Source organism: Nitrospira sp., from assembly GCA_016873435.1.
In the GTDB taxonomy this organism is placed as follows: Bacteria; Nitrospirota; Nitrospiria; order Nitrospirales; family Nitrospiraceae; genus VGXF01.
Genome location: VGXF01000002.1, coordinates 112,211 through 167,886 on the forward strand (window position 1 = coordinate 112,211; position 55,676 = coordinate 167,886).

General features: G+C 60.0%; 60 protein-coding genes and 2 tRNA genes (1 of these 62 cut by a window edge). 28 read left to right on the forward strand and 34 right to left on the reverse strand.

From position 1 onward, the window contains the following. The 3 genes from lysS to lnt form a co-directional block, all read right to left on the reverse strand. Positions 1 to 1,298, reverse strand: partial view of a lysine--tRNA ligase gene (gene lysS, locus FJ248_02220; protein MBM4119703.1) — the 5' portion only. It extends 187 nt beyond the left edge of the window; 1,298 of the gene's 1,485 nt are visible here — the first part of the coding sequence; its start codon is at positions 1,296 to 1,298; the stop codon falls past the left edge of the window. 10 nt (positions 1,299 to 1,308) lie between these two features. Next, a protein-coding gene (locus FJ248_02225; GenBank protein MBM4119704.1) for a peptide chain release factor 2 occupies positions 1,309 to 2,440 on the reverse strand; the annotation gives its coding sequence in 2 pieces (ribosomal slippage) (positions 1,309 to 2,382 and positions 2,384 to 2,440; 1,131 coding nt in all). Further along, positions 2,430 to 4,004, reverse strand: coding sequence for an apolipoprotein N-acyltransferase (gene lnt / locus FJ248_02230; GenBank protein MBM4119705.1), 1,575 nt, complete (start codon positions 4,002 to 4,004; stop codon positions 2,430 to 2,432). The genes FJ248_02225 and lnt overlap by 11 nt, the downstream gene beginning before the upstream one ends. Positions 4,005 to 4,066: 62 nt before the next feature. Here lnt and FJ248_02235 point away from each other — a divergent pair, with 62 nt between their 5' ends. Next, positions 4,067 to 4,480, forward strand: a complete 414-nt coding sequence (locus FJ248_02235) for an exosortase system-associated protein, TIGR04073 family (GenBank protein MBM4119706.1) — start codon at positions 4,067 to 4,069, stop codon at positions 4,478 to 4,480. Positions 4,481 to 4,546: 66 nt separating this feature from the next. Here the strand turns inward: FJ248_02235 and def are convergent, their stop codons facing one another. Beyond that, entirely contained in the window at positions 4,547 to 5,053 is a 507-nt protein-coding gene (gene def / locus FJ248_02240) for a peptide deformylase (protein MBM4119707.1), read from the reverse strand. Then, positions 5,053 to 5,769, reverse strand: coding sequence for an ACT domain-containing protein (locus tag FJ248_02245; GenBank protein ID MBM4119708.1), 717 nt, complete (start codon positions 5,767 to 5,769; stop codon positions 5,053 to 5,055). The genes def and FJ248_02245 overlap by 1 nt, the downstream gene beginning before the upstream one ends. Positions 5,770 to 5,968: 199 nt before the next feature. On the opposite strand from FJ248_02245, the gene FJ248_02250 reads away from it, so the two are divergent. The 5 genes from FJ248_02250 (at position 5,969) to FJ248_02270 (ending at position 13,996) form a co-directional block, all read left to right on the forward strand. After that, positions 5,969 to 6,238, forward strand: coding sequence for a thioredoxin family protein (locus FJ248_02250; protein MBM4119709.1), 270 nt, complete (start codon positions 5,969 to 5,971; stop codon positions 6,236 to 6,238). Between the two features lie 260 nt (positions 6,239 to 6,498). Beyond that, positions 6,499 to 9,705, forward strand: a complete 3,207-nt coding sequence (locus FJ248_02255) for a hypothetical protein (protein MBM4119710.1) — start codon at positions 6,499 to 6,501, stop codon at positions 9,703 to 9,705. Continuing rightward, positions 9,567 to 13,157 carry a hypothetical protein gene (locus FJ248_02260; protein ID MBM4119711.1) on the forward strand — a complete coding sequence of 1,197 codons (3,591 nt, stop codon included), beginning with the start codon at positions 9,567 to 9,569 and terminating at the stop codon, positions 13,155 to 13,157. The genes FJ248_02255 and FJ248_02260 overlap by 139 nt, the downstream gene beginning before the upstream one ends. 18 nt (positions 13,158 to 13,175) lie before the next feature. Then, positions 13,176 to 13,601: a tetratricopeptide repeat protein gene (locus FJ248_02265; GenBank protein ID MBM4119712.1), complete on the forward strand. Its 426-nt coding sequence runs from the start codon at positions 13,176 to 13,178 to the stop codon at positions 13,599 to 13,601. Between the two features lie 2 nt (positions 13,602 to 13,603). Further along, the gene (locus tag FJ248_02270) at positions 13,604 to 13,996 is read left to right on the forward strand and encodes a metallopeptidase family protein (protein MBM4119713.1); all 393 of its coding nucleotides are present in this window, start codon (positions 13,604 to 13,606) and stop codon (positions 13,994 to 13,996) included. Between the two features lie 79 nt (positions 13,997 to 14,075). Here the strand turns inward: FJ248_02270 and FJ248_02275 are convergent, their stop codons facing one another. Continuing rightward, on the reverse strand, positions 14,076 to 14,867 hold the full coding sequence (locus FJ248_02275; GenBank protein ID MBM4119714.1) for a prolipoprotein diacylglyceryl transferase: 792 nt from the start codon (positions 14,865 to 14,867) through the stop codon (positions 14,076 to 14,078). 670 nt (positions 14,868 to 15,537) lie between these two features. Here FJ248_02275 and FJ248_02280 point away from each other — a divergent pair. The 3 genes from FJ248_02280 (at position 15,538) to FJ248_02290 (ending at position 16,388) form a co-directional block, all read left to right on the forward strand. After that, positions 15,538 to 15,626, forward strand: a tRNA-Leu gene (locus tag FJ248_02280). Positions 15,627 to 15,780: 154 nt separating this feature from the next. Continuing rightward, positions 15,781 to 16,002, forward strand: a complete 222-nt coding sequence (locus tag FJ248_02285; GenBank protein MBM4119715.1) for a DUF2934 domain-containing protein — start codon at positions 15,781 to 15,783, stop codon at positions 16,000 to 16,002. A gap of 2 nt (positions 16,003 to 16,004) precedes the next feature. Further along, positions 16,005 to 16,388: a DUF423 domain-containing protein gene (locus tag FJ248_02290; GenBank protein MBM4119716.1), complete on the forward strand. Its 384-nt coding sequence runs from the start codon at positions 16,005 to 16,007 to the stop codon at positions 16,386 to 16,388. Positions 16,389 to 16,451: 63 nt separating this feature from the next. Here FJ248_02290 and FJ248_02295 read toward each other — a convergent pair whose 3' ends face one another. From FJ248_02295 to FJ248_02325, 7 genes are all read right to left on the reverse strand, one after another. Next, positions 16,452 to 16,847 (reverse strand): hypothetical protein, encoded by a 396-nt coding sequence (locus FJ248_02295; protein MBM4119717.1) that lies wholly within the window; start codon positions 16,845 to 16,847, stop codon positions 16,452 to 16,454. 32 nt (positions 16,848 to 16,879) lie between these two features. Beyond that, on the reverse strand, positions 16,880 to 17,695 hold the full coding sequence (locus FJ248_02300) for a dienelactone hydrolase family protein (protein ID MBM4119718.1): 816 nt from the start codon (positions 17,693 to 17,695) through the stop codon (positions 16,880 to 16,882). A gap of 220 nt (positions 17,696 to 17,915) precedes the next feature. Beyond that, positions 17,916 to 18,500 carry a hypothetical protein gene (locus FJ248_02305; GenBank protein ID MBM4119719.1) on the reverse strand — a complete coding sequence of 195 codons (585 nt, stop codon included), beginning with the start codon at positions 18,498 to 18,500 and terminating at the stop codon, positions 17,916 to 17,918. A 4-nt stretch (positions 18,501 to 18,504) separates the two neighbouring features. Next, entirely contained in the window at positions 18,505 to 19,293 is a 789-nt protein-coding gene (locus FJ248_02310) for a hypothetical protein (protein ID MBM4119720.1), read from the reverse strand. Next, positions 19,290 to 19,514: a hypothetical protein gene (locus tag FJ248_02315; GenBank protein MBM4119721.1), complete on the reverse strand. Its 225-nt coding sequence runs from the start codon at positions 19,512 to 19,514 to the stop codon at positions 19,290 to 19,292. Before FJ248_02315 ends, FJ248_02310 begins: the two co-directional genes overlap by 4 nt. Before the next feature lie 26 nt (positions 19,515 to 19,540). Beyond that, a complete protein-coding gene (ltaE, locus tag FJ248_02320; GenBank protein ID MBM4119722.1) occupies positions 19,541 to 20,569 on the reverse strand; it encodes a low-specificity L-threonine aldolase in 1,029 nt (342 codons plus the stop codon). A gap of 22 nt (positions 20,570 to 20,591) precedes the next feature. Continuing rightward, positions 20,592 to 21,830, reverse strand: a complete 1,239-nt coding sequence (locus FJ248_02325; protein MBM4119723.1) for a hypothetical protein — start codon at positions 21,828 to 21,830, stop codon at positions 20,592 to 20,594. 199 nt (positions 21,831 to 22,029) lie between these two features. Between FJ248_02325 and FJ248_02330 the strand changes: the two genes are divergently transcribed. The 4 genes from FJ248_02330 to FJ248_02345 all read left to right on the forward strand — a co-directional run bounded on the left by FJ248_02330 (position 22,030) and on the right by FJ248_02345 (position 28,814). Continuing rightward, positions 22,030 to 23,403, forward strand: a complete 1,374-nt coding sequence (locus tag FJ248_02330) for a glutamate-5-semialdehyde dehydrogenase (GenBank protein ID MBM4119724.1) — start codon at positions 22,030 to 22,032, stop codon at positions 23,401 to 23,403. A 107-nt stretch (positions 23,404 to 23,510) separates the two neighbouring features. After that, entirely contained in the window at positions 23,511 to 24,710 is a 1,200-nt protein-coding gene (locus tag FJ248_02335; GenBank protein MBM4119725.1) for a class I SAM-dependent methyltransferase, read from the forward strand. 250 nt (positions 24,711 to 24,960) lie between these two features. Beyond that, positions 24,961 to 26,859: a radical SAM protein gene (locus FJ248_02340; protein ID MBM4119726.1), complete on the forward strand. Its 1,899-nt coding sequence runs from the start codon at positions 24,961 to 24,963 to the stop codon at positions 26,857 to 26,859. A gap of 11 nt (positions 26,860 to 26,870) precedes the next feature. Continuing rightward, positions 26,871 to 28,814 carry a radical SAM protein gene (locus FJ248_02345; protein MBM4119727.1) on the forward strand — a complete coding sequence of 648 codons (1,944 nt, stop codon included), beginning with the start codon at positions 26,871 to 26,873 and terminating at the stop codon, positions 28,812 to 28,814. 77 nt (positions 28,815 to 28,891) lie between these two features. Here FJ248_02345 and FJ248_02350 read toward each other — a convergent pair whose 3' ends face one another. Continuing rightward, complete coding sequence (locus tag FJ248_02350) at positions 28,892 to 29,134, reverse strand: hypothetical protein (protein MBM4119728.1); 243 nt, start codon at positions 29,132 to 29,134, stop codon at positions 28,892 to 28,894. A 61-nt stretch (positions 29,135 to 29,195) separates the two neighbouring features. Here FJ248_02350 and FJ248_02355 point away from each other — a divergent pair, with 61 nt between their 5' ends. From FJ248_02355 to FJ248_02365, 3 genes are all read left to right on the forward strand, one after another. Beyond that, a complete protein-coding gene (locus FJ248_02355) occupies positions 29,196 to 30,434 on the forward strand; it encodes a hypothetical protein (GenBank protein ID MBM4119729.1) in 1,239 nt (412 codons plus the stop codon). 261 nt (positions 30,435 to 30,695) lie between these two features. Next, positions 30,696 to 31,628, forward strand: coding sequence for a PhzF family phenazine biosynthesis protein (locus tag FJ248_02360; protein MBM4119730.1), 933 nt, complete (start codon positions 30,696 to 30,698; stop codon positions 31,626 to 31,628). Between the two features lie 47 nt (positions 31,629 to 31,675). Then, entirely contained in the window at positions 31,676 to 32,707 is a 1,032-nt protein-coding gene (locus tag FJ248_02365) for a zinc-binding dehydrogenase (protein MBM4119731.1), read from the forward strand. 177 nt (positions 32,708 to 32,884) lie between these two features. On the opposite strand, the gene FJ248_02370 is transcribed toward FJ248_02365, so the two are convergent. The 4 genes from FJ248_02370 to FJ248_02385 all read right to left on the reverse strand — a co-directional run bounded on the left by FJ248_02370 (position 32,885) and on the right by FJ248_02385 (position 34,465). Continuing rightward, on the reverse strand, positions 32,885 to 33,070 hold the full coding sequence (locus FJ248_02370; GenBank protein MBM4119732.1) for a hypothetical protein: 186 nt from the start codon (positions 33,068 to 33,070) through the stop codon (positions 32,885 to 32,887). Positions 33,071 to 33,096: 26 nt separating this feature from the next. Further along, positions 33,097 to 33,636: a MogA/MoaB family molybdenum cofactor biosynthesis protein gene (locus tag FJ248_02375; protein MBM4119733.1), complete on the reverse strand. Its 540-nt coding sequence runs from the start codon at positions 33,634 to 33,636 to the stop codon at positions 33,097 to 33,099. Beyond that, complete coding sequence (locus FJ248_02380) at positions 33,617 to 33,946, reverse strand: (2Fe-2S) ferredoxin domain-containing protein (GenBank protein MBM4119734.1); 330 nt, start codon at positions 33,944 to 33,946, stop codon at positions 33,617 to 33,619. Before FJ248_02380 ends, FJ248_02375 begins: the two co-directional genes overlap by 20 nt. 75 nt (positions 33,947 to 34,021) lie before the next feature. Then, positions 34,022 to 34,465, reverse strand: coding sequence for a gamma-glutamylcyclotransferase (locus tag FJ248_02385; GenBank protein ID MBM4119735.1), 444 nt, complete (start codon positions 34,463 to 34,465; stop codon positions 34,022 to 34,024). A gap of 296 nt (positions 34,466 to 34,761) precedes the next feature. Here FJ248_02385 and FJ248_02390 point away from each other — a divergent pair, with 296 nt between their 5' ends. Then, entirely contained in the window at positions 34,762 to 35,160 is a 399-nt protein-coding gene (locus tag FJ248_02390; protein MBM4119736.1) for a hypothetical protein, read from the forward strand. A 60-nt stretch (positions 35,161 to 35,220) separates the two neighbouring features. On the opposite strand, the gene FJ248_02395 is transcribed toward FJ248_02390, so the two are convergent. Further along, positions 35,221 to 35,529, reverse strand: a complete 309-nt coding sequence (locus FJ248_02395; protein MBM4119737.1) for a Rieske 2Fe-2S domain-containing protein — start codon at positions 35,527 to 35,529, stop codon at positions 35,221 to 35,223. 265 nt (positions 35,530 to 35,794) lie between these two features. On the opposite strand from FJ248_02395, the gene FJ248_02400 reads away from it, so the two are divergent. Continuing rightward, a complete protein-coding gene (locus FJ248_02400; GenBank protein MBM4119738.1) occupies positions 35,795 to 36,349 on the forward strand; it encodes an HNH endonuclease in 555 nt (184 codons plus the stop codon). A 79-nt stretch (positions 36,350 to 36,428) separates the two neighbouring features. Here the strand turns inward: FJ248_02400 and FJ248_02405 are convergent, their stop codons facing one another. After that, entirely contained in the window at positions 36,429 to 36,881 is a 453-nt protein-coding gene (locus FJ248_02405; GenBank protein ID MBM4119739.1) for a hypothetical protein, read from the reverse strand. Between the two features lie 488 nt (positions 36,882 to 37,369). On the opposite strand from FJ248_02405, the gene FJ248_02410 reads away from it, so the two are divergent. Both FJ248_02410 and FJ248_02415 read left to right on the forward strand, forming a co-directional pair. Next, a complete protein-coding gene (locus tag FJ248_02410; protein ID MBM4119740.1) occupies positions 37,370 to 37,993 on the forward strand; it encodes a bifunctional precorrin-2 dehydrogenase/sirohydrochlorin ferrochelatase in 624 nt (207 codons plus the stop codon). 15 nt (positions 37,994 to 38,008) lie between these two features. Next, positions 38,009 to 38,317 carry an MTH1187 family thiamine-binding protein gene (locus FJ248_02415; protein ID MBM4119741.1) on the forward strand — a complete coding sequence of 103 codons (309 nt, stop codon included), beginning with the start codon at positions 38,009 to 38,011 and terminating at the stop codon, positions 38,315 to 38,317. Positions 38,318 to 38,326: 9 nt separating this feature from the next. Here the strand turns inward: FJ248_02415 and alr are convergent, their stop codons facing one another. From alr to FJ248_02480, 13 genes are all read right to left on the reverse strand, one after another. Continuing rightward, positions 38,327 to 39,457, reverse strand: coding sequence for an alanine racemase (gene alr, locus FJ248_02420; GenBank protein ID MBM4119742.1), 1,131 nt, complete (start codon positions 39,455 to 39,457; stop codon positions 38,327 to 38,329). Between the two features lie 4 nt (positions 39,458 to 39,461). Then, on the reverse strand, positions 39,462 to 40,007 hold the full coding sequence (locus tag FJ248_02425; protein ID MBM4119743.1) for a ribosome recycling factor: 546 nt from the start codon (positions 40,005 to 40,007) through the stop codon (positions 39,462 to 39,464). A gap of 18 nt (positions 40,008 to 40,025) precedes the next feature. After that, entirely contained in the window at positions 40,026 to 40,748 is a 723-nt protein-coding gene (locus FJ248_02430; protein ID MBM4119744.1) for a UMP kinase, read from the reverse strand. After that, positions 40,745 to 41,341 carry a translation elongation factor Ts gene (gene tsf, locus FJ248_02435; GenBank protein ID MBM4119745.1) on the reverse strand — a complete coding sequence of 199 codons (597 nt, stop codon included), beginning with the start codon at positions 41,339 to 41,341 and terminating at the stop codon, positions 40,745 to 40,747. The genes FJ248_02430 and tsf overlap by 4 nt, the downstream gene beginning before the upstream one ends. Before the next feature lie 76 nt (positions 41,342 to 41,417). Further along, on the reverse strand, positions 41,418 to 42,218 hold the full coding sequence (gene rpsB / locus FJ248_02440; protein ID MBM4119746.1) for a 30S ribosomal protein S2: 801 nt from the start codon (positions 42,216 to 42,218) through the stop codon (positions 41,418 to 41,420). Between the two features lie 235 nt (positions 42,219 to 42,453). After that, positions 42,454 to 43,674 carry a bifunctional glutamate N-acetyltransferase/amino-acid acetyltransferase ArgJ gene (gene argJ / locus FJ248_02445; protein ID MBM4119747.1) on the reverse strand — a complete coding sequence of 407 codons (1,221 nt, stop codon included), beginning with the start codon at positions 43,672 to 43,674 and terminating at the stop codon, positions 42,454 to 42,456. Positions 43,675 to 43,705: 31 nt separating this feature from the next. After that, positions 43,706 to 44,779, reverse strand: a complete 1,074-nt coding sequence (locus tag FJ248_02450) for an N-acetyl-gamma-glutamyl-phosphate reductase (GenBank protein ID MBM4119748.1) — start codon at positions 44,777 to 44,779, stop codon at positions 43,706 to 43,708. 98 nt (positions 44,780 to 44,877) lie between these two features. Beyond that, positions 44,878 to 45,270, reverse strand: a complete 393-nt coding sequence (gene rpsI / locus FJ248_02455; protein ID MBM4119749.1) for a 30S ribosomal protein S9 — start codon at positions 45,268 to 45,270, stop codon at positions 44,878 to 44,880. Between the two features lie 34 nt (positions 45,271 to 45,304). Then, positions 45,305 to 45,733 carry a 50S ribosomal protein L13 gene (gene rplM / locus FJ248_02460; GenBank protein ID MBM4119750.1) on the reverse strand — a complete coding sequence of 143 codons (429 nt, stop codon included), beginning with the start codon at positions 45,731 to 45,733 and terminating at the stop codon, positions 45,305 to 45,307. Between the two features lie 39 nt (positions 45,734 to 45,772). Next, positions 45,773 to 46,240, reverse strand: a complete 468-nt coding sequence (locus tag FJ248_02465) for a bifunctional nuclease family protein (GenBank protein MBM4119751.1) — start codon at positions 46,238 to 46,240, stop codon at positions 45,773 to 45,775. A gap of 116 nt (positions 46,241 to 46,356) precedes the next feature. Next, positions 46,357 to 46,812 carry a bifunctional nuclease family protein gene (locus FJ248_02470; protein ID MBM4119752.1) on the reverse strand — a complete coding sequence of 152 codons (456 nt, stop codon included), beginning with the start codon at positions 46,810 to 46,812 and terminating at the stop codon, positions 46,357 to 46,359. Between the two features lie 90 nt (positions 46,813 to 46,902). Further along, positions 46,903 to 47,685: an SDR family NAD(P)-dependent oxidoreductase gene (locus tag FJ248_02475; GenBank protein ID MBM4119753.1), complete on the reverse strand. Its 783-nt coding sequence runs from the start codon at positions 47,683 to 47,685 to the stop codon at positions 46,903 to 46,905. Position 47,686: 1 nt separating this feature from the next. Next, the gene (locus tag FJ248_02480) at positions 47,687 to 47,995 is read right to left on the reverse strand and encodes a Fe-S cluster protector protein (protein MBM4119754.1); all 309 of its coding nucleotides are present in this window, start codon (positions 47,993 to 47,995) and stop codon (positions 47,687 to 47,689) included. A gap of 89 nt (positions 47,996 to 48,084) precedes the next feature. Between FJ248_02480 and FJ248_02485 the strand changes: the two genes are divergently transcribed. The 3 genes from FJ248_02485 to FJ248_02495 all read left to right on the forward strand — a co-directional run bounded on the left by FJ248_02485 (position 48,085) and on the right by FJ248_02495 (position 49,547). Continuing rightward, a tRNA-Leu gene (locus tag FJ248_02485) sits at positions 48,085 to 48,171 on the forward strand. Between the two features lie 248 nt (positions 48,172 to 48,419). Beyond that, the gene (locus FJ248_02490; protein ID MBM4119755.1) at positions 48,420 to 49,163 is read left to right on the forward strand and encodes a hypothetical protein; all 744 of its coding nucleotides are present in this window, start codon (positions 48,420 to 48,422) and stop codon (positions 49,161 to 49,163) included. 132 nt (positions 49,164 to 49,295) lie between these two features. After that, positions 49,296 to 49,547: a sulfurtransferase TusA family protein gene (locus tag FJ248_02495; GenBank protein MBM4119756.1), complete on the forward strand. Its 252-nt coding sequence runs from the start codon at positions 49,296 to 49,298 to the stop codon at positions 49,545 to 49,547. Here FJ248_02495 and FJ248_02500 read toward each other — a convergent pair. Beyond that, positions 49,544 to 50,257, reverse strand: coding sequence for an rRNA (cytidine-2'-O-)-methyltransferase (locus FJ248_02500; protein MBM4119757.1), 714 nt, complete (start codon positions 50,255 to 50,257; stop codon positions 49,544 to 49,546). The genes FJ248_02495 and FJ248_02500 overlap by 4 nt on opposite strands. Before the next feature lie 84 nt (positions 50,258 to 50,341). Between FJ248_02500 and FJ248_02505 the strand changes: the two genes are divergently transcribed. From FJ248_02505 to cobA, 5 genes are all read left to right on the forward strand, one after another. Beyond that, positions 50,342 to 50,884 carry an NUDIX hydrolase gene (locus tag FJ248_02505; protein ID MBM4119758.1) on the forward strand — a complete coding sequence of 181 codons (543 nt, stop codon included), beginning with the start codon at positions 50,342 to 50,344 and terminating at the stop codon, positions 50,882 to 50,884. A gap of 108 nt (positions 50,885 to 50,992) precedes the next feature. Beyond that, complete coding sequence (locus FJ248_02510; GenBank protein MBM4119759.1) at positions 50,993 to 51,790, forward strand: c-type cytochrome biogenesis protein CcsB; 798 nt, start codon at positions 50,993 to 50,995, stop codon at positions 51,788 to 51,790. Between the two features lie 7 nt (positions 51,791 to 51,797). Further along, positions 51,798 to 53,150: a glutamyl-tRNA reductase gene (locus tag FJ248_02515; protein ID MBM4119760.1), complete on the forward strand. Its 1,353-nt coding sequence runs from the start codon at positions 51,798 to 51,800 to the stop codon at positions 53,148 to 53,150. Positions 53,151 to 53,159: 9 nt separating this feature from the next. After that, the gene (gene hemC / locus FJ248_02520; GenBank protein MBM4119761.1) at positions 53,160 to 54,098 is read left to right on the forward strand and encodes a hydroxymethylbilane synthase; all 939 of its coding nucleotides are present in this window, start codon (positions 53,160 to 53,162) and stop codon (positions 54,096 to 54,098) included. A 3-nt stretch (positions 54,099 to 54,101) separates the two neighbouring features. Then, positions 54,102 to 55,658, forward strand: coding sequence for a uroporphyrinogen-III C-methyltransferase (gene cobA / locus FJ248_02525; GenBank protein ID MBM4119762.1), 1,557 nt, complete (start codon positions 54,102 to 54,104; stop codon positions 55,656 to 55,658). The last annotated feature ends 18 nt before the right edge of the window (positions 55,659 to 55,676 follow it).

Genomic DNA, 55,676 nt, shown 5'->3' on the forward strand with positions numbered 1-55,676 from the left:
ACCTGTGCCTCAAACCGCTGGCGCTGATCGAGCGGATCGTTCAACTCAGAAAAGGCGTTGGCGATTTCTCGGCCCGCGATGAAAAGCTCAAACCGGTCGGTCAGCGACGGGTCGACGTCCTTCCGGCGTGCGAGGGGAGAAATCTCAATCGGGTAATCGGTAATGAAGGTCGGCTGGATGAGCTGCGGCTCAACCGTTTCCTCAAAAATTTCGTTCAGGATGTCCATGTGGCTAGCATCTTTGGCGATCTCGATCCGACCGTCGAGTTTTTTGGCGGCGGCATAGGCGGCCGCGCGATCCTGAAAAATGGACTCGTCGAGCGTGTTGACCTCCAGCAGGGCCTGACGCCAGGACCAGCGCCGCCAGGGCCCGGCCAGATTGATCTGCGCCCCCTGATACTCCAGTGTCGTCGAGTCTAGTACGTCTTTGGCCAGCCGTCCGAACAGTTCCTCGGTCAGCGCGATGAGGTCGTGGTAATCAGCGTAGGCCATGTAGAATTCGAGCATCGTGAACTCGGGGTTGTGGATCGTCGAGATGCCCTCGTTGCGGAAGTTACGGTTGATTTCGAAGACGCGCGGGAAGCCGCCGACGATTAAACGCTTGAGATAGAGCTCTGGTGCGACACGCAGATAGAGGTCGGTATTCAGCGCATTGTGATGTGTGACGAAGGGGCGGGCGGTCGCGCCGCCAGGGATTGGCTGCATCATCGGCGTTTCGACTTCCAGGAACCCCTTGTCGATCAAGAACGTGCGGATCGTCGCGATGATGCGGCTGCGCGTGGCAAAGATTTGATGTACGGACGGGTTGGCGATCAGGTCCACGTACCGCTGGCGGTAGCGGGTTTCAACGTCCGTGAGCCCGTGCCACTTTTCGGGTAGGGGGCGGAGTGCTTTGCTGAGGAATGTGAGCTGGCGCACCTCCACGGTCAATTCGTTTGTCTTAGTACGGAAGAGGACCCCGCTCACACCGATCCAGTCGCCAAGATCTAATTCCTCGCAAATTCTGTAGGCCTGTTCGCTGAGGTGGTCCTTCTTGAGATAGGTCTGGATGCGGTCTGCGCCGTCCTGTAGTACGGCAAAGGCGGCCTTGCCAAACCGCCGCAAGCCGACAATGCGTCCGGCGATGGTGCAGGCAATCCGCTCCTGCTCCAGCGTCTCCTTGGATTTGACGCCGTGCGCGCGCGTGAGGGCGCCTGCGCGGTCCTTGATTTCGAAGCGCGCCCCATAGGGGGGCACGCCCATGTCCTTGAGAGTCTCGAGCTTCTTCAGCCGCTGCTGACGTTGATCGTTGTCTTCCATGGCCCGTGCGTTACTCCAGATCCTTTACCGGCTGAACGGCACCCTTTGTGAGTTTCAGCTTCAAGTAGGCCTCGATGAACCGGTCGATGTCGCCGTCCATGACGGCGTCCACTTGGCCCACCTCGACGCCGGTTCTCAGATCCTTCACCAATTGATAGGGTTGGAACACGTAGGACCGGATCTGGCTGCCCCAGCTGATGTCCTTCTTTTCTCCGACGATCGCGTTGAACTTTTCCTGCTTCTTCTGCTGCTCCAGCTCGAACAACTTGGCCTTCAGGATTTTCATGGCGCCCATTCGATTTTGCAACTGGGATCGTTCGTTCTGGCACTGGGCGACGGTGTTCGTCGGAATATGCGTGATGCGGATGGCGGTTTCGACCTTGTTTACGTTCTGCCCGCCGGCGCCGCCGGAGCGGAACGTGTCGATGCGCAAGTCCTTTTCGTCGATCTCAACGTCCGCGTCATCCGCCAGCTCCGGATACACAAACACCGAGGCGAAGGATGTGTGCCGGCGCTTGTTGGCGTCGAAAGGGGAAATGCGCACTAACCGGTGCACACCGGCCTCGGCCTTGATGTAGCCATAGGCGTGCGGGCCGGTGATGGAGAGTGTCGCACTTTTGATGCCCGCCACATCACCGCCCTGGAGGTCCAGCGCGGAGACCTTAAAGCCCTTGCGCTCAGCCCAGCGGACGTACATCCGCATCAGCATCTGCGCCCAGTCCTGCGATTCCGTACCACCCGCGCCGGGATGAATGGCCACAATGGCGTTGCTGTTGTCATGCTCGCCGGAGAGCAGCAGCTCGATGCGTAACTGTTCGATGGCCTGTTCGAACTTGAGTAGGGAGCTGTCGAGTTCACGCGCAAGATCGGTGTCCTCACTTTCCTCAGCCAGCTGCAGGAGGGCGGTGAGATCGCCTTCCTGTCGTTCAATGGCTGTCCAGCGGTTGATGTCCCGCTCGAGTGAGGCCTTTTTGCGGTTGATTCGTGCGGCCTGTTGCGGGTGGTTCCAAAAATCTGGCTGCGTGGTCTGCTGTTCCACCGCGTGGAGTTCCGCTGTTAGATGGGCAAAGTCAAAGATGCCCCCGAAGTTCACGCACCTGATCACGGACGGCTTTGACGCGCGCGCGCACTTCATCGAGCATAAGATCTCCTCCGGAAGGCTACGATTCCAAATAGCGCGACGATTATAACACAAGCGTAGGCGAATACATCACCGTAGCGGGAATAGACAGTCAGACCGGTCCGCAGCGGAACCCGCCCGCGTACGGCCTGCTCCGTGACTAGGGGCGTTGCGTTCAACACGCGCCCGGACGGATCGATGAAGCCGGAGATGCCGGTGTTGGCCGCGCGGGCGAAGGCCACGCGGTTTTCGACGGCCCGGAAAATCACCATGGCAAAGTGCTGGTGGGGGGCGGACGAGTTACCGAACCAGGCGTCGTTGGTGATGGTGGTCATCAGTGTGGCGCCCTGCTCGACAAACTCGCGGACCAGGCCAGGAAAAATCACCTCGTAGCAGATGACGACGCTCACTTTTGGTTGTGGCGCGTCCGGCCGCACGGGAGGTGAGAAAACCGTGGCCGTGGTGCCGGCTTCAAAATCACCGATCCCCTCCACCAGCTTGTCGAGGAAGAACAACAGGGACGAGTGGAAGGGAATATATTCGCCGAAGGGGACGAGGTGGCGCTTGTCGTAGCGGCCGACAATCTGCCCGTCCGGCGACAGTAGATAAGCGCTGTTCAGCAGATAAGGACGGCCGTTCGCATAGCGCCGGAGTGCGGGACTGCCGAACAGGAGCGGGACGCCTTGCTTCTGCGCGAGCAAGGCCAATTCGGTACGGTAGACCGGTTCGTCCTCAAAAAGAAAGGGCGTAGCCGCTTCCGGCCAGACGACGAGGTCCACGTCCTTCGCGGCCTGCGCCGTCAGCGCGGCGTAGCGGTCGAGTGTAGCTCTCCGATAGGCCTGATCCCACTTGTGTGCCTGGTCAATATTCGGCTGGACCAGACCAATCGCAACAGACTGCTTGCTGTCTGGCGGCGGGATGTTACGTAAGGCTGCTTCCCCATAGCCCAGCGAGGCCGTCAGAGTCAGGATGGCTAATGCTGGCGCGTGCCACGGCAGCGTGGGCCGGTGGCGTCGATAAAATCGGCTCCAGCTCCAGCGAAGCAGATCGGTCAGCACGACGTTGACGAGCACGATTACCCACGACACGCCGTACACGCTGGTGATGTCCGAGATCTGGATGATCGGCAGCCACTGGTGCTGCGAATAGCCAAGGAGCATCCAGGGCAGGCCCGAGAGAACATGCGCGCGAGTTAATTCCAATGAGACCCAGATACAAGGCGCGGCCAACGAGGCATAGGCGATCTGACGCTTCACCAGCCAGGCCAAGGTCATTGTGTAGAGCCCGATGTAGAGGCCTAGGTAGGCGGCTAGCAGCCACATGACCGGATAGGCCGCCACGAGCGGCATCCTGCCGTACTGGTGCATGGCCGTTACAGTCCAGGACATGATGCCGGTGAAAGCCAGAAATCCAGCCGCCCAGCCGAGCCACAGGGCGCGGCGCGGTGAGGCCTCGTCAAGGGCGAGGTGGAGCGGAACTAGCACGGCCCACGCCAGCCAGCCAAAGGAAAAATCAGGAAAGCAGAGGGGGTAGAGGAGCGCGGTCAGGGCGGACAGCCCCCATGGACGCGCGGACGAGACGGTCATCGCGCGTACATTATCGAAAGCGTCTTCCCGTTGCAAGGTGACGGAATGAATTCTGTTAGGGTATGATCTGGTGCATGATTTTCCTGCGCGTGGTGCTTCTTCTTGTATTTGCTTTCCCACCGGTAATAGCTCTGGCGGACGAACCGTCGGTGCCCCAGCAGATCGGCACCAAGTTCGTGCGCGGGGTGATCAATCTAGTCACCGGTTTTGGTGAATTTCCCAAGCAGATCTACCTTGTCTGGAAGGACGAGGGGTGGGTGCAGGGTATGTTCCGCGGCCCGTTCGAGGGGATAGGTATGTCCATCGCCCGCACGGTCGGTGGCGCCTACGAGGTGGTGACTTTCCCGATCCCCGTGCCGGCTCATTACCAGCCGATGATGCTCCCCGAATATACTTGGGAGTCCGAGCCGGCTTCTCAGTTGACGGTGCCGTCAGGCGAGCCGGCCGCTCCGATGCTGAAACCGGACAATCGCTAGGCGCGTCGGTTGTATCTCGTTGCGCGTCTCTTGCCTACGAGATCGGGCTGTTCGGCGAGATAGGCTTCACGCGCCACGGCGTACGTGTGCTCTCCTGAACACATCCGTTTCCATCGAGCGGACACGGTCGAGAAACAAGATCCCGGCCAAGTGGTCTAGTTCGTGTTGGAAGGCGAGGGCTTCTAAGCCTGAGGCCTCAATTGTGGTCTGCGTGCCGCTCGGAATGAGCCCTTCCACGATCGTTTTTCCGTAGCGCAATACATTGCCGGTGAAATCCGGGACGCTGAGGCAGCCTTCCCGCACGATCCGTTCCTCGTCCTGATGCGTGATGCGCGGATTGAGCAGCACGATCCGGCCATGTCCGGTCTCCCCCTGCTTGCGCGACACATCCACGACGATGATCTGCACCGCGTGGCCAATCTGCGGCGCGGCCAGCGCCACGCCGAGCGAAGCCTGCAATGTGTCCAGCATGTCCTGAATGATCGATGCGACCGTGGGGTCGCCCGGCACGGCGGGTGCCGAGGGAGTCTTCAGGATAGCATCGGGATACAGCAGGATCGGGCGAACGGCCACTAGAGATTTACGCTCTCGAGTTTGCGGAAGGTGAGATCCACGCCGAGGGATGGTTTAAGCTTGTCCAACGCCTGCGAGAGGGCATCGGGCGATGAGTTGTCAGGCAGTTTCATTTCCAGCACCATGACATAGACCGGTTTGTCCGAGGCCCCGACGACCTGCGTGTTCATGACGGTGATGTTGCCCTTGTGGTCTGCCACGGTACGGGCCACTTTGGCCACGATGCCGGGCTTGTCCGCGCCATAGACCGACAGCATATGGGTCGGCGTGGTGGTATTCGATTTACGCAAGGCCGCCTGCGCGGGCACGTCGCGGCACATGATGGTGAGGTCGAGCGACGACAGATGGGACGGCAGGTGCCCAGCCAATTGATCGGCCGCCATGCCGTTTGGTAGGCGCACGAGCAGCATCATTGTGAATTCTCCACGCAACTGCACCGATGATGTGTCTTCGATGTTACAGTTGAGCTTGAAGAGGCCTTCGGCTAGCCCCGCCACGATGCCGGGCTGATCCTGTCCGAACGCGGTCACGATGGCAAAATGGGTCATGACGGCTTCTCGTACTGGTAGCAGCTTGCCTGAATGGGTAGTGCGGATCAAGCGCGGAGTATGCGAAAGCAACCAACCCCTGGCCCTTCGTCCTTCCCTTCCCAAACCAATTTTGTGTACCGGCGGGCCGATCAGCCCCTCCAGGATCGCTATGGGGCACAGTCCCATCCAGAGTTCGGGAACGTATTACGCACTTCCCTCGCAGTCGTGAGGAATACCGCCCGCTGTTACTCTGACCTTGCGGGCTCTGTTCAGGCGGTGCTAAGATGGGTTGCAACCAGGTTGAGGCTGGGGTCAAGGCTGAGCGAATTCGGAGCAGGCCTTTCCCGTCCTCGGCCGCAACCTTAACCTCGACCTAGTCCCCAAGATGCCAAACATTGTGCTTCTGTATTCGCCGTCTTGTGGCGCCTGTCCTTCGGCCAAGAGTTTGTGGAAAGAGCTGCGGGTCAAGTACAGCTTCAGCTATCGTGAGGTGGATATCACGACGCCGAACGGGCAGGAACTGGCTGACCGCCACTCGGTCCGGGCTGTGCCAGCGACGCTTATCGACGGCAAACTGACCTTTATCGGTGTGCCCAGCCGCCAGAGTGCCGAAAAAGCCCTGCAACTGAAGATCCAGCGACAGCAACCGGGGTAGGGAGGGTGCGTGACTCCCGACGACGAGCTCGACATCGAATTACCGGACCTGCCGCTGGTCGCGTCTGGTCCTCCTCCGGAGTGTCCCATGTGTGGTGACCCCATGTCGTTCATTGACGGAGACTGGGCATGCGTGCCGTGCAATGGAGAGCTGCTCGGGCCTGAAACGGGGTAGAGTGAGGGGGAGTCTAAAGGTGAAAAAGAAGCGGTATCTGATTACGTTTCGCGCTATGCCTCAACCTTAACCTTAACCTTCCGGCAATGCTGAAGGTCGTCACCGGATCCTACCATCCCGAACTCGAAGCCGCGCTTGTCAAAGAAATCTGCTCCCTCAAGTTCGCCGATTCCTGTGCGCCCATCGCGCTAATCGTTCCGTCCGATCCGCTGAAGCGGCGGCTCAAGCAATTGTTGTGTGTTGAGCATATGCTGACGCTGCTGGACGTGCGCGTGCTGACTTTTCATCAATTGGCGGTGCAACTGGCGGGCGAGCGGCAGGCGGTTAAGGGCGAGGCGTCTCCTGAGGTTGTGCCGGATTTGTTTTTCGGCGCGCTGCTCCGGCACGTGGCGCAGCGGCGCCTGCCCGGCACAGAAGCGCTGGATGTGTCAGTACTGGCGCCCGGCGGGTGGCATACGTTCTGGGCTACGATTCGTGATCTGAAGGATGCACTGGTTGAGCCAAGCGATGCCTTGCGCGGCATCCGCGATGGCGTCTTCGCAACCGAAGATGCCGACTGGCTGCGAGCGCTCTTCACGCTTTACGCAGCGGTGCGCGAGGCGGGGCGGGTGTTGGAGGTCGGGTCGGCGGATGACCTAGCGGCGTCGGTGCAGGCCTGGGTGCCGGAGTCGCCGTTTGTAAAACGGCTGGCGCGCGTCTGTTACTACGGGTTCTACGACCTGACCCAGGTGCAGTTGTCCTTCTTTGAGGCCATTGCCCGTGCGGCCGAGACGACGCTCTATTTCCCTTCCGGTGACGGACCAGCCTTCGCCTTCGCGAAAAAATTCTTCGAGCGGTCGCTGGCGCCGCTAGCGGCATCGCCCGATCAGGTTGTCCGCGCCAGCCGTGGGAGCCGGGACCGCTGCCATAACCCTACCGTTCGCGTAATGCACGCGGCCGGTCCTGAGGACGAATTGACGCTGGTCTGCGTGGAGATCCTCACGCTGCTGGAAACTAACGGGTACCGACTCGACGAGATCGGCGTCGTGGCTCGCACGCTGGAGCCTTATCGCGCGTCGCTGCGGCGGACCTTCGACGGGCATCGGATTCCATTCGTGACCACTGCGCTACGGCCATTGCTGGAGGAGCCGGCTGCCAAAGCGGTACTGCAACTGGCCCGGCTGCCGCTGACCGACTATTACCGCGTCCCAATGCTGGAGGTGCTCACGTCGCCGTACGCGGCCAGACCGGAACCGCGCGGGGAGGGTCCCGACTTCCGGCCCGATCTATGGTCGCTCATCGCGCAGACACTGGGTATCACGCGCGGGCGTGACGAATGGCAGCGACTGATGGCGGCTGGCGAACTCGAAGTCTGGACCGGCGGATCTGAGGCTACGACGGATGGCGCCCTTGACGCAGGTGGCGGCATCCGTATTGACGCCGTGCATGTACGCCATCTGGCCGGGGCGGTTGCGCGCCTGCTGGAGGACTGCTGCGCTTTGCCCGCGCAGGGCTCGATTGGCGAACTGACCGAGGCATTTATTCGCTTGATCCCGCGCCATTTGGCCGTGCCCGGCTTGCAGGGTAGTGACAACGACGAGGCACGTGACGTTTCGCAGCTGGTCGGACTGACGCTCACCGACGCGTTGCGCGCGCTGCGTCAGTTGGACCGATTAGGCGAGGTAGTGACATGGCAGGAATGGACGGAATTGTTAACGCAGGCGATGGAAGGGGCCGCGATTCCACTGGAGCCCTTCGCGCATGCAGGCGTGCAGGTGCTTGATGCGATGGCAGCGCGCGGCCTGCCGTTCCGCGCGCTGTTCGTACTGGGCATGAACGAGCAGATTTTTCCGCGCGCCATTCGCGAAGACGCCTTTCTCAGGGACCGACACCGGCGTGTGTTGAGCGAAACCTTGGGCTACAAGATCGATGAAAAACTTGGCGGCCATGATGAGGAACGGTTGCTGGCTGCGCTGCTGGAGGCATCGGCACACGACCGGCTGACGCTGTGCTATCAACGCGCGGATGTGGATGGGCGTCCGCTGGCGCCCTCGTCGTACCTGGACGAACTGCGTGGGGAGGTTGATCGGGAGTCGGAGGTAGTGATGCCGCGCCGGCTGTCCGAGCGACTGGACCTGCCTCTGGGCGCCGCGCCGTTGCTCACGCGCGACGAGCTTGCCGTAGGCTGGATCGTGCATGGGCGCGATCCGATGCCGGTGCTCGACGCACTGGATCGGGCTCCAGCAGTCTTTCGCCACGGCATGGTGGCGCTGCACGAACTAGAAAGTGCCGTGCCCGGCCTCGGCCTTTACGACGGCCTGACCGGGAGGGTGGCACGTCATTGGGACGCGCTCATGACGCGTGGATTAGCGCCAACGCCCCTGGAACACTATGCGCGGTGCCCGTTTCAGTATTTTGCCGGGCAAGTCTTGCGGTTGGAACCAGTGCGCAGCCGCCCGTCGTACGAGCTGCCAGCACAGGCTTGGGGATTGCTTTGTCATGACGTGGTGCACCGGTGTTATAAGCGCCTGTGTGAGGCTGGTTGGCCCTCCATCGCCATGGCGGACTCTACAAAACAGACACACATTGAAAGGGCGACCGCTGAAAGCTTTGCCGATTATAGCGTGACGCACGGCTGCGGTTATCCGCTGCTTTGGGCAATGGCGCAAGAGGCAATCCGTTCGCTCGTAGCAGCGGTGGTGCAATCCGATGAAGCCTCATGGCGCGAGACTGGATTCCGCCCGGTAGCGTTCGAAGTCGAGGCGTCCGGCAATCTCGCATCGCTTGGTGAGTCGGTGCTGGCGTCGCTGCGCGTGCGTGGACGCCTAGACCGGATGGACCGGGGGGAGGCCCCCCCGCGCCTTCGAATCGTGGATTACAAATATCGTCACGGCGGACGCATGAAGGACGACGATCGCAATCTGGCCCAGTCAGCTGTCCGCGGATATCGGCTGCAGCCGCCGCTATACGCGCGCCTACAGCCGGAAGGACAGCCAGATCCGCCGCATGCCGTCGAGTTTATTTTTCTGGGGCCGCGCTGGCAGACGCCGGTCGAACGGACGTCGTTTGAGTGGCCGGCGCCCGACAGTGCGGATGGCCATGCCATCCTCCGCACACTCCAGAGGCTGACGGACGGCATTCGGGAGGGTCGGTACTTCGTGTTGCCCAACGGCTATTGCGACTATTGCGCGTTTACCGTGGCCTGCCGCCGCTATCATGGGCCGACCTGGTGGCGCACGCACATGTCAGCTGCGGCAAAGGAATTGCGGCAGGTGCGGCGGGAAACATTGGAACAGCGCACGGACAACGAGTGACGCCAGAGAAAGTCGACATTCCAGATCAGCCCGTCCGCCGCTTGGCGGAGACGACCTTCGATCGGAACGTGGTCGTGGTGGCGGGCGCCGGCACGGGCAAGACGACATTGCTGGTCAACCGGCTGATCCATCTCCTGATGCGGGAGCCCCATGCAGTCGGGATCACGCGACTGGTCGCGCTGACCTTCACGAACAAGGCGGCGACGGAGATGAAGATCCGCCTGCGCGAACGGCTGCGCGGGTTGCTGGAGGTCGAGTCACCCTCGCACGAGCCCGGCACGGTGACGGTGGCTGACCTGCGCGAGCGTTACGGCGTGTCACGCGAAGTCATCGAAACCCGGGTCAAAGCGGCGCTGCGTGATCTGGACAAGGCACAGATCGGGACTCTGCACAGCTTTGCGGCGCATGTGCTGCGTCTTTATCCGCTGGAAAGCGGCGTGGATCCGAATTTTCAGACGGACGACGGCGAATCGCAGTGGGACGAGCATTTCGCCACGCAGTGGGACTGCTGGCTGGATCGCGAACTGGTCCTCAGGGGACCGAACACGGCGCGCTGGCGGCGGGTGCTGGCGCAGCAGGGGGTGGACGGATTACGCGAGATGGCGCAGGCGCTGCGAAGCGAGCTGATTCCGCTTGGCGAGCTAGGCCGGGAGACTGGCAAGGGACTGTTGCCGCCGGCCCTGCGTAACTGGTTGATGGCGAAATGCGATCGAGCCACGGCGTTGCTGGCTGGACGGCCGCAGGGCAAGCCGCAAAAGGCCGATACGATGTTGCGCGCAGCGCAGACCGTCTGTACCGCGCTGGTGGATCATGGTCTGGCTGGTGTGGAGACGCTCGACGCATCCTGCCGCGCTGAGTTGGCTCGCGAGCTGGGATCCAAAACCGCCAAATGGAGCGAGGCAGATTTTGCGGAGGCGGCGCAGGTGATTCGCGCTGCGCAGCAGGCGCTGGCGATCGACCACGCGCTGATGCAGGACCTGCTGGCGTTGCTGTGCCCCTTCATCGAACAGTGTCGCGCGTCATTTGTAGCGCAGGGCTGGGTGTCCTTCGACGGTCTGCTCGCGCGAGCGTGCGCGCTGCTGCACGCGCATCCAGGCATTCGCGAGCGGCTTAAGCACGACTATCAGGTCGTGCTGGTGGACGAGTTTCAGGACACGGACCCCGTGCAGTATGAGATCATCCTCTACCTGGCTGAGCAAGCGGGTCAAACGGCGACTGACTGGCGGGCGGTGGAACTCGAACCGGGTAAGCTCTTCATTGTCGGCGATCCCAAGCAGTCGATCTACGCTTTCCGCCGGGCTGATATCGAAGCCTTCGAGCAGGTGGTGCGAAAGATTACCGCGACGGGCGGCCTCGTCTACGAACTGACAACCAATTTTCGAAGTGACAAACACGTGCTGGACGTGGTCAATCCGCTCTTCGACCGGTTATTGGTCCGCCAGGAGAACATTCAGCCGCAGAATGTGCCGCTGGTCGTGCGGCCACAACGGGCACACCGCATGGCCGAGCCGGGCGTGCACGTGCGCATTGTGAAAACTGGAACGGACGGCGAGGCTGTGGAATCGGCGACGGCGACGCGCTTCGAAGCCGAACAACTGGCGACATGGCTGAAGGAAAAACTAATCGGACACGAAATATTGACCGATGCATCGGGGCGACGCGAGCCGCTCAAGCCGGGCCATGTCGCGTTGCTGTTTCGTAAGCTGACCCAGGCACAGGACTATCTGGAGGCGTTGCGCCGCCACGACATCGCGTACATTACAGATGGGGAAAAGCATTTCTACAAGCGGCAGGAAGTCATTGATCTGATCAACGTCCTGCGTGTGGTCGAGAATCCGCATGACGCCATCGCCATGACCGGTCTGCTGCGCTCGTCTCTCGGAGGGCTGCCGGATCGCGAAGTGGACGCGCTGTACCAACTGGAGGCCTTCGATTATCGTCAGGCCGAACGGCTGGCTCGATGGGACAGTCCGCACGCCGGGGCTATGCGGGATTTGTATGCAAGATTGTTGTCGCTCCATCAGGCGGCGCCGCGGGTTCCGCTGCCGGATGCGATGGAGCTGGTCTTTTCCTCGCTGCCAGTGCTGGAGCTGGCGGCGGCCTCACTCCACGGCGAGCAGGCGGTGGCGAATCTACTGAAAGTCCGGCAGATGGCCGCCGAGGTGGCTGCGCGGCCGCAGGTCACGCTCTCGGCTTTTGTGGAGTTGATGATTGCGCGGTTGGACGAGCAGCCGGATGAAGCCGAGAGTGCGCTGGCAGAAGATTCGTTGGACGCGGTGCGTGTGCTGACAATTCACAAGGCGAAGGGGTTGGAATTTCCCGTGGTCGTGCTGCCGGGATTCCATCATGGTGCCGGGCGAGGGCGCGAACTTCCGCTGGTGGCCTATGACTGGGCGACGGGGGTCTATGGCCTCAACTGGGAGGGGCGCTGCAACGCGGGTGCGGTGCTGGTGAACGAAAAAGTCCGGCTACGGGAAGAGGCCGAGCGGCGCCGGCTCTTCTACGTCGGCATGACCCGCGCGCGGGAACGGCTCGTGTTGTCCGGTGGCTGGCCTAGTCAGCAGGCGAAGGGGACGTTCTTCAGTCTGCTGCGTGAGGCGGCCACGGGTGAGCTCGGCGCAGACGATCTAGACGCAGTACAGATCGGTCCGGTACCACTGGCGCAGACGGTGGTCATGGCGGGGGACCGTGCGCCGAAGCGCCGGCGGGCGGTGCCGACCCGGCTGCGGGCTTCGCCTGAGTGGCCGGCGCTAGCCAAGCGGTGGGCGCAGCGTGATGCCGCGTGGGAGGCAATCCGGACCACGCCGGTACATCTGACGCCCACCTCGCTGCGCGTCGAGAAAAACCAGCCGGTTGGGGTTCGCTCAGCCGGGACTGGGGAGCGGAGCCGTCTCGTTGGCACTCTGGCGCATTGCGTGCTGCAATGCTGGCAGTTCGATCAGCCGGCAGATCAGTTGGCCGCTCATCTCCAAGCGGTCTGTACGCAGCTTGAGGACAAGTGGCGGGGATGCCAGGAGGAATTGATGGGCGAACTGCGCGAGATGTTCGAGACATTTCTAGGGTCCGACGTCTACGGCGATCTGCAGCGGGCTGAGATCATCGGCCGCGAAGTACCGTTCCTCATGCCGTGGGAAGGCAATGGGCCGGGGGGTATGGACCACGGGGCAGATCATGCTCAGGCTAATTTCCCCCTATCGTCTATCGCCTATCACCCATCGCCTGTCCCCTCCGTCATGGAAGGCGTCATCGACGTGCTCTATCGGCTTGACGGCCGCGTGCGAGTTGCCGATTACAAGACGGATCAGGTAGAAGATAGCGAGCTGGTAGCCCGCGTTGCCACTTACGCGCCGCAGGTGCAGGTTTATCGGGCTGCCGTATCGAAGTGCCTGGGGCTTGCTGATGTCGGGGCGGATATTATCTTTTTGCGACACGGAACATCGGTGTCATTGTAAGTGGAGGAGCGATGCGCAATGATTAGAACGCTTGTCGTGCTGGTGCTGCTCGGTGTGTTTGTGAGCGGGTGCGCTAGCGGTGAAGGCGGGCGTCGGACCCTGGAGCAGGCGCTGCATGCGCCCAAGGGCAGCGTGCCGGCCGCGGATGCCGCCAACGAGGCCGGCATCAAGCTCTTCTATAACCGCCAGTGGGACGAAGCCCGGACACAGTTCGAAGTAGCCATCAAGGCCCAGCCGATGCTGGCGCAGGCGCATTACAATCTTGGACTAGTCTTCGACGCGCAGCGCAAGGACAAGGAGGCGCGTAAGCATTTCATCGAAGCCGCCAACCTGGCCCCTGGCGATAAGGATATCTGGAACTCGCCGGCGTTGCGCAGCCACGGCAGCTTCTATATCCCAGAAAAAGCCGGGTCGATTTTCTCTGACCCGAAACAGCATCACTGAGCATGCCCGGTCGCAAGCAGGCCCGCTCCTCTGCGATCCCGCCCAGGGAATTCGAGCGGCTGGTCAAGCGGGCGGTTGCGTCCCTGCCTTCTGCCTATCGCCAATATCTGGACAATATCGCCGTGGTCGTTGAGGCGGAACCCTCCCGTAAGGTGCTGGACGACATGGAGCTAGCGTCTGAGGACGATCTACTTGGGCTATACACCGGTATGGCTGAAGGCAAAGAGTCGTTTTTCGATCCGGCTGGCCATCTGCCAGCCCAGGTCGTCATTTATCGGGGGCCGATTCTGCGCCTATGCCGAACGAAGAAGGACGTCATTCAGGAAGTGCAGGACACGGTCGCACATGAAATCGGCCACCATTTTGGTTTGGACGACGACGAGATGCCGTATTAGGAAAAGATGAAGTATGAATGACGAACGATGAAGGTTGGAGGCGCAACGGGAGGGGAATGATTTTCCCCACGCACATCATTCATCGTTCAGACTTTCGCGGTTGCTGCTGATAGCCCCATGCCACCATGAACGCTCCCAAGAAAATCATTGGTCCGCTCAGCAGCTGGCCCATGCTGAAGGGGCCGAGGATGTAGCCCAGGTGGTAATCCGGTTCGCGGAAGAATTCCACCACAAAGCGGCACAGACCGTAGCCAGCGATGAAGGCCCAGAAGATGGTGCCGGGCGGCGTTCGGCGCAGACTGATGAGCCAGAGCCCCCCGAACAGTAGCGCACCTTCTAGACCCGCCTCGTAGAGCTGTGACGGGTGACGGCAGAGACCACCACCTGCTGGAAAGTCCATGCACCAGTCGACGTCCGTGGCCCGTCCATAGAGCTCTCCGTTGATGAAGTTGCCGATGCGGCCTAGTCCCAGGCCGATGGGTGCGCTGAGGGCGGCCAGGTCACCGATAGGAAAGACCGGCTGCCCACGCCGACGGCAGAACCACACGATGGCGACGATTACGCCCAGCAGCCCGCCGTGGAATGACATGCCGCCTTCCCACACGGCGAAAATCTTCAGCGGGTTCTCTACGTAGAACCTGAAATTGTAAAACAGGGTGTAGCCAATTCGTCCACCAAGGAAGACACCGAAGGCAGCGTAGACGATCAGGTCGTAGATCTGATCCTTGGAGAGCGCGACCTGAGAGACGGTCGCGCGGTTGCGGATGAGGAAATAGGCGGCGGTCAGCCCCAGTAGGTACATGAGTCCGTACCAGCGGAAGGCCAGTGGACCCAGGCGGAAAAAGACCGGATCGATAGCGGGGTAGGGAATAGCGTTGAACATCGAGAGCGTGATCACAATGGGCGGCATAGTACGGTGAGGGCCATTGGTTTGGCAAGCATGCAAAAGGGAGCGTTCTCAGCAGTCACTGTGCAGTCTCTAGCGTCAGCAGCTGACGACCGAGTCCTGAACACTAAAGATATCTGCGTGACGACTGCCCGCTGCCTGAAACAGCGCGTGGGACTCTGTTGTAAAGGCTGAACATGGCCGTTTACCTCTGCCCAGTCAGAAGGGGGCTGTGTAACTTCTTGGTTTTTTGCTCTGGCCTAGCCGGCCTGTGCGGGGCACAGATTTCGCGCGATCGTTTGTTTGGAGACAGCGGTAGCGGAAGTAGCAGTAATTTTATCCGGTGGTGCGCATCCAATAAGACGACACGGAGCTGCTGGCGTAACAAGTGCTGACAGGCAGTCTTCTATGTCGGACTGAAGACGTGAAGGAGTATCGTCGGTTGACCGCTGACGAAGCGGTTCTCTTAGAAAATTCAGCTCAATGCACGGCCTGTCCCAATTCCGGCACTGGCCGTACGCGTTCTTGTTGACCCCCTTTAAAGCCGGGTGTAAAGTCGCAAGCGGCTGAAGCAGGTTCAGGCTGCGGTTGATGTTGAGCAAAAAGCTTGGTCCTGGCAGATGACCTGAGCCTGCGTCTTGGCCTGGCATCGTTCGCCGGAGTGGCGGAACTGGCAGACGCAAGGGACTTAAAATCCCTCCCTCCGTAAGGAGGCTCCCGGTTCGATCCCGGGCTCCGGCACCAGCCTCCGCCTGCCTCAGCCGGCATCTCAGCAGGCTTCGGCTGGCAAGGCTCTAATTGGGAAACTCCGGGAGGGAGTGTTCTCCGCTCGTATCAATTTTGATCGAGCGCTACTAAGCGAGCCGCCCACACGATGCGTGGGTTTGAGGGGTGACCGATGAAAAAAACCACCAGATCCCACCCCGCACCCATTCTTTCCTCCCGTTCAAAGGTTAAACCCACGGAGAAGCCGCTCGCGCTTACAAACGAGATGCGTGCGCGCATCGCGCTGAAAGCCTACGAGCTCTACGAGCGGCGTGGTCATGGGGGGCGTGAACTGGACGACTGGCTTGAAGCAGAGCAGATCGTCATGGCGGAACTCCGGCAGGTGGGGACATAACAATGCGCTTGCGCCAGCCTCGCCTCTTCATGCTTCTCGGTTCCGGCTACGCCTTCCTGGCCGTCGCCTTCGGCGCCTTCGGCTCCCATTCGCTGAAAGCCATCCTTGAACCGAACATGCTGGCCGTCTTCGAAACCGGCGTGCGGTATCAGATGTACCATGCGCTGGGGCTGTTGTTCGTCGGATGGGCGTCCCGGCAGTTTCCCGCAGCCTCCTTCCACGTCGCCGGCTGGCTGTTCACCGCTGGTATCGTGCTGTTCTCTGGCAGTCTTTATCTGTTGACGCTTTTCGGTGCGCGTTGGCTGGGCGCGGTTACGCCGCTGGGCGGGGTCTGCTTTCTACTTGGATGGGGTGTTGTGGCCTGGCAGGCGTGGAAACAACAATGAACGATGAAGTTCGAACGCGGAACGAGGGGTTCAGTGTATTAATCAGACGGCATCATTTTATATTTACTTCATCCCACTGCACGGCGTGACGAGTTTGCCGGTGATGGCGCCCCAGTCGCCAGCGGTGTTTTTGAACGTCCCCTCCAAGCGACGATCCTCGCCTGACAGCAGCAGGCTGTCTTCCTGAAATCCTCGCTGAAAATCCCAGCGTAGATAGACGGCATCGCCCATCACGATCATCTGCGATGGCTGGGGAAACTCCGGCGGCGCCTGCGCACCGGGCGGCAGCAGTACGATAGCTGTTTTCTGTTCCTGGTGGCTCCTGTGATTATGGATGGTCCAGTTCCAGGTGCCGCAGAGACGGGTGGTAGCCGATTGTCCTTTGAGCGAATCTTCGTTAAGCGGGGCGGGCGGGGGCGTTCCGTCGGCGCCCGCAGACGCCGGTATGAAAGTCAGCATGAATGCGAGAGGCAATCTGAGCGCACGGGGAATCATTTGGTCGCTGCTTGCAGATCGGCCTTAAACGCCTCCGCGAAGAAGGCGGCCGTCCGTTCCCAGGCTTCCTGCGCGGCGTCGGCGCGGTAGGCGTCCTTGCGGGTTTCGTTGCAGAAGGCGTGCGGGGCGCCTGCATAGGTGTGGATCGTGACGCGCTTGCCTAGTTTCTGCGCGGTTTGCTGAAACTGTTCGATGACGTCCTCCGTTACGGCGTCATCGGCGCCCGCCCAGTGGTAGAGCAGCGGACAGTGCATGTCCTTCAAAAAGTCGAAGGGTGGCGTGAGTTGTCCGTAGAAGGACACCGCCCCCCGTAGGCGTTTGCGCTGGCCAGCGAATTTAAGCGCGAGTGTACCACCCATGCCGAAGCCGACCGCACCGTGTACGTTGCGCCTGGCGTAGTCGAGCGTGTTGAGAAATTCGCAGCATTGGTTAATGTCTTGCAAGAGGTCCGCCTCCTTCGCGCGACCCATCAGGGTGGCGGCGATTTCAGCATTGGCAGTGACCATGCCGCCCTGGCGCGTGTACAGATTCGGCAGAATCACCGTGTAGCCTTCGCAGGACAGGCGGTTGGTCAGTTCCTTGATCTGGACGTTCAGCCCCCAGGATTCGTGCAAGACAACAAGGCCGGGATAGCTGTCTTTCGTCTGGGGCCAGAATTGAATGGCCTCTACCTGCGCCGTTTTCGGCATGCGGGTCAGAAAGTAGGGATCGACCGCCTTGTCCGTGATGGTGGGGATTGCCCCTACGCTTGGGAAACGGGCGGTGCCGGTGCCGATCTGTGGCAACGAGAAGGGGGTGGTTCGATTAGGCATAAGGGCGATGGGGCGTTCTTTGAATGAGCTCTGGGCGGGGCGTACTATACCGACCGCCTGAAAAGGTTGTCAAACGACTGCGCGCAAAAGGCTTGCCCACCGTGATCTTGATCAGGCTGTAAGCGGGGGTCGCCCTAAGCCCCTTTGGGCTGAAGGATGCAGTCGGAAGGCTGAACAGAGAGTGAACGAATTCTACAGTTTCTCCTCATCCATTGGTCCTTCATAATTCATCGGGCATCTTTTGTTTCTTCCCTGGCATTTCCTTCCGGTGAGCCGCCGCCGCATCGTGGATGCTCTGGCCTTTGCCAGCGTAGACGGCGCGGGCCTCAGTGAAGATACGTGCGAGCAGGGTGAAGTCACTTTGGCCTACGTTGTACGCGCGGAATCCTTCGACGATGCCCGGGTGTGTCCAGATCGGCCGGGCAGCGGCATAGTCTACCACGGCTTCCAATGTCTCCGACGTCCAGCCATTGCTGCGGAAGGTTGCAATGACTGTCGGAGCAGCCTCACCGAATTTAGCGGTGAGGGCCTTCTGAAACAGCGCACGGATGGCCGGGTGTTCGCTTTTCACAAGGGCGGACTGAAATTGAATGAGTGCCTTGATGATCCGGTTGGCATCCGGACTTTTCTCTGCCGGCAGGACCCCCGCATCTTCAAAGGTCGCCAGCAGGGTCATCACGGCGCCGACCTGCGACGAGGGCGTGCGCTTGCCGCCTGGCGTGGCAACGGGTTGAGAGAATACAGGGGTTGCGAGCAGGCATCCGACAGAGAGGAGCAGCGCAACGCCCATGGTTTGTTTCGCCACCTGCTTAGTCCATGCGTTGAGGGTTGGGAATGTCCTTGAACACGTGCTGGAGTAATTGGCGTCCGGCCTCGAAGCGAGCCGGCAGTGTTGGAGAAGTCAGGAACCGATCCGCCAAATCGCCGAACGCAGCATCGCGCGACGCGGCGAATCGTGGGAGATCCACTGGCGCGGTGATCCAGAGACCGCGTACTCTGAAGAAGGCCTGCAGCAATTCCTCGAAGAAGAGCGACAGAATGTAGGCTGACGTAGCCGGTTGTGCAGCTAAATCCTCCGCCTTCCCGAGTAGGTGCTGGCAGTCAGCCTTGAGGCGGATCTGCTCGGCCATGCCGGACTGCGGCGGGCCGAGGCGGAACCGCTGCTGCGCCTTATCTGCCAGCTTGGTGCCAAGCGCTTCGTGCTCAAACAAGACGCGGGCCTTGCGGAAGAGCGGCGCCAGGCGCGGGGAGTGCGGCAGGTCCTCCTTGACGGCTTGGGCGCTCCAGTACTGGATGTCGACGAGCCGGTCGGCGATGCGGAAGACTTCGCGGCCCTCGTCGTGCCCCTTGACCAGCACGATGAAGTTCAAATCGCTGTGAGCGGTAAGCGCGCGCCGCGCCGCGGAGCCCACGAGCAGCACGGCCGCCAGATCGCCGCCACGTTTGCCTTTCACGTAGCTCAGCCCATGCGCGATGATCTTGTCGGTGCCGGGTGGTTCCGGCGTCGGTGGCAACTCCGGTGGTTCCGGCACCGGCAGGAGTTCCGCGTTGAGTTCGTCACGGGAGGGAAGCGCCTCCGGATCAGACACGTCACTCATAATCCGGTCGCCTTCTTGATCTGGCTGTCCAACGTTGTCAGCCATTGGTCAAACGGTGCGGCGGCGTCCACGACGATTTCCAGTTTGCCGTTCGGCAGCGTGCGCACGACACCGGGAACCTCAGGCGTGAGGGGAATCTCCACCCGCTCGCGGTTCAACCCTAACTGATCTGTCAGTTCGAGAATTTGGCTAATCTGTTTGAACGAGACGGCCTGCAACATGATGACACGTTGTACCGTGTTTGCCGCTACCGTGACAAGACGCGGGCAAAAATTCCTCCAGCTTTCTCGATGTCGTCTGCGGATAGATCGAGGTGCGTGACAGCGCGATAGGTGCGGCCGCCCACCGCATTGACCGCGATACCTTCGGCTTTCAGCGCGGCGACGAGTTCCGCGGGTGTGTGGCTGGTGGCCACGTCGAAGAACACTATGTTCGTTTGGACGGTTTTGACGTCAATCGTGACGGTCGGAATCTGCGCGAGCAGCGTCGCCAGCCGCTTTGCGTTGTCGTGGTCATCCTTGAGTCGACTGATATTGTGCTCCAGCGCATAGAGGCCGGCAGCGGCCAGGATGCCGGCCTGCCGCATGCTGCCGCCATACATTCGGCGGAAGCGGCGCAGCCGGTCGATCATGTCGCGATCGTTCGTGGCCAGCAGTGAGCCCGCCGGCGCGCCCAGGCCCTTCGACAGGCAGAACGAAACGGTCGTGCAATGCTTGGCATATTCCGTGGTCGACGTGCCCGTGGCCACGACGGCGTTAAAGAGCCGCGCCCCGTCCATGTGTAGGGGGAGGCCGCGCTGCCGAGCGATAGCGCCAATGCGCTCGACGGTCACGAGCGGGTAGACCGCGCCGCCGCCGCTGTTGTGAGTGTTTTCGAGACAGATGAGCGCTGTCTGGATCGTGTGGGCGTCTTTGGGGCGGATCGCTGCCTCGACCTGCTCGGGGGCCAGGATGCCTCGCGTCCCCGCCACCCAGTGGAACTGCACGCCGGCCAGCGCGCCGCCCGCGCCCTGCTCGTAGCGCACCATGTGGGCCTGGCTGTCGACGATCACTTCCTGGCCGGGCTGGGTCTGCGCCCGCAGGGCGAGCTGGTTGGCCATCGTGCCTGAGGGCACGAACAGCGCAACCGCCTTGCCAACGAGGGCCGCACCCACTTCCTGTAAGCGGTTGACCGTCGGGTCCTCCCCGTAGACGTCGTCGCCCACCTCGGCTATGGCCATAGCCTGCCGCATAGCTTGCGAGGGCTTTGTGACGGTATCGCTGCGCAGATCGATCATAGGACGTATCCGGCGGATCGGCTCAGGGGTTATCCATGGCGGTCCGGCTCTCGAACTTGACGCACTGCCGATTCAGGACCGGATAGATCGTGAAGATCGGGGTATTGAACGGGATGAACGCGGTGTCCGTCGCCGGCAGGAGCTGCAGGTGTAGGTTCACGTAATTGTAGCTGAGCCCCTCCTGCCAGGGCTTGCTGAAGTTCTCCACGTAGGCCTGCGTTTTGTCCGAGGCGTAGGTCCTGGTCATCAGGCCCGCGCCGCCCTGCAGCCCGTACTCATTCAAGTCCGGCGCCCCCTGGATCAGGACCGACACCGCAGCGGCATCAAACCAGACCTTAAACTTGCAGCTGACTTGCAGGTAGGTGCCCAGGGAGCCCGTATGCTCTAGGAAGCCCAGGGGCAGAGCGATCTCGGGCGGCGGGTCGTCCGGTCCCGCGGCCAGCGGGAGCCGGAGCTCCCGTTCTTTCACAGGTGAAAAAGAGATGAATCGTAAGTGGGGATCGTCCAGTGCGATGTCCTGGGCCGTCCCGTCGTGGTAGCTGCACAGCTTCCCCATCTCGTACCGGAGGGGAAAGGAGTAGCCCGGTTTTGCGTAGAAGATGCGCACGCCTGCGTCCAGTGGATCGTCCGGCTTCCGGCTGATCTTGAGATCAAAGGGCAGCATCATGTGAAAGGCGTTCGTGCGCGCGGCCATGAACGGTGCGCAGGCGCCCTCGAACTCCTTGTGCAAGGTCGAATTGTCTGGCTCGAAGTTTTTCGGGATCGCGCCGAAGTGCTGCGCCAGCTTGGCCTCCTTGGGGATCCTGAACTTGTTCTGGTAGTACTCGCCGGCCCGCCGTTGCGCGATGCTGAGAAAGTAGTCGGGGAGGTCTGTTTCCACGATGATCCGCTGCTTGTCCAGCGCGACCGTTCGCGGCACCTTGATGGCCTCGTTGTACAAAACCAGCTCCGCCGAGGTCTTCCGGATGTCCTGCGCTAGGAGTTGGGCGATCTCCGGATGCGTGAGGAGGGGGGGGGTGTTGGACAGTAGTGTTTGCGCCTTCTGCAGGCACTCGAGTTTCTGTGTGTAGCGCTTTGGCTCTGCCGCGAAGGCGCCTGCGATGGCCATGTAGAGGTTGAACTGCTCCTCCGGCAGCAGGCCCAGCTTGTCCAGGTCCTCTTCCTTGCTGAAGGCAAGGGCCAGCGGGCCGAAGGCCTCTTCCTTCCGGATACAAAGGGTGAGGAGGTAGTTGTAGTGGGTTCGGGCTTCCTGCGGTGTCATCCGGCGCATTCTAAGGGAAGTCCGTGCAAATGAACAAGCCGCTCATGGGCAATGGGCTTTTGACTCGCTTAGGAAACGGGTGCTATAGTCCGGCGCGACACAACACGTGCTTGAAAGTCTTCAAGTCTGAAAGTCATAAAGTCAAAGAACAACGGACCTTACGACTTTAGAGGCCTTGAGACATTCCCGGAGCAAAATTATGGTTGAAGTACCGGTTAAGATATATATACACAACATTGCGAAAAAGGCGAGGGAAGCTGTCAGGCCAATGGCCCTGCTGACGGCCCCAGTCAAAGACAAGGCGCTACGGGCCATGGCCGACAAACTGGCCGCCGCCGAGGAAGCCATCCTCGACGCTAATCGGGAAGACACGGAAACAGTCGGCAAGGCACTCCAGGCCGGCGATATGCGTAAGGATCTGGTGCGTGAAGCGGTGGACCGGCTGCGGCTGTCCTCCGATTCGATCAAGGAGATGGTTGAGGGGTTGCGCCGCGTGGCGGACCTGCCCGATCCGGTCGGTGAAGTCACCCGCATGTGGCAGCGGCCAAACGGGATGGAAGTCAGCCGGGTGCGGGTGCCGATCGGCGTGATCGGCATCGTATCTGAGTTAGACCCCAAGGTCATGGTCGAAGCCTTCGCCTTGTGCCTCAAATCCGGTAACGTGTGCATGTTCCGCAGCGCACCCGAATGGATCCGCACGAACATGGCGATTGTGCATGCCCTGCGCGATGCGGCAGAGGGCGCCGGCGTCCCGGCGGGCGCGCTGACCTTTGTTGAGCGGACGGAAAAGGAAGGGGCGCTGGAGCTGATGCGGCTGCACACGCTGCTCGATGCCTTCATTCCGCGCGGCGGCCCTGGTCTGCGCAAGACGGCACTCGACCAGGTACGCGTGCCGGTGCTCTGCCACGAAGGCGGTGTCAGCACCGTCTACGTGGATGTGGACGTGGATCTGCCGCTCGCGCAGAATCTGGTGATCAACGCCAAGTTGCAGCAGCCCTTGGCCTCGAACTCCGTGGATACGCTACTCGTGCAGCAAACAACCGCGCGGCCGCTGCTCCCCGCATTGATTCGACGCCTGATCGAAGAATTCAAAGTGGACATCCACGGCTGTCCCAAGACCGTTGCCCTGATCGGCTCGCAGGCTATGACTGGCCACAAGTCGGTGGAGCCGGTGACGGAGGAGCATTGGAGCAAACAGTTCCAGGCCAAGGCGCTGGCAGTGAAGATGGTGGCAGACGTGGACGAGGCACTCGCACATATTGCGCGCTACGGGCCCGCCCATACATGCAGCATCGCCACACGCGACTACGCAACGGCCATGCGCTTCGCGCGCGAGGTGGATGCGGCGGCGGTACTGATCAATGCCTCCACGCGCCACCACGACGGGGAGGAGTTTGGCTTTGGCGGGCAGATGGGCATCGCCACGGGGCGCGTCCATGCGCGCGGCCCTATCGGCCTCAACGAGCTCACCTGCGAAAAGTACGTCGTCCTCGGCACGGGCCAGTTGCGCCAGCCGCATCCGGTACCGGACACCTACGAAGACGCGATCATGCTCCGGAAGGGCTTAGCGTAAGTTTCAATTCGCACTGTTCAATTATCGCTAAGTGATTTCTTCCGGCTATTCCTGGATTGTGCATTGAACAGTGGAACTTGAGCATTCAGTGACGTGAGGGTTCTCATTTGCCCGCCACGAAGGTCAATCCCGCCATTCACAGTCATTTGAAAGAGTGGGGCTTGCGCTGGTTTGAGACCGACGCGGATTACGACCGCTGGCAGCGCGAGACGCTGAAACAGGACGAACTCACGACACTACTTCGTCTCTCTGGGCAGCGGGGCGGCGGCGCCGATCCTGCCGCTGAGACCGCGTTCTACGATTACGCTTCGCAACCGCACATCCTGCCGGTTCTCTACAGTCAGCGCTACGACTATTATGCGACCATCGGCACCGCCGTAGCCGAACGGATTGGGGAGGCCCGCTCCGCACTGGATGCTGCCTGTGGGATCGGCGTACTAACGGCGTGGTATGCCCGGCAGTTCCCCAATTGTGTGTTCACCGGCGTAGATCGGTCGCCGGTTTCCATTGCAGTTGCGATGGAAAAAACGAAAGCGCTCGGTCTCTCCAATATTCGGTTCGAATGTCTGGATATGGACCAGATGATACCGCCCGGACCTTTTGATCTGGTAATTTCCACGCAGGCGCTTTTGCAGAACGAGCAGGACCCCGGTGTGCCGAGCGCAAGCTGGCGGATCTTCGAGCGGTCCACGGATGCAGGGGTACAAGCCGACATCGAGCGGCGCACCGGCCTCGGCAATCGGTTGGACCGTCTCGCGGCGGCGCTCGCGGAGGGCGGCCGCCTGATCGCCTGCGAGAAAACGCGGCATCTGGCCCGGCGTGTGCCATTTCAGCGGGCGCTGGCCGCGAGAGGGTTCATGATGCAGGAGACGCCACTGTCGATTCAGTACGCGGTGATCGAAGAAGTCACGGACGACGGTCCGCTTTATGTGCTGGGCCGTGGTGCATCGACTGTCGCTTGGGACGAGTCACCGGAGTTCGACGACCAGCCGCCATTTGATCCGGCTGCACTCAAAGGCCAGACGGCGCGGGATGATGAGCCGCTCTATGAAAATCACACGGCCTCAGCACAGCAGGCCTGGGAACGTTTGTCGAATCGCCGTATCCTCAAGGAGCAGACAGGCGCGCAGGCTGGGGGGCGGCAGATGCACGTGGAATTAGGTGAGTCGAATGACCTGAACTATCTCTATTGTGCCAATACCTTCGATCAGCGCCAACTCGTCATTGTGGACCGTTCGCGGCAGCCCATGCTCGCGCAGTATTACGATGAAGTCGTACAGAGTATGGACGCCGCTCCGCACACTTGATCTTGTGGCGGCGCAAGATTTGTTCCCTCTGTCTTTGCAACCAGAATTACGAGCGGAGGACGTTTTCGCGGTCGCCGATCAAATCGAACCGAATGCTGGCAACAAAGTGGAGCAGGGGATCGAGGCCTCGCCAAAGTAAGTAATTCCCTTGTTCTAACGGGCAGTTGTAAATTCCGCCGTGCTTGACCTATCTCTCGCGCAGGCCCTACAATGAAAATAGTTTTTAAAAAGGTTTAGGCCGGGGTCACTCATGCGCATCGAGTATTCTAAAGGCGAAAAAGCCAGTCTCGAGCTGATTCAGCTTCATCGTAAAACATCGGACGCCCAGAGTGGGCGAAAGATGAAGGTCCTGCTGATCTTCCCGCCCGACTGGTATCCCTCCGAGCCCTATCTGAGTCTGCCATCCCTCACTGCGGTCCTGCGCCAGGCTGGCCACACAGTCGTGCAAAAAGACATCAATCTGGAGATGTGGGACTGGTACTTCAGCGAGGATTTTCTGAAGCGGGTCCTCAAGAAAGTCCCACAGCAATTGGACCGCCTACGCAAGCTGGCGAAGAAGCGCGATCTGGAGCCGGCCGAGGCGGAGTTGCAGCTGGCGCTCTGCGAAATCACCCGCCAGCGGATCGATGAACTGGCGAAGAAGGCCGAGGAAGCTAAGCGCATCGTCCGGGGGCAGGAGTTTTACGACATCGACCGGCTCGAGTGGGCGATGCATGTATTCCGTGAGGTCACGTCGGTGATCTCGATGGTCTACGCGCCCGCGCGCATTTGCCTGCCGCCGATGGAGACGAACCTGTCGTACAAGGTCTATGTCTCCGCCGAGATTATGGAGGCGGTGCAGGACGAACAGGTCAATATCTACCGCGACGTATTCAACCATCTCGTGAGGCCGGTGATCGAAGCGGAGAAGCCGGACGTCATTGGCATCTCGGTCGTCCTTCAGCAGCAACTCTTTTCCACAATGACTTTCTGTGCCCTCATCAAGGAACAGTTTCCACACATTCATGTCACGATTGGAGGCAATACGGTCACGCGCCTGCGCGACGCACTGCCCCAGTCGCCGCTGTTCCAGTATTTCGACAGCGCTGTGGTCTATGAAGGGGAAACGGCTTTTGTGCAACTGGTGTCGGCTGTAGGGGCCAGGCGCAGCCTCGCCGAGGTTCCCAATGCTATTTATAAGGACACGTTCGGCGTGCATGAATCCGCCATGAGCTACGCGGAGGACATGCACGCGCTGCCACCGCCGGATTTCGACGGCCTGCCGCTGGAGAAGTATTTCGTGCCGGTCCGGACGCTCCCGTATCTCGCCACGCGCGGCTGCTACTGGGGCCGCTGCGAGTTCTGCGACCACGGCGAGGGTTACACGGCGGGCTACCGGTCGAAGAAGATTCAGGACGTGCTAAGCGAAATCAAGCACCTGCGTGACAAGTACGGGTGCCGTCATTTTCACTTCACCGATGAGTCCTATCCGCCGGCACTGTTTCGCAAGCTGGGGCGCGGCTTAGTTGAAAGCAAGATGAACATCTACTGGACGACGCACATGCGCTTTGAGAAGAGTCTGCTGGAGGATCAGGTCTGGCAGGATGCGAAGGAGTCAGGCTGCCGCTATCTCCACTTTGGCTACGAGTCGGGCGTCGAGCGGGTGCTTCACCTAATGGACAAGGCGACGACGACCGAGGTGATGACAAAGCACCTTAAGTACACGGCTGACGCGGGTATCTGGAACCACTGCATGGGCTTCTTCGGATTTCCCGGCGAGACGAAGGAAGAGGCGTGGCAGTCAGTACAATTCCTTGAGCAGAACAAGAACCATGTGCATTCACTGGGGTTCGGCACCTTCGATCTGGGCCGGCACAATCCAGTGGCGAAGCATCCGGAGAAATGGGGTGTGACGGCTTACAAGAATCCGCAGTGGGATCTTGCGCTTGATTATTACTACACAGTCAGGAACGGTATGAGCATCGAAGAAGCTGAGCGCGTGTTCGAACAATTCGAGCAGAATCATCATGCTGGCTGGGACTTGCGACTGTATATTCGGGAGTACATTTTTCTCTACATCTGCAAGTTTGGACTCGCCAAACTCCCGGATCTGCAATACAACGCGACGAAAATTGCAGGACCTACGCCGACGCTTGCAGGGAAGATGTAACAACCGGCGCGATGAGTCCCTTGCTTACCATAGACAGCCGTCCGCAGCCGGCCACGCCAGGTAGGAAGAAATCCAAGGTCATGTTGCTGTTTCCGCCTGAATGGGTCCCGACGGCTCCGTACCTCGCGCTGCCGAGCCTCACGGCCGTCTTGCGCCAGCACGAGCACGAGGTCGTGCAGCGGGACATCAACATCGAAATGTACGATCTGTTCTTCAGCGATTCGTTTTTGATTTGGGTCAAGACACGCATTGCCGGACATCGCCATGCGCTAGAACTCAAAGAGCGCACCGGCCCACTGAGCGAGCAGGAGCTAGGGCATAAGACCTGCCTCGAGGCCAAAGCCGACGTGGACGTGTTCGACCTGATCGAGCGCGCCGACAAGGCCAAGCGCATCACGCGTGGCGAAGCGTTCTATGATGCGGCGCAGCTCGACTGGGCGCTGAACGTTTTTCGCGAAGCCATGCAATACATCTCTGCCGCTTATTATCCGGCGTCGCTCGTGTTCTATCCGATGGAAAGCAACCTCGGCTACCGACCGGGTGTCTCGACAGAGATCTTTGCCTGCCTTGACGATGAGCAGGTGAATGTCTACCGCGATGTCTGCCGTCAGCTCGTGCTGCCATCGGTCAGCCGCGAGAAGCCGGCTGTGGTCGGCGTCTCCATTGGCACGCAGATGCAACTCATGGCCGGCCTGACTTTCTGTAAAATGATCAAGGAAGCTTTCCCGGAGATCCATGTCGTGGTCGGCGGCAACGTCATCACGCGGCTCCAGGAAGAACTGCCTAAACACGAACGGTTTTTTACCACGATCTTCGACTCGGCCATCATGTACGAAGGGGAGCATGCGCTGCTGTGGTTGCTGGAGGCCCTAAATGGCGAGCGAGAGCGATCCTCCGTGCCCAATTTGATCTATCGCGATACGTCTGGAATCCACGTCAACAAGGAAATCCACACGGAGAAGATGGCCACGCTCCCGTTGCCGGATTTCGAGGGGTTTCCGCTCGACAGCTATTTCGTGCCGGTCCGCATTCTGCCGTATCTGGCCACGCGCGGCTGCTACTGGGGCCGCTGCACCTTCTGTGACCATGGGCAGGGCTATTTTGACCAATATCGCGGTCTGCAATCGGCCCAGGTGGTGGATCAGGTTAAGGCGCTGCGGGACAAGTACAACTGCCGACATTTTCTGTTTGCTGACGAATCTTATCCCCCCGCGCTCTTCAAGAAAGTCACGCAGGCGCTTGTGGATCAGAACGTTGGCATCAAGTGGACGACGCTGATCCGTTTTGAAGAAGCGCTCGAGACGCAGGATCTGGAGCTGGCCGCTAAGGCCGGGTGCTGTACGCTCTACTATGGCATGGAGTCCGCCAACGAACGCGTGTTGGAGCTGATGGACAAACACGTAAAGCAGTCTATCATCGCACGCAATTTACGCGATGCGGCGAAAGTCGGCATCTGGAATCACGTCATGGCCTTTTATGGATTCCCCGGGGAAACGCGGGATGAGGCGGAGGACACGCGGCGGTTTCTGCTCGAGCACAAGAAAGATATTCACTCGGTCGAGCTGTTCTATTTCGTGGCCTATCGCCATACGCCAATGGTACGGAACCCGGACAAATTTGGCATCACAATCCACAAGCAGGAGGAGTACGACCTGCCGCTGGATTACTACTATACGCTCAACGAGCCGGTCGGCATTTCCTGCCTTGATGCCATGCAGCTCTGCGAGGACTTCTACAAGAACGACTTCGAGCCTTGGGCCGTGCGGGTCAATGCCCGCGAGCATGTTTTTCTCTACATTTCCAAGTTCGGTACGAATGCTCTACCGCAGATCTATGCCAAGACGAAGGATGGCGATGCGGTGTCGGGGCTCGTCACGTGGCCGGTGGCGCGCGGGGATGCGGAAACCGAGGGCGATCAGTCGGTAGCCCGCGTCGTCAGTCACTCGCAAACATAAAGTGGTCCCCGTGAAGCGATCGCACTCACAAACGCGCGCCCTGCACGCCTCACAAACGACGTGACACGACGAATCTGCTAGTGCTTCTGTGACGTCAGCCAAGCGCAGAGCACTTGATATGCCGACTCGATTGCCCGTGTCATCGCTTCACCCTTCGTATAGCTCTGCATGTATTGTTTTGGGTTGTTCGTGAGATTGGCATAGCGGTCTGGATGCCAAGTGTCGAGCAGCGCCGTCTTTCTGAGATCGAGTTCTGCGCGGGTCACCGAGCGGTCACTTCCAAAGAGCTGCAAGGCTGTGTCGACCGCCTCATCTGTGATAGGCTGACCGGGCATAAGGCAGTCTGGCAAAAAGCCATTTGGACTGTCAATTGAGGGTCTCGTGAGCTCGACGCTTCCCATTCTCCAACCTGGAAAAGTGCTGGCCGGCAAGGATTACAAGGAGGTTCTGCGCCGTGAAATGGACGGCGGCAAGATTCCCTTGAGTCTCGGCAAGAACTGTCCGGTCCAGTGCGCTTTCTGCTATGAACTCGATCACTCCTACCGGGAAACGCTCGATCCGCCCAAGACGACTGACGAAGATTGGAAGTTTATCCTCGACTATATTAACAGCAAGCCCACTGACCCGATGCAGTACTGGTGTCTGGGTGGCAACGAGTACATGGAATGGACCGATCTCTTTCTCCATCCTAAGGCCATGGAGTGGGTGGAGGACTTTCTGAAGCATACAGACAAGAACATCCAGTTTTTCACAGTGGGTTTCGTGCACGTGCCAAAAATACACCAGCTTGTGGCGCAGTATCCGGGCCGAATCAACTTTGAGCTGTCGGTCATCACGCTGGGGCGCTACCGGGAAAAGCTGATGCCGCATGCGCCGTCGGTGAAACATCTGATGAAGGTGCTGGATGGCCCAGCTGTTTCCTCGGCCAATTTCTACGCTTTTGACGAGCATACGATGTCGGACGATGCGAGGGCCATCTCGCGGGTGAATCACAAATGTGTGCTCTGGATGGGCTGCCTGACACCGGTGCGGGGTATTAAGGGCGATACTCTGGCGATTATGCGGCAGGGGCGCACGTATCTCGCCACTGAGGCGCAGCGCATCTATGACGCCGGGCTCCCCAACTTTCAGACCATTCACACGGAAGCCTACGTGACAGCCTTCCTGAACCGCCGCCGCATTGTGAGCCTGTTCGACTCGCTGGAATTACAGAAGAAGGATGTCGTCGTCATGGCGGCGAGCGTCTTTAAGATTCTGAACATGTACAGGAAGAACCGGGCCAAATACCTCTTCGTTCCGAACACGATGCTCTCCGGCGATTCCGATTGTACCGTGCTGCTGACCTTCGACGACATTGCCCGGCGGCTGACGGGCGAGAAGGTCATTCACGTACCCAAGTGCATCATGCAGTCCGGCCGCGGGCATTATATGGACATCACCGGCGTTACGCTGGAGGATTTTATGAAGAGGACCCGTGTAACTGTAAAGGTCCTGCACAAGGTGAATACGGACTTTGCCAACCGACAGCTGTGGCGCAATGGCTCGCTGAAGCAGTATGTCGAAGATTACGTCAAAAACCCCTTAACCCAATCTTATGAAGCTCTTCCCGTCCCAGCTTAATCACTTGTGCGTTCGTTGACAGGGAATGGCTGCTGACCTACAGTGTACTCCACGCCTCGAGTTGGGAAGTTTAGGAAAGTCGTCCAGCAAGGCTCCAGCGCGCGCAAGAGCAGGGAGGTGCGTGCCGAGCTGCGCTTCTGCCACGTGCAGTGCTACCTATGCGAGCGGCAGTAGTCTTTTGCCGTCAGTGAAGTAATCCGGTAGGAATTTGAACGAGTCAGTCCGCAGCCGGAGCGTTGTTCATCATCCGCGGAGTAACAGGTGTCTCCAGCCAGGCGCACGTTAAAATTCTACCAGGCGGACGTCTTCACGGATGAGCCGTTCGGCGGTAATCCAGTGGCTGTCCTGCCGGATGCATCGGGCCTGACGGACGAGGAGTTGCAGAAGATTGCCCGGGAGATGAATCTTTCAGAAACGGTCTTTGTTCTACCCCCAAGCAATCCGAAAGCCGCCGCTAAGGTTCGCATCTTCACCCCGACGCAGGAAATTCCCTTTGCCGGCCATCCCATCCTCGGCACATTTTTCATCCTGGCCAGACTCAAGATGATCAGGCTGCAGGAGCCGATCGCGACGTTCCAGTACGAGTGTAACATTGGCGTATTTCCAATCGAACTACGCGTACACAAGGGGCAGATTCTTCGTGTCGTGATGACCCAGCCCAAGCCGGAGTTTCTGGAGACGATCGAAGCGGTGGATGCTTTGGCCGAAATCGCCGTGGCGCTCGGCTTGGAGAAGAAGGTGATTACCGGGACGAAATTCCCGGTCGCGGTCGTGTCCACTGGTCTGCCGGTCATGATCGTGCCGGTACGGACATTGACAGCGGTTCGATCCATCGTGCCCAATCTCACGGTGATGACCGAGCTCTGTGGGCGGCACGGGGCCAACGGCATCATGGTCTTCACAACAGTCACGGTCGACGAGTTTTCGACCGTCCACACACGTATGTTTGCGCCGCTGATCGGCATTCTGGAAGATCCGGCCACGGGGAGTGCAAGTGGCGCACTCGGCGCCTATCTGGTCCAGAACGGTGTCGTTGAGGTAGCGATCACGACGGAGATCATCGCTGAGCAGGGCTACGAGATGGGCCGGCCGTCCCGCATCATTATCCAGGTTGAATCCGACGACGACGTGATTCAGGATGTGAAAGTGGGCGGGGAAGTGGTCCTGGTCATTGAGGGCACGATCACTTTATAGCGATGCCCACAGAACGATGAATGATGAACTAGGGATCGAGGTCTAAGATGAAAGCGGTCGTCTTTCATGAGCACGGCGGGCCGGAAAAGCTGCAGTACGAAGATCGGCCGCAACCGCAGATCAAGCCGGACGAGGTCTTAATTCGCGTGAAGGCTTGCGCTGTGAACCATCTGGACCTCTGGGTGCGTCAGGGCATTCCCTCCTATCAGATCGCGTTGCCGCATATCTCTGGTTCGGACGTGGCCGGGCAGATTGAACAGATCGGTGGCGAGGTGAAAGAATTTAAGATCGGACAGAAGGTCTTCGTCTCGCCCGGATTAAGCTGTGGCGCTTGTGAGCAGTGCAAGGCGGGTCGTGACAATCTCTGTGCGGCATTCAGCGTGCTGGGCGCCAGAACCGACGGCGGCTATGCCGAGTTTGTCGCAGTGCCGGGCCGGAACGTGCTGCCGATTCCCGGTGCGCTGACCTTCGAACAGGCCGCAGCCTTTCCGCTTGTGTCCGTGACAGCCTGGCACATGATCGTGACGCTGGCCCGATTGCGCAAGGAAGAGACGGCGCTGATCATGGGCGCAGGTAGCGGCGTGGGGAGCATGGCTATCCAGATTGCTAAGCACACCGGTGCCAAAGTCATCACGACCGTCGGCTCGGAGGAGAAGATCAAGAAAGCGCTCGCACTCGGTGCGGATGAAGTCATTAATCATGGAGTGGAAGATATTACCCAGCGCGTCCTGGAACTGACCGGCGGTTATGGTGTGGGCGTGGTGATCGAGCACATTGGGCCCGATGTCTGGGGGCAGTGCCTGAAATCGCTGGCCAGGGGCGGGCGGCTGATCACCTGCGGTGCTACAACTGGCGGCGAAGCTAGGGTTGATCTGCGCGCTCTCTTCTCGCGCAGCTTGACGCTGAAGGGCTCTTATCTGGGCACAAAGGCTGAACTGGTCGAAGCCGCCAAGCTGGTCGGCGACGGTAAACTCAAGCCGGTCATTGATCAGGTTTACCCGTTGAAGGATGCGCGGGCGGCGCAGGAACAGATGCTAAGCCGGAAGTTCTTCGGGAAGATCGTGCTCTCGGTTGGCTAGTCCATCAAGAAGCCAGAGCGGTGATGCGTACCATGGCGACTGGTGTTGCTGCCCTGGGACGTGGACTCAAGATTTTGAATGCGATTGCAGTGATCGAGGCCGCCGAAAAAATAAGCGCTGCAGGAGGGCGACGCTCTCCTTGTGGCAAAGAATGCAGAGATTGTCGGAATAAAAGTTTTAGTACAGCGGTTCCTGTGGCCCCCAGTGCAGGCCAGCGAGATCGGGATCTTCCCCCTCAACGTGCGGACGTTCGACTTTCTCGGCCTTCCGCTGAACGCGGCGGGCTTCCTTCTCCTTCTGTTTCTGTTGTTTCGCCTTTTCGCGGTCTCGCTTGGCGAGCGTGGCCTTCCCTGGTCGTCCCATTGTGCTCTCCGTGAAGGTGGTCGGGGCTACTTGGTCAACTGCTGTACAATATGCCCAAGCTCCGGAAGAATCAATGTCTCCATGGCCAGTTTGACAGCGTTTTCGGAGCCAGGAATTGAAAAGACAATTCTTCCTTTATACGTGCCTGCCGTGGCGCGGCTGAGGATGGCCGGGGAGCCAATTTCCTGATAGGTCAGAAAGCGGAAGACCTCCCCGAATCCATCCAGCCGTTTCTCGAGCATCTTGTCCACCGCTTCGAAGGTGGAATCCCTCCGCGCAATGCCGGTGCCGCCATTAATGATGATGGCCTGAACCTTTGTGTTGGTGACGGCCTTCTTGATGGCGGACTTGATCTTGGAGGGCTCGTCCTTGATGAGCTGATAGGACAGGACGCCGTGGCCCGCATCCTTAAGCATGTGCATGATGCGGTAGCCGCTGGTGTCAGACTCTGGCGTGCGAGTGTCACTGCATGTAATTACGATGCATCCGATCTGCGTGGGCGCCTGCGCCTTATGCTCGTGCGGAGCGGAACGGGCCACGAGTTTCTTATCCACCCCAGACGGCATTCGGCTTGAGCGAGGCTGCCGGCTTGCCACCCTTGATGTGCTCGGTGACGATGGTGGCCACGTCTGCCTCCTTCACCTGCGAATACCAGACGTTGTCTGGGTAGACGACGACAGTGGGCCCCTGCTCGCACGGGCCCAGGCAGGAGGAGCCGGTGACCAGCACTTCGCCAGGCATGACACCCGCTTCCATGAGCTTCATGTTGAAGGTCATGAGTAATTGCGGGGAGCCTTGCGCGCCGCAGGATGGCTTGGGATGGCCGGGCGGACGTGTGTTGGTGCAGACAACGATATGGTACTTGGGCTTTGGCATTGGCTTCTCCTTCGTGCTTGGTCCGTCTTACAAGTCACTCATCACTCGTGACGCAGCCCTTCTGTGTCATTTGTGTCATTTGGGTGTAAACGACTTCCATGTTTCGATGCATTCTTCCGGCAGGGTCCAGTGCTTGAGTCCCTTGATAACCCAATCCAGATAGTGCGCCTTCGGTTTGAATTTGCCAATGGGCTTGGCGGCGTGTGTGGTGACGAGCAGTTTGTCACCCGCCTCAGTGATGACGGTGACGGGCAGGTGATGATAGGTGCCCTCCGGAACGTCGTGCTCAAACTCGTCCAGCAGCTTGAGGTCTTCCTCCGTGATTTCGAAGATCATACCCCAGACTTTTTCGCCTGGAGACGGTGTTACGCTTGGCAGACCGCACCGCCACTGGGTGGACCACCGGCAAAAATGGACCGTGTGGTCGGGTAAGTAGGCCTTGCAGACCGGCTTGTGTTCCGGCGCTCGTCGCGTGAGCTGAGAAAGGTTCAGATTGTCGCCGTAGAGAAAGAATTGCATAGCTAACCGTGTCTATCCATGTGTGATGAGTGCCAAAAACGGAGATAGTTGTAACACATCGTCTTAAACATCGGCAACCGGACTGAAACCGTTGACGGAGGAACGGGCCGGCAGTATTATCAAATTCACCCATCGGTCTGTTTGTAAAATGTTTAATTCCCAAGGTCTGCAGGCTGCCCATAGGGGTGGAGGAGGACACCATAGCATCCACTTCCGATAATCCGGCTTCGCCATCTTCTGCGGGACAGCCATCATCCCCCCTTAGTCGCTATCTGCACTACGGAGCGCTAGCACTGGTGTTGATTGGCGGAGGCGTCTGGTGGGCGCTCAAACCCATCACGGTCAATCCGGTGACTGATCCGCTCGCAGCGGAAGCCATGGCGCTGGTGCAGACGCACAAAGCGCTGGGGGCTCCGACAATCTTGCAGGTGGTCAACGAGCATGTGCGCGGGCGGTCCGAGCGGGGCGAGGGGGTGCGGCCGGGTGAGTGGACGGTGAAGCCGTTGAGCCAGGATCGCTTCCTCGTCCAAATTACGATTCGCGAGCAGAGCGCGAACAAGGATCAGTGGTTCGAGCGGGAGTTTCAGTGGGAGGCCGATCTGGTCTCGCACTCAGTGAGGGCGGTATCGGTGCCGGCGCAAGGCTTAATGCCGGTCACTGAAAACGAGAGGATGCCGCTGTATCCGCCCAAGTAGCATGTGCCTCGTACTTGTGAAGCGTATGTCGCATTGCTACGCAATACGAGGGGCGTTATTTCAGGGGATCACTACTTGGACGGTGTCGCCTTCGATGCGCACCTCGTAGCGAGCCACTTTGATGGCAGGATTTTCCGGTCGCTCGCCTGTCTTCACGTTGTAGCGCCAGCCGTGCCACGGACATTCGACGCAATCGCTGTTGAGAAACCCTTCACCCAGCGGGCCGCCAGCGTGCGGGCAGGTATTGTCAAGCGCGTAGATCGTGCCGTTCACGTTGCAGAGTGCTACGGTGATCTTGCCGGCCTTGGCGGCGAGGCATTCACCCGGGCGGACGTCGGAAAGTTTAGCGACAGACACGGCTTTAGGCATGGCGACCTCGAAGTTGCGTAGGATACTGAGGCGGTGCGCCGACTGCAAGGGTATTTCAGCGGGTATTCAGCCGGTTGCTTGATTTACTGCAGGTGCTTAGCATAAATTGCGTAATGGGTTTGCGATTTGAGTGTCCATGCACAGTGCTGCTGCTCACGCAGATCCCTTGCGGCAACAGGTGTCCCGCCGCTCAGTCAGACAAGGCACCCAGGGCTGATCCCTTCATGCTGATTAGTTTTTAGTAGGGAGGCGATTCGCGACGTATATGGAGCTGACCCTGCTCCTCAACTCCACCTACGAACCGCTCCGTGTGATCCATTGGCAAAAAGCGGTTGCGCTGCTGTGGCAGGGCAAGGTCGAGGTGCTAGAAACCTACGACCGCGACATCCGCGGCGTTTCGGTGACCTTCAAGCTGCCAGCGGTGATGCGGCTGCTCAAGCTGGTGAAGCTGAAAGATAGCCATCGCGCGGTAAAATTTTCCCGGATCAATATTTTCACGCGGGACGGCTATTCGTGCCAGTACTGCAACAAGAAATTCAGGACTGAGGAGCTGACCTTCGACCACGTGGTGCCAATCGCCAAGGGCGGCAAGAAGACGTGGGAGAACATTGTAACCGCCTGCTGGCGGTGCAACAACCGCAAGAGCGGCCGGACGCCCGATGAAGCCAACATGCGACTGATCCGGAGACCGGTCAAGCCGCGCTGGAATCCGGTGATCACGATTACGATTGGAATTCGAAATGCGCCGCAAAGCTGGCAGGACTATCTGTATTGGAATTTGGAGCTGGACGCCGACCCGGAACAGGAAAATAGCCCTTGACGGTTCCGGCTAAGGGTAAGGGCAAAGCAGATCACAAATTTCCTCGGCGGTATCCTTAATCTGGACCTACCTCACCCCACTAGTAAATCTTCTTGATCAGGATCTCCAAGTTTGATCCGCCCGGTAAGGTCGGGTTCTTGTCGTACTGACCTTCCAAATCCCCCGGCTGCGGCTGGCCCGCCTTGCCGTCCTTGTCCACGCGGGCGACGATGTCCACCATGCCACGTAGTTCCGAGCCTGGGACCATCATGTCGGCGTTGGAGATCTCGAACAGGACCGGGAATTTGGGGCCATCAATGCGCTTGACCGCGAGCGGGCGCGGCGAGCCGCCAGGCCGGCGGACGATTACGAACAGCGTGTCGGTTGGACTGAGGTTGGATTCCAGCTCAGGTGCGATGAGAATACGCCCTGAAATCGTGCTCTGTGTATTGGGCGCCTCGCAACCATGCGCGAGCCCCATCCAGGCGGCGATGGCAGCTAACCCGATAATCCCTCCGGCGATGCCGATACTCTGGATAGTATCTTTTTTCACAAAATTACCTCTGGGGCAAATGATTCACGCACATTATACCGTGGCATTTCTCGTTAGCGATAGTGTCCCGGGAATTTATTTGTGATGCGGGATGGCAACGCTGGTGCTGACAGGGCAGGCGTACTGGGCGCGGATGGTCTGAGCAGTCCGGTCGGTCCACATGGTAATTTTGGTTCCGAGCATCACTGTAAATTCACATTCCTCCACATCGAACAATCCCTCCACAACGAAGTGAAAATTGGTCTCTCGCTGCAGCGTGCCCGCCTAGACCTCGGTGACGTCAATAAGGAGACTCAGCGCATACCGCCACTGATGGGGGCGAGTACCACAGGCCCCTGTTGCGCCTGAGGCGGCAGGCCTGCGACGCATACGACAGCCATAGTTCAATCGCCGTGCGTGCTGTGATCTACTTTAGAATTGCGCTACCGCTATTGTATAGTACGTTGTGCGGGATCGTTCTGTGAATATCGCACTGTGAAAGGAAGGACATGGCAAATCCGGGGTTTCCCATTACGCTCGATGTGAAGGGCCGTCTCTGTGTCGTGCTAGGCGGCGACGAGGAGGCGTCCGACAAGGCCCAGCGTCTGCTTGACGCTGGGGCTAAGGTTACGGTCGTGAGTCCGACGTTGAACGATGCGCTGCGCAAGTTGACGGCAGGGGCAAAGGTGATTCATCGCGTGCGGCTGTTCCGAGGGCAGGATGCCGACGGCGCGTGTCTCGTCATCAATACGCTGCGGGCCGACGAGGAGTTTTCGCGCGCCCTTTATGAGCAGGCGATAAGGGACAAGTTTCTGTTGGTGTCACTGGATCAACCCGACTACTCGAATGTCTGGATGCCGGCGGTGCTCAGCCGCGGCCATCTGCGTTGCGCAATTAGCACTAGCGGCGTAGCGCCGGCGCTGGCAAGCCGACTACGGCAGGATTTGGAGCAGGTGTTTGATGACACCTTCCAATCGTTTATGGACTGGCTCGCCTCCGTACGTGAGAGCCTCCAGGAAGGCGAATCGGATGGGGAGCGCCGGCGTACGCTGTTGCGGGAAGCGGTGGACGGGTTCAGGCTGACTGCAAAGATCGACTATCCCAAGGCATGGCAGAACCAGAAAGCCAAGTGAGCAAGGAGGCAGATCATGGTGTTGCTCGAGTTCAGCATGTCGCCGTTGGGAAAGAGCGAGAGTGTGGGGAAGTACGTCGCCCGGTCACTCGATATCATCGACAAGAGTGGGGTGCCGTACCGTCTTAATCCAATGGGCACAGTGCTGGAAGGGGAATGGCCAGACGTCTTCCGTGTCGTGCAGAAGTGCTACGAGCAGATGCGGAAGGATTGCAACCGGATTTCCTGCACGATCAAGGTCGATTTTCGCAAAGGCCACACGGGACGGCTCGGGGGGAAGGTGGCCAGCGTTGAAAAGCGGTTAAAGCGAAAACTTCAGACGTAGGAGGAACGGTCAGTTCTCTTTGTAGACCCGCCGCACCCGCGGGCCCAGTCCGCATAGCACTTCGTAGGAAATTGTCTTCTGCCAAGCCGCCAGATCGTCAGCGGTGATTGCGTCCGCGCCCTGCCGTCCGATGATCACTGCATCTGTACCCGCGACCGCCTGCGGGATACGGGTGACATCCACCATCGTCATGTCCATGCAAACACGCCCGACGACCGGTGCACGGCTACCGCCGATTAGCACGGACGCCTTGTTAGAGAAGGACCGGCTGTAGCCGTCTGCGTAGCCGATCGGCAAGACGGCGATCTTCGTGCGCCGTTTTGCAATGAAGGTCCGGTTGTAACTCGTGCTTTCCCCTTTGTGGAGCTCGTGGATGTGGATGACAGGAACCGCGAGCGACAGCACGGGCTTGAGTGCGGGGGCCGGCACGCGCGGCGGCAGGGTGTGGTAGCCGTAGAGCATGATCCCGGGCCGCACGGCGGTGCCGTGCGACGCAGGAAAGCGGAGGATGCCGGCACTGTTGGCCATGTGAAGTAGCGGCACTTTGAGACCGTGCGCTGCGACTGTGTCCACGGCGTGCCGGAACGCGGCAATTTGTTGCTGGGTGAATGCGGGGTTCCCGCCATCAGCGTCTGCCAGGTGTGCCATGAGGCCTTCCCAATTAAGCGATGAGCGCCAGACTGGGTTGCGGGCTAACGCATCCATCTGATGAGGCTTGAAGCCCAGTCGTCCCATACCCGTGTCGAGTTTCACGTGCACAGCCACGCGTACGCGATGCTGCACGGCCCAGTCGGTCATGCGGCGGAGCGAATCGGTGTCGTGCAGCACGGGCGTCAGTCTGCCCTCAGCAAATCCGTCCAGTTGGTCCGGCAGGGTGGCGCCCAGCACGAGAATAGGGGCCGTGAGGCCGGCCTGGCGAAGGGCGAGCCCTTCGTCGACGGTGGCCACACAGAGCCGCTGCACGCCAGCTGTGCACAGCGCGCGCGCCACCGGGATGGCGCCATGCCCATAGGCATCAGCCTTGACGACGGCAATGATTTCGCAGGGCGGCGTCAGTCTGGACTGGACGTGCGTCAGATTGTGGAGCAGGACGGTGAGATCAACAGTGGCGACGATGGGGGAACGGGCAGCCAGCGACATGCAATTAAACTTCCATGATCTCGTGTTCCTTTTTCTTCAGCGCCTCGTCGATCTTGGCGGTGTACTGGTCGGTGAGTTTTTGAATGTCGGTCTGGGCTTTGCGCAGGTCGTCTTCAGACAGCTTGGCGTTCTTCAAGTCGTCGTTGGTCTCGTGGCGGACGGCGCGCAGCTTGACCTTGGTCTCCTCGCCGTACTTTTTGCAGACCTTGATAAGATCCTTCCGCCGTTCCTCAGTTAGCGGGGGGATTGGCAGGCGAATAATCTTGCCATCGTTAGATGGCGTGATCCCCAGCCCAGCGTTCACGATAGCCTTTTCAATTTCTTTGATCTGCGCGGCTTCCCAGGGCTGGACCGTGATGAGGCGGCTTTCCGGCACAGCCAGATTGGCCACCTGCTTCAGGGGCGTGTGCGTGCCGTAATAATCCACCCGGACGTTGTCGAGCAGCGCTAGCGAGGCACGGCCGGTTCGCAGGCCGGCCAGCTCGCGCTTGAGGTGCTCGAGCGTGGCTTCCATCCGTTCAACGGTTTTTTTGTGAGCAGCGGTATCCATAGTGAGCCTCGTGTGCGCCTAGCGACCAGTGGTGACCAGAGTCCCGATCCGCTCTCCCTGAAGCAGCCGCTTGATGTTGCCACGTTCTTTAAGATTGAACACGATGAGCGGCAGGTTGTTGTCCATGCACAGCGTAATGGCAGTCGAGTCCATTACCTTAAGGTTGTTGGTGATAATTGTCAGAAACGGTACGTCGGTAAACATCTTAGCTGAGGGATGGGTCACCGGATCGGCTTCGTAAACGCCATTGACCTTGGTGCCTTTCATGATGACCTGCGCACCGATTTCCATGGCCCGCAGGACGGCCGCCGTGTCAGTCGAAAAGTACGGGTTGCCGGTCCCACCAGCGAAGATAACAACGCGTTTCTTCTCAAGATGGCGGATTGCGCGGCGTCGGATGTAGCCCTCGGCCAACTGGCGCATTTCGATCGCCGACTGCACACGCGTCATGATGTTTTTCTTTTCGAGCGCATTCTGAAGGGCCAGCGCGTTGAGAATCGTGGCCAGCATGCCCATGTAATCCGCTGAGGCCCGCTCCATGCCCTTGGCGCTGGCGGCGAGGCCGCGGAAGATGTTGCCGCCGCCGATGACGACCGCAACTTCGACGTCCATCGCGACGACCGAGGCGATTTCATCTGCAATCGCGTCCAACACGGCGGGTTCGATCCCGTAGCCCTGCTGGCCGGCCAGCAGTTCTCCGCTGATCTTGAGGAGAATCCGCTGGTACTTGGGTGCGGTCATTCCTGCCCCAGTTGATACCGCGTGAAGCGGCGGATGCTGATGTTCTCACCGATCTTTACGATCTTCTGCGTGAGTAGTTCCTTGATGGAGACCGACGGGTCCTTGATGAACGCTTGCTCGAGCAGGCAGCTCTCCTGGTAGAACTTTTCAACCTTGCCCTCGACGATCTTGGCCCAGGCCGGTTCGGGCTTGCCCATCTCTTTGGCCTGCGCCAGATAGATGGCCTTCTCCTTCTCGATAACCGTGGCCGAAATATCTTCGCGCTTGACATGGGTTGGGCTCGAGGCGGCGATTTGGAGGCACAGGTCCTTCACGAAGGATTTGAATTCGTCGTTGCGCGCGACGAAGTCCGTTTCGCAGTTGACCTCAAGGAGCACGCCAATGCGGCTGCCAGGGTGGATGTAGGCGTCGATGAGGCCTTCATTCGTTTCCCGGCCAGCCTTCTTCTGCGCGGCGGCGAGCCCCTTATGGCGCAGATATTCGACGGCCTTCTCAATGTCGTTGCCGGATTCGGTGAGGGCCTTCTGGCAGTCTAGAATGCCGGCACCGGTTTTTTCTCGGAGTTCCTTAACCAGGGTGCTATTGCTTGCCATGCGGATGCGTGTCCTTTCTTCAACCCGCCCCTCCGGAGAGGGGCGGGTTGTGTTCGGTGATCGTGCTCAGGGACGACTAGCTGCGAGACGCGGAGGCGTGTTCGACGCCGTAGGACGCTGAGCGGCTGGTCCGGACTTCCAGCATCTCCATTGGTGCCAGGCCCGGGGCCGGCGTGGCTTCTTCGCGCTGCGTGCGGAGGTGCGTGCCCTCAATGCAGGCGTCGGCGATGCGCGAGGCGATCAGCTTGATCGAACGAATCGCGTCGTCGTTGCCGGGGACCGGGTAATCGATGCCGTCCGGGTCGCAGTTCGTGTCCACGATGGCGACGACCGGAATGCTCAGGCGATTGGCTTCCATCACGGCGATGTGCTCCACGCGGGTGTCGAGCACGAAGACGCAGCCCGGCAGCGAGCTCATGTTCTTGATGCCGCTCAGGTTCTTTTCCAGCTTGATCCGCTCCTTGCCCATCTGGAGGAGTTCTTTCTTGGTATAGCCGCTCGAGGTTCCCTCAGCGAGGATGCCCTCGAACTTTTTCAGCTTGTCGATGCTCTTGCGAATGGTGCCGAAGTTGGTCAGCATGCCGCCCAGCCACCGCTGCGTGACCATGGGCATGTTGGCGCGCTTGGCTTCCTCCTCGATGATTTCAACGGCCTGGCGCTTGGTACCGACGAACAGGACATTTTCGCCGGCAGCGACGGTGTCGCGGGCGAAGGCGCAGGCGGCCTCAAAGCGCTGGACGGTTTGCTGCAAGTCGATGATGTAGATGCCGTTGCGCTCGCCAAAGATGTAACGTTTCATCTTCGGATTCCAACGGTTGGTCTGGTGGCCGAAGTGCACCCCGGCTTCCAGAAGTTCTTTTATAGTTGCGGCGCCCATTCCTTCCCCCTTTCTGAACCCGCGGAGCATCCCCTGCGCCGGCTGTTCCGGCTTCGGCGGGACGAGAGGTCTTACTCCCCTTATTCCCGGGTCACGTGGCGTGCCTACACGCCAGTGTGATGTTTGATGATCAGAGACCTACCAATGGTGGGTCTCTCTGTTTGCGGCCAAGAAGTCGCAAACTTCCTAAAGCCTTGGAAATTTAGCACAAGAATCGTATTTTTTGCAAGAAGCTTTATGAACGATAGGACGCGTTGATGCGGACGTAGTCGTAGGAGAGGTCAGTGGTCCAGAGCCGCGCGGACGCCTTCCCCTGGCCGAGATCCACCGCCACCGTGAAGTGTGCCTGCTTCACCAGACGGTCGATTTTTTTCTGTGCCGTGGGCCCAACCCCCTGGCCGGCCTTGACCACGGGGATATCGTTAAACGACAGGCTGAGCTTGTCCGGATCGATGGCAACGCCAGCCCGCCCAGTCGCCGCGATGATCCGGCCCCAGTTGGCATCGGCTCCGAAGAGGGCGGTTTTGACAAGCAGAGAGGTGCCGATGGTCTTGGCGACCTGCCGCGCATCCGAGTCGGTGGCGGCGCCGGTCACGTCGAACCGAACAACCCTGGTCACACCTTCGCCGTCCCAGACGATTTTCATTGCCAAGTCGAGGCAGACGGTATTGAGCAGATGCTGAAACACGGCCAGATCGTGAGAGCCTCGGCACAGCACCGGGTTACCGGCTGTGCCGTTTGCAAGGCACAGCACGGTGTCGTTCGTGCTGGTATCGCCATCGACCGAAATGCAGTTGAACGACGCAGCGGTTGCCGCCGCGAGAGCCTGCTGCAGTGTCGGCTGTTCAATTGCGGCGTCGGTCGTGATGTAGGCGAGCATCGTGGCCATGTCCGGATGGATCATGCCGGAGCCCTTGGCCATGCCGCCGACGGTGATCGTCTGGCCGCCAATCTTGGCGCTGTAGGCAATCTCCTTGACCTTGAGGTCGGTTGTCATGATGGCCTGTGCCGCGTCGTGTCCGCCGGCCTTCCGCAATTTTTTCACAAGTGTCGGCAGGCCCTGACGGATGGCGTTCATGGGCAGGGGATTGCTGATGACGCCGGTGGAGCCGACGAAGATAGTTTCAGATGGCTCCTGCAGGGCCTGTGCGGCCAGCAGTGCCATTTCCCGCGCGTCGGCCATGCCCTGTGGACCAGTGAAGGCGTTGGCGTTCCCGCTGTTGATGAAGAAGGCGCGGCCGGCGCCCTGTTTTAAAAAGGCGCGATTGAGAAGGACGGGCGCGGCCTGGACGCGGTTGGTCGTGAAGAGGCCGGCGATCGGGCCGGCGCATTCGGAAACGACGAGCGAGAGATCCAGCGCCTTCGCTTTCTTGATGCCGCAGTGGATGCCGGCGGCAACAAAGCCCGTTGGAGCCGTAATACCGCCCCGCGCCATTTTAAGCGGGATGCGCGTCATGCAAATGCAACTGCCGACCGGTGCGCGGCGCTCACGGAAAAGCTCCCGGTGCGGCAATTCCCATATCCTCTGGAAAGCCGAGCATGAGGTTCATCGCCTGGATGGCCTGGCCCGCTGCGCCCTTGACGAGGTTGTCAAGGGCTGCGACCGTGACGATCCAGCCGGCCCGTGTATCGGCAAAGACCGAGAGGTCGCAGAAATTGGAGCCCCGCACGTGTCGCGGGTTGGCTGAGACGTCCCCCTCATGGATGCGCACGAAGACTTCGTCTTTGTAGAACTCTCGATACACCGCGCGCACCTGTTCGAGCGGCATCGGCTCGTGCAGGCGGCAATAGGCCGTGCTGAGGATGCCCCGGTTCATCGGGACCAGGTGGGGCGTGAAGGCCACGGTCACCGTGCCCTGTCGTGCCTTGCCCGTTGTCGCCGCAAGGAGGCCCAGTTCCTGTTCGATTTCCGGAATGTGCCGGTGCTGGCCGATCTTGTAGGCCTCAAGCGATTCGTGCGCTTCGGGAAAATGATAGGGGAGCGCTGGACTGCGGCCCGCGCCGGAAATCCCGGACTTGGCGTCGATGACGATCGTGTCCGGGTGAATCAGCCCCTTCGCGACGAGCGGCGCCAGTTGCAAGATCGCCGCCGTCGGGTAGCAACCGGGCGCCGCGACGAGTTTGACTTTTTTGATCGCGTCCCGGTGCAGCTCCGGCAAGCCATAGACCGCTTGTTTTAAAAGCGCCTGCTGATCGTGTTTTGTCTTGTACCAGATTTCATAGACGGATGGATCCTTGAGCCGGAAGTCCGCGCTGAGGTCCACCACGTGTTTGCCTGCCGCCATGCAGGCCGCCACCGGCTGTAGAGACTTGGTATGGGGCAGGGCGAGAAAAATCGCATCGGCCCGTTTTACCAAAGTCTCTGGCGCCAGGGCTTCGAAGGTTAGGGGCACAACTGAGGCGAGCGAGGGAAACAGCGCGGCCACCGGCTTACCGGCGGACTGCTCCGACGTGACAGCCGAGATCGTCATCTGTGGATGGCTGGCCAGCAGGCGGAGTAATTCACCGCCGGTGTAGCCACTGGCGCCGACCACTGCCACTTTGACTTTGTCCGTTCCCACTAGCCGCCTGCCTTGATTGTGATGCCCTTTATAAGGGGCGCGAACAAAAAAGGGAAGGCCTGAAGCCTTCCCTTTTCTGCAAACTCTGCTTCAGACGATTACCGCTTCGAGTACTGGAAGCGCTTGCGAGCGCCCTTCTGCCCGTACTTCTTTCGCTCTTTCACGCGTGGATCGCGCGTAAGCAAGCCTTCCTTCTTGAGGGCCGTGCGCGTGGCGGGCGTCATGGTGACGAGCGCCTTGGCGATGGCGTGCCGCAGGGCGCCGGCCTGGCCGGTCGTCCCGCCGCCATGGACGGTGGCCCGCACGTCGTACTTGCCAAGCAGCCCGGCCACTTCGAGCGGGTACTGCACCATGGTTCTCAGCGTGGGTCTGGGGAAATACTGCTCGATTGGCTTGGTGTTGACCGTCACCTGGCCGGCACCCGGCGTGACCCATGCGCGAGCGATGGCGTATTTCCGTTTGCCTGTTGCGTACTGTATCGCGGCTCTCATACGTCTCCTTTGTTGTCCTGACTGCCTGCGGCCGTTACAGCGCCAGCGCCTGGGGATTCTGCGCCCCATGCGGATGGGCGGTGCCGGCGTAGATTTTCAGTTTACGCGCCATCTGCTTGCCCAGCGGATTCTTGGGCAGCATACCTTTGATCGCTGTTTCGAGCAGCGCGGTCGGGTCCTTCTTGTGCACATGCTCGGCCGTGGCTTCCTTCAGCCCGCCCGGCCAGCCCGTATGCTGGGTGTAGGTCTTGGTCTTGAGCTTGCCGCCGGTCAGATGGATCTTACCCGCGTTGATAATGACGATGTGGTCGCCAGTGTCCACATTTGGGGTGAAGGTCGGCTTGTGTTTCCCCCGCAGGACGGCGGCCACGCGGGCGGCGAGCCGGCCCAGGGTCTTTCCGTCTGCATCCACCACATACCACTTCCGTTCGACTTCCAATGGTTTGGCTTGATAGCTTCCCATGACTCCGTTCCTGCCTTTCCTCTAGACAAATACCGTTCGTTATCCGCCGTGAGTGCCGATGTTCTTCGCGCCCAATTTCTCCAGCCAGGCGTCCAGTGAATTGCCCCCCCGCTGCTGCAGCACATCCGCCGTGACGAAAATCGGGCTGCCGGCCCGCAGCGCCAGCGCGATCGCATCGCTTGGCCGCGCGTTCACCGTCCGTTCCGCGCCCTGCGACGCCAGGTGAATCGTAGCGAAGTAGGTGTTGCTCTTCACGTCCGTGATCACGACCCGCGCGACCGTCAGGTTCAGGTGCTCCACCAAGCTGCGGAGCAGGTCGTGGCTCATGGGGCGCGGCGTCGGCGCCTCGTCTAGCGCCAGCTTGATTGCGTTGCCCTCTGCGGCGCCGACCCAGATCGGTAGGATCTGCGCGGTACGCTCGTTCCGTAAAATCACGATCTGCGTCTCGGTGTTGGGGTCAGTTACGACCCCGTACACCGTCAATTGTGTCAGTCCGTTCGATTCCATGCCGTACCTGCACCTACCGACGGCCCGGAGGCCGCGACATCCTGCACACGATGTCCCAAGGAAGACGGAATTTCGATGGCGTTCGAGGAGGCCGCGGGAGGGCAGGGCCACTCACGTCATGTCTCGGACTTTCCAAAATCTTCCGGCTTGAGATTGGCCAGCCACTGATCCAGTTCTTCCGAGGCCTGTTGCTTCAGCACCTCTTCGTTCGCGAAGATCGGCGCGTTTGTGCGTAGAGCCAGGGCGATGGCGTCGCTAGGCCGCGCATCCACGACGTATTCCGAATCCTCATACATCAGATGGATCTTGGCGTAATAGGTGTTCTCCTTCAAATCTGAGATGACCACGCTGATCACCTTGGCGTCCACCACATCTAGCACGGCCTTCATCAGATCGTGTGTCATGGGACGGGGCGTTGTGACCTCTTCGAGTGCGAAGCTGATTGAGCTAGCCTCCGGTTTGCCTACCCAGATGGGCAGCATCTCGGCGTTGTCCTCGTCCTTTAAAATCACGATAAACGTGTTGTTGTAGGGGTCAAACATCAGACCCCTGACTTTCATTTGTGCAATCATGGACGCGGCGGTCCCTCGCGTAACACCATGAGAATTCAGCGCCACTGTAGCATTTGATTTTCTAATTTGTCAACGAAACGGAAGGCCGTTTTAGACTGGTGAGTCAGGCAGCGTGGCGGCATCGAAAGCATGTCCGGTGTGGTCCGGCGAGGCACCGCGAGTCAGGCGGAGCAGGGCCTCGGCCGTGACCGACGGGTCTTTCAATTTGCTGCGATCCTCGTGCGGGAAGGCCTGTGCCCGCATTTTCGTGCGCGTGCCGCCGGGATTGTAGGTCATGACGCAGACATTAAAGGGGCGAAGTTCATCGGCGAGCACTTGCGACAGACCTTCCACGCCGAATTTGGAGACCGCATAGGCTCCCCAGCCGGCCCGGCCGGCGCGTCCAACAGATGAAGAGACCGTGATGATGCAGCCGCGATGGCGGCGCATCATGGCGCGCGCAACTTCCTGCGTGATGACAAAGGTGCCAGTTAAGTTAATGCGCAGCACGTTGAGCCAGGGGCGAAGCGGATAGCGTGTCAGCTGAAGCATCGGCCCGAGGATGCCCGCATTGTTGATCAGAACATCAATGTGGCCATAATGTTTCAAAACAGCGCGGACCAGCGCGCGGGCGTCCGATGGTTTGCCGGTATCGGCTCTGCGAACAAAGACCTGGCCGCCGGAGGCGGCGAGGGTCTTGTGCGTCGCGCGGAGCTCCGAGGCGGTACGGGCGCAGATGGCCACCCGGAAGCCGGCCTGTGCAAACCGCGTTGCGGTCGCGCGGCCGATGCCGCGTCCGGCGCCAGTGATGAGCGCAACTGGAGTATTGTTGTGGAAAGCGACGCTAGGAGGCGTGGGGAGGCGTCGTACGCGGGATGCACGGAGGCGTGCCATGTTACTGCGGACGGAAATTCTCCTGCACCTTGGATGTGTCGACGGCGTCGCTCATTTTTAGAAAAGACCGCATGTGCTTTTTGATCATCTCACGCCCGCTCTCGTCGCCCAGATTGATATGGTATTCATTGATGACCATGACCCGCATGTTTTCCCATTCTTTCCAACAGGGCTGGCAGATCTTGGATTTAATCTCAGTTTCCAGCTTGCCCATGAAGAGGGGGGCGGTGATGGGCTCTCCGGCTTTCTCGCACTTGACGCACTGCACGGCCATGGATGTACCTCCGCAATAGACTGGGCACGGCAGCATTCTAGCACCGGCGTTCGGCGAAAGAAAAGTGTCGGCGTTGCTGGTTGACGCTGCGGGGTGATCATGTTAGGTAAAGGCGCGCGTGACAAGCCCGGATGGCGGAACTGGCAGACGCGCCAGACTCAAAATCTGGTTCTCGCAAGAGAGTGGGAGTTCGATCCTCCCTCTGGGCACCACGCCGAGCTTGCTAAGCCGCAGTGGAATTTGAGGTTTAGCCGGTGGTGAGGCTGCGGAGAGCCCCTCACTAACGGCTTGAATTGGGCTCTGCCTTCAGCCCCCCAGTGGTTGTGCCTTGCGTCCTGATAATACTCCTTGACATGGTTAAAGAGGTGTCCTATAGTGCCCTCGTTTTAAACAAACTTTAGGGTTGAATTTGTCGTACCTCTTAATCCCTTTATCGTTTAACTCACCAAGGAGGCAGCACATGCGTAACGTGTTGGCACTGGGAGCTGTGATTATTTTGATCGGCTCCGTGAGTGTGGTCAATGCCCAGGAGCGTCTGCAGCAGGGGGCTGCTGGGTCTTTTGGTGTCGGTAACAGCGTCGGAGATATCTCCGGCAGCCCGGGCCGCACCCAGGCGTTTGATCGGAACGCGTTTCTGGACCGGCTCTCGCAGGCGGAGACGATTTACGGGCGCGTGATAGGGGTCGATATCCCTGGTCGCAAGCTCCACTTGGAAGGCGGCGGCAGTTCCCATGATGAAGGCCGGGCTGGCACCGGGTCGATGAATTACCGTACTGCCTACTTGGACGAGAAAACCAACATGGAGCAAATCAAGACACTCGAGTCCGGTGATGACGTGACGCTCCAGGTGTTCGAGGAAACCACCGCAAGTCAGCCGTTCGGCACCGGTCGTAAGATGGTGCGCGAAGTGACCGTCCTCCGCGGCACCGAGGTGCTGGCCGGTTTCGGTGGCAGAGGTCAGCGTCCGAATCCATCGACGGAACGCGCCATCAATACGAATTCAGGCTCAACCCACGGCGGTGTGGTTGGACAGGTGCTCCCGGGCGCAGTAAAGGGCGGCTCGGTCCACACCGCGATCGGCGATTTTACGGGCGCGGCGCCCTGCTGGAATTGCGCGCCGCAGCCAGGCTGGGGCGACAACGGTAATTCGAACGTGTCCGACTATGGAAAGGATACGGCGAACCCGAACCTGGTCAAGCAGTAAGCACTGCCCGCGCGTGAACAAGAATTGGGGGTGGCTGGAAACAGTCGCCCCCAATTTTTTTTATGGACACGCATTGCGCGTGCAGCGGGCGCCTGTTACGATGCGCGCGTGGCAGACCGGACGCAGCAGAGTTTGAAGACTGACGGCGTGGCGCCCGACGCGGAGTTGGATTTGCGCGGGGTGATCTGCCCCTATAATTTTGTCAAAACCAAGCTTAAGCTGGAAACGATGCAGGGCGGTCAGGTGCTGGCTGTCATGCTTGACGGCGGCGATCCCATTCGCAATGTGCCCCGTAGCGTGAGTGACGACGGCCATGCCGTGCTGCGCCAGGATCCGGTCGAGAATTGCTACCGCGTGCTGATTCGAAAACGCGCCGACCGCTAGGGTTTTCTCCGCAACACGCGTCGTCGGGGGGCGCGAGCCTGTGCTCCCTCGATCACCAGCGTGACATCGCCCTCAAGTCTTTTCATTCCAGGCATGCGGGTCAGTTCGGCGACGGCTCCGCGGAGGATCTGCTCCCGCACCGTCGTGAGATTGGCGGCCACTATGGCCCGACGGGTTTTCATCACCGAGCATAACTCTGTGAGGGTGCGGGTGAGCTGGTCTGGTGTGACAAAGCAGACCAGTGTCTGCGGAGCGCGCCTCCAGTGCCGAAATAGACGTTTTCGGTGAAGAGGCGAAGCGGGGAGCTGTCCGAGAAAGCTGTACGCATCTCCTGAAAACGCCGACACCGACAGCGCGGCTGCGATGGCGGATGGGCCGGGAACGGGCGCGACGGGAAGTCCGCGCCTGGCGGCGGCGTCAATCAGAAAGCGGCCCGGATCAACGATAACAGGTGTGCCGGCGTCCGAGACCAGCGCGATATCCTGTCCCTCCTCAAGCCGCCGGAGCAGTATCGGTGTTTTCTCCTCCTTGTTGTCGTTTTGGTAGCTCGTCAGCGGCGTGTAGATTCTGTGTGGAGCGAGCAAGGCCTGTGTGCACGAGGGATTCTCAGCGGCAATACTGGAGACTGAGCGGAGAAGCTGTACCGCGCGGGGAGAGAAATCCCCGGCATTTCCAATCGGTGTGGCGACGATATAGAGGGTGCCGGCCATGCTGCGGCGATCCTACTCCCGGACGCAGGGCGAAGTCGATGAACTCGTGCGGTATCCCCAGCTGTGCTAGGATTCGCAGCGGCGATGCGTGATACCTCCGTTCTAATTGAGCCGCATGATGAGTGGAGCAAGGGGAACTATTCCTTTTGTCCCAAGTGCGGGGGTTCGCTCGACCGACGTTCGGTTAAAACGTCGGAGCCTCCACGGTTGGTTTGCCAATCCTGCCGGTTTGTCTTTTTCCTCGATCCGAAAGTGGCTGTCGGGACTATCATCCGCTACGACGGGCGTCTTGTGCTGCTGAAGCGCGGGATCGAGCCAGCCTATGGGAAGTGGGTGTTTCCGGGTGGATTTGTCGATCGCGGCGAGCGGGTCGAGGATGCCGCTGTCCGTGAGACAAAGGAGGAGAGCCATCTGGATATCCGGCTTACCGGCCTGTTGAACATTTACTCCTATTCAGGCCATCCAGTGATCATCATCGTCTTTACGGCTGAAGTCGTCGGAGGTGCTCTGGCGGCGGGCGATGAGACGCTGGACGCGGGGCTATTCACGCCTGCCGATATTCCTTGGACTGCACTGGCCTTTCCCAGTACTGCGCAGGCTTTACGCGAGTATTTGACCAAAGGGTAGCCGGCAAGCATTCCACGCCTTTCCTTGACGGGCCTGTTTTTCTAAGTCTATAATTCGGATAGTGTCCCAAGTGCCAATTTCTTCTGAAAAGTTGCGAGGATAGACAGCATGACCGCAGTCTTTTTTATGGCCACAATTGCTCTTTATCTTGGGGGAATGGCCTTTGCGTTTGCCTACCTATCTCGGCGCGAGGAGACGCTGTCAAAGATCGCGTTCGGTGTGACTGGCGTTGGATTTCTGATGCACACGGTGGCGCTGGTGGCTCATATGATGGAAGCTGGCGCAGTACCGCTGACCAGCCTGCACGCGGCCCTCTCGTTTTTTGCCTGGTCGTTGGTGCTGGTGTTCCTGTGGGCCGACATCCGGCACCGCATCCATGTGATGGGTTCGTTCCTGCTGCCGATTGCGCTGCTGTCACTAGTGTGGGCGGCAGCGTTGCCCAAGGAGGCCACGGCACCCATGCTCACCACCGTCTGGGTGCATGTAACGCTGAGCATGCTGGGGACCGTCGGATTTGCCGTGGCCTTTGCGGCCGGGCTGATGTACGTGATCCAGGATAGTCTGCTCAAATCGAAACAGTTCAACGTGCTCCATTCGAAATTGCCTCCGTTGGATTTTCTCGACCATCTCAATCAACTGGCGATTGTGACGGGGTTCCCGTTGCTCACGCTCGGTATCATTGCGGGCGCCCTGTCGGCCGAGGTGGCCAAGGGCTCCTATGTCAGTTGGAATCCAGAGCAGATCTGGGCGCTGGTCACCTGGGCCTTCTACTTTATCGTGTTGATGGGGCGTATGACGGTGGGCTGGCGAGCCAAGCGGGCGGCCTACCTGACGATCATCGGTTTCGGCGGTGTGGTGTTGACGCTCGTCGGCGTGGTGTTAAAGAGCCACGGGGTAGCGCTCTGAGTTAATCATGCAGATCATTGTCGTCGGACTCAGCCATAAAACCGCGCCCGTTGAAATCCGCGAGAAGCTCTCGGTGCCGGAGAGCCGCTTGGATGAAGCGCTGGGTCGTCTGCGCAGCTACGCAGGCATCAAGGAGGGATTCCTGCTGTCGACCTGCAACCGCGTCGAAGTGTATGCCGTGGTGGACGGTGTCGATGAGGGCCACGCCCGCATTCAGGAGTTTTTTTCAGACACCCACCTGTCCCTGTCGTCCGAACAACTGATGCCACACCTGTACTGGTATGCCGGTGATCGGGCGATCGGGCATCTGTTCCGTGTCGCCTCCAGTCTCGATTCAATGATCGTTGGGGAACCGCAAATTCTCGGTCAGTTGAAGGATGCCTTTGAAGTGGCGCTCAATCACAAGGCCAGCGGAATCGTACTCAACAAGCTGGTCCGCAAGGCGATTTCGGTGGCTAAGCGCGTGCGCACGGAAACCAGGATCGCCGAGACGGCGGTCTCCGTGAGCTACGCGGCGGTTGAGCTGGCGAAGAAAATCTTTTCCAATCTGAACGAGAAAACGGTGCTGCTGGTGGGGGCAGGTGAAATGGCCAAGCTGGCGGCACAGCACCTGGTGGATCAGGGCGTCCGCCGCGTGCAGATCACGACTCGAGACGCTGGGAGCGCGATGGAGCTGGCGCGGCGGTTTAATGCCTCCTCGATTCCCTTCGAGCATTTCCGGCGCGAGATGGCCGAGGCCGACATCGTGCTCTGTTCGACCGGCGCGGCGCAATATCTCATCGGCGTCGAGGATGTGCAGCAGGTGATCCATCGCCGGAGAAATCGGCCGATTTTCCTTATCGACATTTCCGTGCCACGGAACATCGATCCGGCCGTGAAGGACATCGATAATGCGTTCCTCTTCGATATCGATGACCTGCAGACGCATGTCGAGCGCAACCTCGAAGAACGGCGGCGCGAAGCGGCCAAGGCCGAAGCCATGGTGGAGGAGGAAGTCGGTCAGGTGCTCGACTGGCTGAAATCACTCGAGGTGACACCTACGATCGTAGCGCTGCGGAACCGGGGTGAGGAGATCAAGCGGGCCGAGGTGGAGAAGGCGCTAGCGCGTCTGCATCAGCTCTCTGACCAGGAGCGGAGCGTGGTGGAGGGGTTGGCCTCCGCTATTGTGAACAAGCTGTTACACGGGTCGTTGGTCACGCTGAAAACGGAATCAGCATCCAGTGGCGGAACGATGTTTGTCGAGGCGGCGCGGCGCTTTTTCGGATTAGACGATAAACCGCAGGCGGGCGCGGACGAACCGGACGAGGCGACGGCCGGCAAACCATCCGGGCACCGTGCCGCGGGCGAGCGGAAGGACTAGGCGGCGGTTGTGGCTGCAACCAAGCGTTCGCTGGTGCTGGGTACGCGCGGAAGTCGTCTCGCCATTTGGCAGGCCGAGTGGGTGCAGGCCAGGCTCATGGAGCTTGCGCCGGATGTCACGGTCACGCTGAAAAAAATTAAAACATCCGGAGACAAAATTCTGGATGTGCCGTTGGCCCAGATCGGTGGCAAGGGACTCTTTGTCAAAGAAATCGAAGAAGCGCTACTGAGCCGCGAGATTGATCTGGCCGTGCACAGCATGAAGGATATGCCGACCGTGCTACCGACGGGGTTGGATATTGTCGGTGTGCCCCCGCGAGAGGATCCCCGAGACGCCTTGATCGGACGGGAGGGGTGGACGCTGAGCCGGTTGCCGCAGGGCGCGAGAGTTGGGACCAGCAGTCTCAGGCGACAGGCGCAGTTGCTGCGCCGACGGCCGGATCTGAAGATCGAGATGTTGCGCGGCAATCTCGATACGCGTCTCAAGAAACTGCAGGCCGGCGAGTTCGATGCGATTGTACTAGCATCAGCCGGACTCAGACGGCTGGGATGGGCGGAGCAGATTACAGAGTATCTGCCGTTTGAAGTGAGTCTGCCGGCGATCGGACAGGGCGCGCTGGGCATTGAGGGGCGCACGGATGATGCGGTTGTGCGAGGGATTGTCTCTAAGCTGGAGCATGTGCAGACCAGACTGGCGGTGACGGCTGAGCGGGCACTGTTAGACCGGCTGGAGGGCGGCTGCCAGGTCCCGATTGCGGCGCATGCAACAATCGCGGATGAGCGGTTGCGGCTGGAGGGTCTAGTGGCGAGCCTGGATGGAAAACACGTCGTGCAGGATCACATTGCGGGATCCACGGCGCAGGCACAGGAGCTGGGCCGGCAGTTGGCGGAGCAATTGCTGAACCAGGGCGGCAAAACAATTCTCGACGAGATTTACGGGAGAGCGTGAGGCGTGAATAAAAAAACCGGCAGGGTATATCTTGTCGGCGCCGGCCCCGGCGATCAAAAACTATTGACGCTGCGGGGCAAGGAGTGCCTCGAACGAGCCGACGTGGTGCTCTATGACTATCTGGCGAATCCCGCGCTGCTTGAGTTTGCGCCGGAGCGGGCGGAGCGCATCTATGTGGGGCGGCGCAGACGAGGACAATACCAGGATCAGTCAGCGATCAACCGGCTACTGATCGAGCAGGCCCGCGCGGGGAAAACCGTCGTGCGGTTGAAAGGCGGCGACCCCTTTGTGTTCGGGCGAGGAGGGGAAGAGGCGGAAGCCGTGGCGGCTGCTGGCGTGCCGTTTGAAGTGGTGCCCGGTGTGACGTCGGCGGTGGCAGCGCCGGCCTATGCAGGCATTCCGGTGACGCACCGGACGCTGGCCTCCACAGTGACCTTTGTGACGGGCCACGAGGATCCCACAAAGGGTGTGGAGGCGCTGGAATGGCCCAGGCTGGCCACAGCTACCGGGACGCTCGTGTTTTTGATGGGCGTGAAGAATTTGCCCGCGATCGTGCGCCATCTCCGCCGTGAAGGAAAAGCGGCCGCCACGCCGACGGCCGTGATCCGGTGGGGGACAAAACCCAGCCAACAGACGGTGATCGGTACGCTGGAGACGATCGTAGCCAGGGCAGCCGAGGCACAGATCGAACCGCCGTCCATCATTGTGATCGGTGAGGTGGTACGTCTCCGGGAGCAGATGAACTGGTTTGAGACGAAGCCGCTGTTCGGCCGGCGCGTGCTGGTGACTCGGGCCCAAGAGCAGGCCTGCGAGCTCTCACAACTGCTGGTCGAGCAGGGCGCCGAGCCCGTTGAGTGTCCGACAATTCAAATTGTGCCGCCGGCCAGTTGGGCCGAGATGGACAAGGCGGTAGCGGAACTCAGGCAGTACCAGTGGCTGGTTTTCACGAGCGTGAATGGGGTGAAGCCGTTCATGGAACGCCTGCATTACAGAAAACTGGACGGGCGGGCGCTGGCCGGTCTTCGGATCTGCTGCATCGGGCCGCGCACGGCCGAGGCGCTGGCTGCCTACGGTCTGTCTGCCGACCTGGTGCCGGCCCAGTATCAGGCGGAGGGCGTGATCGAGGCGATGAGGGCATCCGGCGTCAAGCAGCAGCGGGTGCTGATTCCTCGCGCGGAAGTGGCGCGGGAGATTCTGCCGGAACAATTGCGGGGGCTCGGTGCCGAGGTGCATGTGGTGACTGCGTACCGCACGGTGCGACCGAAGGTCGAAACGGAGCGCCTGAAGACGTTGCTTAAGGAGCGGCGGCTGCATGTGCTGACCTTTGCGAGTTCCTCGACTGTGCGTAATTTCACCGGTCTCTTTAATAGCCGCGAGGAACTGAGGCAAGCGCTGGCCGGCACCGTGGTCGCCTGCATCGGCCCCATCACGGCGAAAACGGCCGACGAGGAAGGCCTGGCGGTGACGGTGACAGCAGTCGATAACACAATTCCCTCGCTGGTGGACGCGATCGTCCAGTATTATGCGGCCTGCGGAGACAACGTGCCAGTGCGGTGCTGACAAGTCGGATTCCTTTTT

Coding starts and splice junctions, on each gene's coding strand:
- rpsB (MBM4119746.1), bottom strand. CDS start 42,218: ATGGGCGCCGCAACTATAAAAGAACTTCTGGAAGCCGGGGTGCACTTC.
- FJ248_02340 (MBM4119726.1), top strand. CDS start 24,961: ATGCGCATCGAGTATTCTAAAGGCGAAAAAGCCAGTCTCGAGCTGATT.
- FJ248_02290 (MBM4119716.1), top strand. CDS start 16,005: ATGCGCTTGCGCCAGCCTCGCCTCTTCATGCTTCTCGGTTCCGGCTAC.
- FJ248_02250 (MBM4119709.1), top strand. CDS start 5,969: ATGCCAAACATTGTGCTTCTGTATTCGCCGTCTTGTGGCGCCTGTCCT.
- FJ248_02510 (MBM4119759.1), top strand. CDS start 50,993: ATGACCGCAGTCTTTTTTATGGCCACAATTGCTCTTTATCTTGGGGGA.
- FJ248_02285 (MBM4119715.1), top strand. CDS start 15,781: ATGAAAAAAACCACCAGATCCCACCCCGCACCCATTCTTTCCTCCCGT.
- alr (MBM4119742.1), bottom strand. CDS start 39,457: ATGTCGCTGGCTGCCCGTTCCCCCATCGTCGCCACTGTTGATCTCACC.
- FJ248_02345 (MBM4119727.1), top strand. CDS start 26,871: ATGAGTCCCTTGCTTACCATAGACAGCCGTCCGCAGCCGGCCACGCCA.
- FJ248_02400 (MBM4119738.1), top strand. CDS start 35,795: ATGGAGCTGACCCTGCTCCTCAACTCCACCTACGAACCGCTCCGTGTG.
- FJ248_02270 (MBM4119713.1), top strand. CDS start 13,604: ATGCCCGGTCGCAAGCAGGCCCGCTCCTCTGCGATCCCGCCCAGGGAA.
- FJ248_02375 (MBM4119733.1), bottom strand. CDS start 33,636: ATGCCGTCTGGGGTGGATAAGAAACTCGTGGCCCGTTCCGCTCCGCAC.
- FJ248_02470 (MBM4119752.1), bottom strand. CDS start 46,812: ATGATTGCACAAATGAAAGTCAGGGGTCTGATGTTTGACCCCTACAAC.
- FJ248_02315 (MBM4119721.1), bottom strand. CDS start 19,514: ATGTTGCAGGCCGTCTCGTTCAAACAGATTAGCCAAATTCTCGAACTG.
- FJ248_02475 (MBM4119753.1), bottom strand. CDS start 47,685: ATGGCACGCCTCCGTGCATCCCGCGTACGACGCCTCCCCACGCCTCCT.
- FJ248_02265 (MBM4119712.1), top strand. CDS start 13,176: ATGATTAGAACGCTTGTCGTGCTGGTGCTGCTCGGTGTGTTTGTGAGC.
- FJ248_02245 (MBM4119708.1), bottom strand. CDS start 5,769: ATGGGACTGTGCCCCATAGCGATCCTGGAGGGGCTGATCGGCCCGCCG.
- FJ248_02490 (MBM4119755.1), top strand. CDS start 48,420: ATGCGTAACGTGTTGGCACTGGGAGCTGTGATTATTTTGATCGGCTCC.
- FJ248_02430 (MBM4119744.1), bottom strand. CDS start 40,748: ATGACCGCACCCAAGTACCAGCGGATTCTCCTCAAGATCAGCGGAGAA.
- FJ248_02395 (MBM4119737.1), bottom strand. CDS start 35,529: ATGCCTAAAGCCGTGTCTGTCGCTAAACTTTCCGACGTCCGCCCGGGT.
- ltaE (MBM4119722.1), bottom strand. CDS start 20,569: ATGATCGATCTGCGCAGCGATACCGTCACAAAGCCCTCGCAAGCTATG.
- FJ248_02330 (MBM4119724.1), top strand. CDS start 22,030: ATGGTTGAAGTACCGGTTAAGATATATATACACAACATTGCGAAAAAG.
- FJ248_02235 (MBM4119706.1), top strand. CDS start 4,067: ATGATCTGGTGCATGATTTTCCTGCGCGTGGTGCTTCTTCTTGTATTT.
- FJ248_02500 (MBM4119757.1), bottom strand. CDS start 50,257: ATGGCCGGCACCCTCTATATCGTCGCCACACCGATTGGAAATGCCGGG.
- FJ248_02370 (MBM4119732.1), bottom strand. CDS start 33,070: ATGGGACGACCAGGGAAGGCCACGCTCGCCAAGCGAGACCGCGAAAAG.
- FJ248_02300 (MBM4119718.1), bottom strand. CDS start 17,695: ATGCCTAATCGAACCACCCCCTTCTCGTTGCCACAGATCGGCACCGGC.
- FJ248_02465 (MBM4119751.1), bottom strand. CDS start 46,240: ATGGAATCGAACGGACTGACACAATTGACGGTGTACGGGGTCGTAACT.
- FJ248_02385 (MBM4119735.1), bottom strand. CDS start 34,465: ATGCAATTCTTTCTCTACGGCGACAATCTGAACCTTTCTCAGCTCACG.
- FJ248_02425 (MBM4119743.1), bottom strand. CDS start 40,007: ATGGATACCGCTGCTCACAAAAAAACCGTTGAACGGATGGAAGCCACG.
- FJ248_02295 (MBM4119717.1), bottom strand. CDS start 16,847: ATGCTGACTTTCATACCGGCGTCTGCGGGCGCCGACGGAACGCCCCCG.
- FJ248_02255 (MBM4119710.1), top strand. CDS start 6,499: ATGCTGAAGGTCGTCACCGGATCCTACCATCCCGAACTCGAAGCCGCG.
- FJ248_02365 (MBM4119731.1), top strand. CDS start 31,676: ATGAAAGCGGTCGTCTTTCATGAGCACGGCGGGCCGGAAAAGCTGCAG.
- rplM (MBM4119750.1), bottom strand. CDS start 45,733: ATGGGAAGCTATCAAGCCAAACCATTGGAAGTCGAACGGAAGTGGTAT.
- FJ248_02380 (MBM4119734.1), bottom strand. CDS start 33,946: ATGCCAAAGCCCAAGTACCATATCGTTGTCTGCACCAACACACGTCCG.
- rpsI (MBM4119749.1), bottom strand. CDS start 45,270: ATGAGAGCCGCGATACAGTACGCAACAGGCAAACGGAAATACGCCATC.
- lnt (MBM4119705.1), bottom strand. CDS start 4,004: ATGACCGTCTCGTCCGCGCGTCCATGGGGGCTGTCCGCCCTGACCGCG.
- tsf (MBM4119745.1), bottom strand. CDS start 41,341: ATGGCAAGCAATAGCACCCTGGTTAAGGAACTCCGAGAAAAAACCGGT.
- FJ248_02415 (MBM4119741.1), top strand. CDS start 38,009: ATGGTGTTGCTCGAGTTCAGCATGTCGCCGTTGGGAAAGAGCGAGAGT.
- FJ248_02325 (MBM4119723.1), bottom strand. CDS start 21,830: ATGACACCGCAGGAAGCCCGAACCCACTACAACTACCTCCTCACCCTT.
- FJ248_02310 (MBM4119720.1), bottom strand. CDS start 19,293: ATGAGTGACGTGTCTGATCCGGAGGCGCTTCCCTCCCGTGACGAACTC.
- FJ248_02480 (MBM4119754.1), bottom strand. CDS start 47,995: ATGCTGCCGTGCCCAGTCTATTGCGGAGGTACATCCATGGCCGTGCAG.
- argJ (MBM4119747.1), bottom strand. CDS start 43,674: ATGACGCGCATCCCGCTTAAAATGGCGCGGGGCGGTATTACGGCTCCA.
- FJ248_02410 (MBM4119740.1), top strand. CDS start 37,370: ATGGCAAATCCGGGGTTTCCCATTACGCTCGATGTGAAGGGCCGTCTC.
- FJ248_02515 (MBM4119760.1), top strand. CDS start 51,798: ATGCAGATCATTGTCGTCGGACTCAGCCATAAAACCGCGCCCGTTGAA.
- FJ248_02505 (MBM4119758.1), top strand. CDS start 50,342: ATGCGTGATACCTCCGTTCTAATTGAGCCGCATGATGAGTGGAGCAAG.